The sequence below is a fragment of the Sphingomonas sp. dw_22 genome (assembly GCF_018449795.1).
GTDB lineage: Bacteria > Pseudomonadota > Alphaproteobacteria > Sphingomonadales > Sphingomonadaceae > Sphingomonas.
In genome coordinates, this window is sequence record NZ_JAAVVE010000033.1 from 1 (window position 1) to 48,685 (window position 48,685).

The 48,685-nt window shown below is 67.3% G+C and carries 53 protein-coding genes, 2 tRNA genes and 1 pseudogene; 26 read left to right on the forward strand and 30 right to left on the reverse strand.

Translation table 11 applies throughout. From position 1 onward, the window contains the following. Positions 1-63: 63 nt before the first annotated feature. The gene (locus tag HB724_RS14115; RefSeq protein WP_213981581.1) at positions 64-585 is read right to left on the reverse strand and encodes a hypothetical protein; all 522 of its coding nucleotides are present in this window, start codon (positions 583-585) and stop codon (positions 64-66) included. Positions 586-698: 113 nt separating this feature from the next. Here HB724_RS14115 and HB724_RS14120 point away from each other — a divergent pair, with 113 nt between their 5' ends. From HB724_RS14120 to HB724_RS14135, 4 genes are all read left to right on the forward strand, one after another. After that, positions 699-869 carry a DUF1508 domain-containing protein gene (locus tag HB724_RS14120; protein WP_213981582.1) on the forward strand — a complete coding sequence of 57 codons (171 nt, stop codon included), beginning with the start codon at positions 699-701 and terminating at the stop codon, positions 867-869. A 94-nt stretch (positions 870-963) separates the two neighbouring features. After that, positions 964-1,386: a large conductance mechanosensitive channel protein MscL gene (mscL, locus tag HB724_RS14125; RefSeq protein WP_213981583.1), complete on the forward strand. Its 423-nt coding sequence runs from the start codon at positions 964-966 to the stop codon at positions 1,384-1,386. A 145-nt stretch (positions 1,387-1,531) separates the two neighbouring features. After that, positions 1,532-1,738 carry a hypothetical protein gene (locus tag HB724_RS14130; protein WP_213981584.1) on the forward strand — a complete coding sequence of 69 codons (207 nt, stop codon included), beginning with the start codon at positions 1,532-1,534 and terminating at the stop codon, positions 1,736-1,738. Between the two features lie 243 nt (positions 1,739-1,981). Next, positions 1,982-2,278, forward strand: a complete 297-nt coding sequence (locus HB724_RS14135; protein ID WP_213981585.1) for a hypothetical protein — start codon at positions 1,982-1,984, stop codon at positions 2,276-2,278. A 132-nt stretch (positions 2,279-2,410) separates the two neighbouring features. Here the strand turns inward: HB724_RS14135 and HB724_RS14140 are convergent, their stop codons facing one another. Together HB724_RS14140 and HB724_RS14145 are read right to left on the reverse strand one after the other, a co-directional pair. Next, positions 2,411-2,671 (reverse strand): hypothetical protein, encoded by a 261-nt coding sequence (locus HB724_RS14140; protein WP_213981586.1) that lies wholly within the window; start codon positions 2,669-2,671, stop codon positions 2,411-2,413. Between the two features lie 5 nt (positions 2,672-2,676). Continuing rightward, positions 2,677-2,838 carry a hypothetical protein gene (locus HB724_RS14145; protein WP_213981587.1) on the reverse strand — a complete coding sequence of 54 codons (162 nt, stop codon included), beginning with the start codon at positions 2,836-2,838 and terminating at the stop codon, positions 2,677-2,679. Positions 2,839-3,235: 397 nt separating this feature from the next. Here HB724_RS14145 and HB724_RS14150 point away from each other — a divergent pair, with 397 nt between their 5' ends. Beyond that, positions 3,236-6,211 (forward strand): carboxypeptidase regulatory-like domain-containing protein, encoded by a 2,976-nt coding sequence (locus HB724_RS14150; RefSeq protein ID WP_256731523.1) that lies wholly within the window; start codon positions 3,236-3,238, stop codon positions 6,209-6,211. A 106-nt stretch (positions 6,212-6,317) separates the two neighbouring features. Beyond that, positions 6,318-7,085 (forward strand): DeoR/GlpR family DNA-binding transcription regulator, encoded by a 768-nt coding sequence (locus tag HB724_RS14155; RefSeq protein WP_213981589.1) that lies wholly within the window; start codon positions 6,318-6,320, stop codon positions 7,083-7,085. Here HB724_RS14155 and HB724_RS14160 read toward each other — a convergent pair. The 8 genes from HB724_RS14160 to HB724_RS14195 all read right to left on the reverse strand — a co-directional run bounded on the left by HB724_RS14160 (position 7,061) and on the right by HB724_RS14195 (position 15,729). Continuing rightward, complete coding sequence (locus tag HB724_RS14160; RefSeq protein WP_213981590.1) at positions 7,061-8,407, reverse strand: MFS transporter; 1,347 nt, start codon at positions 8,405-8,407, stop codon at positions 7,061-7,063. The two genes, HB724_RS14155 and HB724_RS14160, sit on opposite strands and share 25 nt — an antisense overlap. Before the next feature lie 81 nt (positions 8,408-8,488). After that, the gene (locus HB724_RS14165; protein ID WP_213981591.1) at positions 8,489-10,558 is read right to left on the reverse strand and encodes a phospholipase C, phosphocholine-specific; all 2,070 of its coding nucleotides are present in this window, start codon (positions 10,556-10,558) and stop codon (positions 8,489-8,491) included. Between the two features lie 18 nt (positions 10,559-10,576). After that, positions 10,577-11,464, reverse strand: coding sequence for an SDR family NAD(P)-dependent oxidoreductase (locus tag HB724_RS14170; RefSeq protein ID WP_256731524.1), 888 nt, complete (start codon positions 11,462-11,464; stop codon positions 10,577-10,579). 174 nt (positions 11,465-11,638) lie between these two features. Continuing rightward, entirely contained in the window at positions 11,639-12,106 is a 468-nt protein-coding gene (locus HB724_RS14175; RefSeq protein WP_213981592.1) for a response regulator, read from the reverse strand. A gap of 17 nt (positions 12,107-12,123) precedes the next feature. Beyond that, entirely contained in the window at positions 12,124-13,311 is a 1,188-nt protein-coding gene (locus HB724_RS14180; RefSeq protein ID WP_346344732.1) for a histidine kinase dimerization/phosphoacceptor domain -containing protein, read from the reverse strand. Between the two features lie 147 nt (positions 13,312-13,458). Then, positions 13,459-14,496, reverse strand: coding sequence for a zinc-dependent alcohol dehydrogenase family protein (locus HB724_RS14185; protein ID WP_213981593.1), 1,038 nt, complete (start codon positions 14,494-14,496; stop codon positions 13,459-13,461). Between the two features lie 388 nt (positions 14,497-14,884). Further along, positions 14,885-15,070: a helix-turn-helix domain-containing protein gene (locus HB724_RS14190; protein WP_213981594.1), complete on the reverse strand. Its 186-nt coding sequence runs from the start codon at positions 15,068-15,070 to the stop codon at positions 14,885-14,887. 65 nt (positions 15,071-15,135) lie between these two features. Next, positions 15,136-15,729, reverse strand: coding sequence for an NAD(P)H-dependent oxidoreductase (locus HB724_RS14195; RefSeq protein ID WP_213981595.1), 594 nt, complete (start codon positions 15,727-15,729; stop codon positions 15,136-15,138). A gap of 75 nt (positions 15,730-15,804) precedes the next feature. On the opposite strand from HB724_RS14195, the gene HB724_RS14200 reads away from it, so the two are divergent. Further along, the gene (locus tag HB724_RS14200; RefSeq protein WP_256731525.1) at positions 15,805-16,230 is read left to right on the forward strand and encodes a helix-turn-helix domain-containing protein; all 426 of its coding nucleotides are present in this window, start codon (positions 15,805-15,807) and stop codon (positions 16,228-16,230) included. A 66-nt stretch (positions 16,231-16,296) separates the two neighbouring features. Here the strand turns inward: HB724_RS14200 and HB724_RS14205 are convergent. The 6 genes and pseudogenes from HB724_RS14205 to HB724_RS14230 form a co-directional block, all read right to left on the reverse strand. Further along, positions 16,297-16,419 (reverse strand): annotated as a pseudogene (locus HB724_RS14205) (SDR family oxidoreductase); the annotation flags it as partial. Positions 16,420-16,573: 154 nt separating this feature from the next. Next, positions 16,574-16,650: transfer RNA gene (locus tag HB724_RS14210), tRNA-Arg, on the reverse strand. A 46-nt stretch (positions 16,651-16,696) separates the two neighbouring features. After that, a complete protein-coding gene (locus HB724_RS14215; protein WP_213981597.1) occupies positions 16,697-17,077 on the reverse strand; it encodes a DUF6491 family protein in 381 nt (126 codons plus the stop codon). A gap of 13 nt (positions 17,078-17,090) precedes the next feature. Beyond that, positions 17,091-17,762, reverse strand: coding sequence for an endonuclease III (gene nth / locus HB724_RS14220; RefSeq protein ID WP_213981598.1), 672 nt, complete (start codon positions 17,760-17,762; stop codon positions 17,091-17,093). Continuing rightward, positions 17,759-18,487: a 4-hydroxy-tetrahydrodipicolinate reductase gene (dapB, locus tag HB724_RS14225; RefSeq protein ID WP_213981599.1), complete on the reverse strand. Its 729-nt coding sequence runs from the start codon at positions 18,485-18,487 to the stop codon at positions 17,759-17,761. The genes nth and dapB overlap by 4 nt, the downstream gene beginning before the upstream one ends. 193 nt (positions 18,488-18,680) lie before the next feature. Further along, a complete protein-coding gene (locus tag HB724_RS14230; protein ID WP_213981600.1) occupies positions 18,681-19,025 on the reverse strand; it encodes a hypothetical protein in 345 nt (114 codons plus the stop codon). 77 nt (positions 19,026-19,102) lie between these two features. On the opposite strand from HB724_RS14230, the gene HB724_RS14235 reads away from it, so the two are divergent. Continuing rightward, positions 19,103-19,801, forward strand: coding sequence for an NAD-dependent deacylase (locus HB724_RS14235; RefSeq protein ID WP_213981601.1), 699 nt, complete (start codon positions 19,103-19,105; stop codon positions 19,799-19,801). A gap of 160 nt (positions 19,802-19,961) precedes the next feature. Here the strand turns inward: HB724_RS14235 and HB724_RS14240 are convergent, their stop codons facing one another. The 4 genes from HB724_RS14240 to glmM are packed head-to-tail and all read right to left on the reverse strand — an operon-like array spanning position 19,962 to position 23,320. Next, a complete protein-coding gene (locus HB724_RS14240; protein ID WP_213981602.1) occupies positions 19,962-20,603 on the reverse strand; it encodes a ribonuclease HII in 642 nt (213 codons plus the stop codon). After that, a complete protein-coding gene (gene thiD / locus HB724_RS14245) occupies positions 20,596-21,753 on the reverse strand; it encodes a bifunctional hydroxymethylpyrimidine kinase/phosphomethylpyrimidine kinase (RefSeq protein WP_213981603.1) in 1,158 nt (385 codons plus the stop codon). Before thiD ends, HB724_RS14240 begins: the two co-directional genes overlap by 8 nt. Further along, the gene (locus HB724_RS14250; RefSeq protein WP_213981604.1) at positions 21,750-21,980 is read right to left on the reverse strand and encodes a DUF1272 domain-containing protein; all 231 of its coding nucleotides are present in this window, start codon (positions 21,978-21,980) and stop codon (positions 21,750-21,752) included. Before HB724_RS14250 ends, thiD begins: the two co-directional genes overlap by 4 nt. Beyond that, positions 21,980-23,320 carry a phosphoglucosamine mutase gene (gene glmM, locus HB724_RS14255; protein ID WP_213981605.1) on the reverse strand — a complete coding sequence of 447 codons (1,341 nt, stop codon included), beginning with the start codon at positions 23,318-23,320 and terminating at the stop codon, positions 21,980-21,982. The genes HB724_RS14250 and glmM overlap by 1 nt, the downstream gene beginning before the upstream one ends. A gap of 71 nt (positions 23,321-23,391) precedes the next feature. Here glmM and HB724_RS14260 point away from each other — a divergent pair, with 71 nt between their 5' ends. Beyond that, positions 23,392-24,663, forward strand: coding sequence for a dicarboxylate/amino acid:cation symporter (locus tag HB724_RS14260; protein ID WP_213981606.1), 1,272 nt, complete (start codon positions 23,392-23,394; stop codon positions 24,661-24,663). After that, positions 24,660-25,724 (forward strand): AbrB family transcriptional regulator, encoded by a 1,065-nt coding sequence (locus tag HB724_RS14265; protein WP_213981607.1) that lies wholly within the window; start codon positions 24,660-24,662, stop codon positions 25,722-25,724. Before HB724_RS14260 ends, HB724_RS14265 begins: the two co-directional genes overlap by 4 nt. Here HB724_RS14265 and gorA read toward each other — a convergent pair. Both gorA and pgi read right to left on the reverse strand, forming a co-directional pair. Continuing rightward, on the reverse strand, positions 25,714-27,060 hold the full coding sequence (gene gorA / locus HB724_RS14270) for a glutathione-disulfide reductase (RefSeq protein ID WP_213981608.1): 1,347 nt from the start codon (positions 27,058-27,060) through the stop codon (positions 25,714-25,716). The two genes, HB724_RS14265 and gorA, sit on opposite strands and share 11 nt — an antisense overlap. 2 nt (positions 27,061-27,062) lie before the next feature. Beyond that, the gene (gene pgi / locus HB724_RS14275) at positions 27,063-28,559 is read right to left on the reverse strand and encodes a glucose-6-phosphate isomerase (protein WP_256731526.1); all 1,497 of its coding nucleotides are present in this window, start codon (positions 28,557-28,559) and stop codon (positions 27,063-27,065) included. A 104-nt stretch (positions 28,560-28,663) separates the two neighbouring features. On the opposite strand from pgi, the gene lepB reads away from it, so the two are divergent. The 3 genes from lepB (at position 28,664) to era (ending at position 31,212) form a co-directional block, all read left to right on the forward strand. Continuing rightward, on the forward strand, positions 28,664-29,521 hold the full coding sequence (gene lepB / locus HB724_RS14280; RefSeq protein ID WP_213981610.1) for a signal peptidase I: 858 nt from the start codon (positions 28,664-28,666) through the stop codon (positions 29,519-29,521). A gap of 11 nt (positions 29,522-29,532) precedes the next feature. After that, a complete protein-coding gene (gene rnc / locus HB724_RS14285; protein ID WP_213981633.1) occupies positions 29,533-30,189 on the forward strand; it encodes a ribonuclease III in 657 nt (218 codons plus the stop codon). A 120-nt stretch (positions 30,190-30,309) separates the two neighbouring features. Then, entirely contained in the window at positions 30,310-31,212 is a 903-nt protein-coding gene (gene era, locus HB724_RS14290; RefSeq protein WP_213981611.1) for a GTPase Era, read from the forward strand. Between the two features lie 4 nt (positions 31,213-31,216). Here the strand turns inward: era and HB724_RS14295 are convergent, their stop codons facing one another. Next, positions 31,217-31,756: a 2'-5' RNA ligase family protein gene (locus HB724_RS14295; protein ID WP_213981612.1), complete on the reverse strand. Its 540-nt coding sequence runs from the start codon at positions 31,754-31,756 to the stop codon at positions 31,217-31,219. A 254-nt stretch (positions 31,757-32,010) separates the two neighbouring features. On the opposite strand from HB724_RS14295, the gene HB724_RS14300 reads away from it, so the two are divergent. From HB724_RS14300 to HB724_RS14310, 3 genes are read left to right on the forward strand one after another with little or no spacing between them, the layout of a single operon-like run. Next, positions 32,011-33,138: a site-specific DNA-methyltransferase gene (locus HB724_RS14300; protein WP_213981613.1), complete on the forward strand. Its 1,128-nt coding sequence runs from the start codon at positions 32,011-32,013 to the stop codon at positions 33,136-33,138. A 14-nt stretch (positions 33,139-33,152) separates the two neighbouring features. Continuing rightward, positions 33,153-34,226: a dihydropteroate synthase gene (folP, locus tag HB724_RS14305; RefSeq protein ID WP_213981614.1), complete on the forward strand. Its 1,074-nt coding sequence runs from the start codon at positions 33,153-33,155 to the stop codon at positions 34,224-34,226. Next, on the forward strand, positions 34,223-35,671 hold the full coding sequence (locus tag HB724_RS14310; RefSeq protein WP_213981615.1) for a glycosyltransferase family 39 protein: 1,449 nt from the start codon (positions 34,223-34,225) through the stop codon (positions 35,669-35,671). The genes folP and HB724_RS14310 overlap by 4 nt, the downstream gene beginning before the upstream one ends. A gap of 10 nt (positions 35,672-35,681) precedes the next feature. On the opposite strand, the gene HB724_RS14315 is transcribed toward HB724_RS14310, so the two are convergent. Further along, entirely contained in the window at positions 35,682-37,112 is a 1,431-nt protein-coding gene (locus tag HB724_RS14315; protein ID WP_213981616.1) for a sigma-54 dependent transcriptional regulator, read from the reverse strand. A gap of 177 nt (positions 37,113-37,289) precedes the next feature. On the opposite strand from HB724_RS14315, the gene HB724_RS14320 reads away from it, so the two are divergent. The 8 genes from HB724_RS14320 (at position 37,290) to HB724_RS14355 (ending at position 42,884) form a co-directional block, all read left to right on the forward strand. After that, complete coding sequence (locus HB724_RS14320; protein WP_213981617.1) at positions 37,290-37,427, forward strand: aa3-type cytochrome c oxidase subunit IV; 138 nt, start codon at positions 37,290-37,292, stop codon at positions 37,425-37,427. 1 nt (position 37,428) lies between these two features. Continuing rightward, complete coding sequence (locus HB724_RS14325) at positions 37,429-38,553, forward strand: Re/Si-specific NAD(P)(+) transhydrogenase subunit alpha (RefSeq protein WP_213981618.1); 1,125 nt, start codon at positions 37,429-37,431, stop codon at positions 38,551-38,553. An 86-nt stretch (positions 38,554-38,639) separates the two neighbouring features. Then, positions 38,640-39,026, forward strand: a complete 387-nt coding sequence (locus tag HB724_RS14330; RefSeq protein WP_346344733.1) for an endonuclease domain-containing protein — start codon at positions 38,640-38,642, stop codon at positions 39,024-39,026. 3 nt (positions 39,027-39,029) lie between these two features. Then, the gene (locus HB724_RS14335; RefSeq protein WP_213981619.1) at positions 39,030-39,311 is read left to right on the forward strand and encodes an NAD(P) transhydrogenase subunit alpha; all 282 of its coding nucleotides are present in this window, start codon (positions 39,030-39,032) and stop codon (positions 39,309-39,311) included. A 1-nt stretch (position 39,312) separates the two neighbouring features. After that, positions 39,313-40,725, forward strand: a complete 1,413-nt coding sequence (locus HB724_RS14340) for an NAD(P)(+) transhydrogenase (Re/Si-specific) subunit beta (RefSeq protein ID WP_213981620.1) — start codon at positions 39,313-39,315, stop codon at positions 40,723-40,725. A 28-nt stretch (positions 40,726-40,753) separates the two neighbouring features. Further along, on the forward strand, positions 40,754-41,635 hold the full coding sequence (locus tag HB724_RS14345; protein ID WP_213981621.1) for a hypothetical protein: 882 nt from the start codon (positions 40,754-40,756) through the stop codon (positions 41,633-41,635). A 131-nt stretch (positions 41,636-41,766) separates the two neighbouring features. Further along, positions 41,767-42,720 carry a winged helix DNA-binding protein gene (locus tag HB724_RS14350; protein WP_213981622.1) on the forward strand — a complete coding sequence of 318 codons (954 nt, stop codon included), beginning with the start codon at positions 41,767-41,769 and terminating at the stop codon, positions 42,718-42,720. Between the two features lie 88 nt (positions 42,721-42,808). Continuing rightward, a tRNA-Val gene (locus HB724_RS14355) sits at positions 42,809-42,884 on the forward strand. A 90-nt stretch (positions 42,885-42,974) separates the two neighbouring features. On the opposite strand, the gene HB724_RS14360 is transcribed toward HB724_RS14355, so the two are convergent. Together HB724_RS14360 and HB724_RS14365 are read right to left on the reverse strand one after the other, a co-directional pair. Then, entirely contained in the window at positions 42,975-43,874 is a 900-nt protein-coding gene (locus HB724_RS14360; RefSeq protein WP_213981623.1) for an SDR family oxidoreductase, read from the reverse strand. A gap of 35 nt (positions 43,875-43,909) precedes the next feature. Continuing rightward, positions 43,910-44,650 carry an SDR family oxidoreductase gene (locus HB724_RS14365; RefSeq protein ID WP_213981624.1) on the reverse strand — a complete coding sequence of 247 codons (741 nt, stop codon included), beginning with the start codon at positions 44,648-44,650 and terminating at the stop codon, positions 43,910-43,912. A gap of 125 nt (positions 44,651-44,775) precedes the next feature. Between HB724_RS14365 and HB724_RS14370 the strand changes: the two genes are divergently transcribed. Then, entirely contained in the window at positions 44,776-45,684 is a 909-nt protein-coding gene (locus HB724_RS14370) for a LysR family transcriptional regulator (protein ID WP_213981625.1), read from the forward strand. A 67-nt stretch (positions 45,685-45,751) separates the two neighbouring features. Here HB724_RS14370 and HB724_RS14375 read toward each other — a convergent pair whose 3' ends face one another. Next, entirely contained in the window at positions 45,752-46,117 is a 366-nt protein-coding gene (locus tag HB724_RS14375; protein ID WP_213981626.1) for a hypothetical protein, read from the reverse strand. A gap of 70 nt (positions 46,118-46,187) precedes the next feature. Then, positions 46,188-46,751: a helix-turn-helix transcriptional regulator gene (locus HB724_RS14380; protein ID WP_213981627.1), complete on the reverse strand. Its 564-nt coding sequence runs from the start codon at positions 46,749-46,751 to the stop codon at positions 46,188-46,190. An 89-nt stretch (positions 46,752-46,840) separates the two neighbouring features. Here HB724_RS14380 and HB724_RS14385 point away from each other — a divergent pair, with 89 nt between their 5' ends. Further along, a complete protein-coding gene (locus tag HB724_RS14385; RefSeq protein WP_213981628.1) occupies positions 46,841-47,320 on the forward strand; it encodes a DUF6456 domain-containing protein in 480 nt (159 codons plus the stop codon). Here HB724_RS14385 and HB724_RS14390 read toward each other — a convergent pair. Next, positions 47,305-48,585: a DUF2339 domain-containing protein gene (locus HB724_RS14390; protein WP_213981629.1), complete on the reverse strand. Its 1,281-nt coding sequence runs from the start codon at positions 48,583-48,585 to the stop codon at positions 47,305-47,307. The genes HB724_RS14385 and HB724_RS14390 overlap by 16 nt on opposite strands. Positions 48,586-48,685 lie beyond the last annotated feature (100 nt).

The window sequence follows — 48,685 nt, forward strand, 5'->3', positions numbered from 1 at the left end:
ATCTGTCGGGCCTGGCCCTGGCATGCCGAATGTCGATACTGACCGGATGCTCCCGCCCGGGGTTCAGCAGCCCCGCGGCGCGGCAGCTTTCGGGGCCTCGCGCGGATCGACGCCCAGCGCCGCGTTGGTCAGTGCGGCCTGCGCCTCGGCCAGGCCCGCGTCGGAACGCAGCGTGGCCGATGCCTGGTGGAGCGGCATCCCGGTCCTGGCGTCCAGCGTGCGGATATTGAGCGTCAGCAGCTTCCCGCCCTCGAACAGCCGCTTCTCCGCCGGCGGATCGATCCAGTCCGGATTCGAGGCGCCGCATTTGCCCGGCGTGAAGGCGCCGACGGTACGCGCGCGCGCCGCCGTGCTCACTTCGACGCGCAGGTCCGGCGTGGCGCTCGGCGTATAGCCGAGCCGGCGCAGCCGCGCCTCGACCAGCGGAGCCGCGGCCTGCGATCCCGCATCCGGCGCGGCGACGATGGCGAAGGTCTGCGCACCGGCGGGAATGCCGGGGGGCAGCGACGCGACCGTCGCGACCGGCTTGGGCGTGCAGGCCGCGAGAAGCCCCGCCGCGGCGAATATGAACGCAAGTTCCCTCATGACCCTCACCAGCCCGTTGGCGCTGCGCGGAACCGTTACCGTTGTTTACACCCGAGCCCGCGCGCCGCGTGATACGCCTCTAGCATCATCATTTAGCGGCAAGGCACAAGACGATGAAGTTCGAAGTCTATCAGGATCGTCGGGGCGAGTTCCGCTGGCGCCTCAAGCATTCGAACGGAAACATCCTGGCCGTGTCGTCCGAAGGCTACAAGGCGAAGGCCAGCGCCCTGCGCTGCATCGAGAATATCCAGAACTCCGGAGAAGCCGAAGTTCACCACGCCTGAGGTCTGCACGCCCTGAGGTCTGGTGCGGCGGGGCCCGCGAACTCCCCCCTCTATCGCGGCCCCGCCAACCTTTTTCATTCAGGCAGGAGCCCCCATGTTCAGCGATTTCCGCGCCTTCCTGGCGAAGGGCAATGTCCTCAGCCTTGCCGTCGCCGTCATCATCGGCGCGGCCTTCGGCTCGATCGTCACGTCGCTGACCGACGACATCATCATGCCGGTGGTGGGCAGGATCCTCGGCGGTCTCGATTTCTCGGGCTATTTCCTGATGCTCGGGTCGGTGCCCGAGGGCTATAGGGGCTCGCTCGCCAGCTATGCCGAGCTCAAGGCAGCGGGCGTCCCGCTGCTCGGCTATGGCCGCTTCCTGACGGTCTCGGTCAATTTCCTCATCCTCGCCTTCCTCATCTTCCTGATGGTGCGCGCCGCCGGCCGGATCATCCGCGAGGCGGCAGCCGAGCCGAGCGACGAAGTGCTCCTCCTCCGCGAGATCCGCGACGCGCTGCGCAGCAGGGCCGGATAAGCACCGGCCCGTTCCGGCAGGAACCGCAAACGCAGGAGCCCGCATGGATTTTCTGGAGGGGGAGCATGACCTCCCCCCATATCGGGACCGCGCCGCTGCCGGGGGCGCCAGCGAGGCCGGTGGTTCCGCCGGACCGGGCGGGAGCTTGACCGGCAAGATCATCCGTATCAACGGCGCGAGCCAGAAAGTGGCGATCTCCAGGCTGGCCGGCGGCGGCGTGCGGATCGAAGGCGCGGATGGAATCCGCAACGGCAAGACGGTCCTGCTCCTGGTCGCCGGGGGTCCGGTGATCGAGCTGTCGGTACGATGGGTGATTGGCGATCAGGCCGGAGCGATCGTTCTGGGGCGATAGGGTTTTCGGCGGACGGTTATGCCGCTGATGGTTTATGGTTGGGCGCCGATCTCTGAGATGCTAGGCCGCAGTGGCCGATCATCCGGCGCTTCCAGGAGTTGCGGTTGGCCCGGGCCAGCTGTTAACAAGCAGCTTGACTGCACCAAATAAGGGCGGGGCTGCGGCCCCGCCTTTTCCTTGACCGAGGGATGCTCGATCCGCATCGGGGAGCCGAGGTGATCGGCATTTTCGGATATTCCACTGGTGAAGTTCGAAGGGCGGCGAAGTGGCCGGCCCGCTTCGTCCAGGCAGCCCGCAACGGTTTCTGAAAGCTTCGCGATGATATCGGCGCGACTTTATCGCATCGAGGTCCGCGAGCGGTTGCTGGGAGACCAGGATGCTGCCTTCTCCGGTCCGGTCGAGATCGAGGATGACGATCAGCGCGAGGGTGAGCAGCAGCGGGAGCAGGCCGATCGATGCCCGGCGCAGCCCGCGGTGCGACGCCGAGACCTGGCCCAGCATGAAGACGGCGAGCAGCACATCAGAGCAGCAGCACGTTGAGCACGCGATCGGGAATGTTCGCCGATCGCGCCGAGAGCCGTGCCGCGGCGACGCCGAAACTTTGCCGACCGCCTGGATCAATCCCTGTGCGATCGGCAGCGACGGCTCCGCGGACGGCCGTGCCATTGCTGCTCAGAGCCGATCCTGGCGCCGCTCCGTCTCCGCCATGCCGTCGCGGCCGGCATAGGCTTCGGACCAGCGCAGCCGCGCATCGACATATTGCCGGAGCAGCGCGCCCATCGCCGCCCGGTCGGGCGCGTACAGCAACTGGGCTTCGCGCCAAGTGGAGTCGAACGCATTGGCCTCCTGCACGACAAGGTCGCGCCGCGCTTCGAAGCGGTTGAGCGCGAGCGAGAAGGTGAAGCCGAGCAGCAGGGCAAACAGCCCCAGCATCGCGGTCAGCGCAGATAATCCTGGTCGGAGCCTGGCCGCTCGGGCCCGGCGTGCTGCCGATGCGACATCCGTGCCGCGGCGCGATAGCCAAGCTCCGCGCCGGCGATCAAGGCCAGGAACAGCAGGACGCCGAGCAGCGGCAGGAGCAGGCTGTGCAACCAGGGCATGACTATCCTCCTCACGGGAGCAGCACCGGAACCAGGGAACGCCCGGCGGGCGGAGCATCGGGTCTGAAGATTGGTGCACCCGACATGAGTATGATGGGCACTCAGACTATTGGGAAATTTTTGTTCGCCTGACCCGGTAAGGTCGGCTTTACGCCCGATCCCGGCCCGGGCGCTCGTGAAATAGCCGGCCAGCCCCGAAAGCCACCCCTCACCGCCAGTCCGGCCGGCAATGGGCACCGCTTGGCTACTGTGTGTGAATTTTATGTGTGTTTGTCACAAAAATTCCACGTGTGGCGCATAGTGCGCCGGCTGCGGCACGGTTTCACCGCGGCGCAAAATTCAATCATAATTGGGGGTTCCGATGTTTCGCCACACGCGACTTTCGTCGCGCGCAGCCTTGCGTGCGCTGTTGATGCTCGGCACGACCGTTCCGGCCGTCGCCATGAATACGCTGCCCGCCAGCGCGCAGGATTATACGAACATCGCGGCCTCGGGCCGTGTGACGGCGGAGGACGGCACGCCGCTTGTCGGCGCCCAGGTGAAGATCACCTCTTCGGACAAGGGCGTCAGCCGTTCGGTGACGACCGATGGCAGCGGCGCCTACACCATCCCGCAGCTCGCGCCCGGCAACTATGACTTCACCGTCAGCGCGGAGGGCTATGCGACCTATACCGAGGGCGGCATCCCGCTGACGCGCGAAACCGGCGGCGCGAACACCTTTCATTTGATTTCGGCCTCGCGGAACAACGAGATCGTCGTGACCGGCTCGCGCCAGCGCGTCGCGGACTTCCAGGATACCACCGTCGGCAGCACCATCAACCTCGCCTCGCTGACCGAGCGCGTACCGGTCGGTCGCACGCTGCGGGACGTGATGCTGCTAACGCCGGGCGCGGTCCAGGGCTCGTCGCCTTCGAACGGGGGCTTCGCCAACCAGGTGTCGATCGCCGGCGCGGCCTTCACCGAGAACGCCTTCTACATCAACGGCCTGAACGTCACCGATTTCGTCTCGGGCGGTCAGCCGACCGAGGTACCGTTCGACTTCTACCAGACCGTCGAGGTGAAGACCGGCGGCGCCCCGGCGGAGTTCGGTCGCGCGACCGGCGGCTATGTCGTCGCCACCACCAAGTCGGGTTCCAACGAATATCATGCGAGCGCGACCGGCATCTGGGAGCCGGACGGTTTGCGCGGCAGCTCGCCATCGACCCGCACGACCGACTATCGTCACGCCACCGCCAGCCGGCAGGAACTGATCCTCCAGGCCAGCGGCCCGGTCATCAAGGACCATCTGTTCGTCTACGGCCTCTACAATTTCCGCAACATCCGCTCGATGACCCCGCAGGCCAACCAGGACAATGCGACGGGCGTGACGAACACGAGCCCGTTCTGGGGCGGCAAGGTCGACGCCTATATCACCGGCGACCATCATCTCGAGTTCACCTATTTCGACACGACCAACGACACGCACAACCGCAGCTATGACTGGGATCGCACCAACTTCACGCTCGGCGAGAAGACCGGCGGCACCAATGCCCGCGCGGGCGGCATCAACTATGTCGGCCGCTATACGGGCACCTTCACGCCGTGGCTGACGCTGTCCGGCGCCTATGGCGTCAACAAGCTGCGCTCGGGCAACGTGCCGCTCGACATCACCAACCCGCAGGTGGTCGATTACCGGACGGATCCGGCCGGCATCCAGATCGGCCTCAACAAGGTCACCGACGCCTTCAGCCAGACCGACGACGAGCGCGAATTCTATCGCGTCGACGCCGATCTGCAGTTCCATCTGTTCGGCGCGCACCACGTTCGCGCCGGCTATGATCATGAGAAGGACACGCAGTCGCAGACCTTCGAGACCATCGGCGGCGGCGCCCTCAAGATCTATGCCGTCACCGAGGATTCGGCCGCGCGCATCGGCCTGCCGGTCGGCACGGAATATTACACGACGCGCGTCTATGCCCAGAACGGCATCGCCCATGTCCGCAACGAAGCCTTCTACCTGCAGGATCAATGGTCGCTGCTCGACAACCGGCTGCGCCTGGATCTCGGCGTGCGCAACGACCGCTTCAGCAATCAGGGCGTGAACGGCGAGTCGTTCTTCGAATCGGGCAATCAATGGGCCCCGCGCCTTGGCGTCTCGTTCGATCCGCTCGGCGACGGGCGCACCAAGATCTTCGGATCCTATGCGCAATATTATCTGCCGATGGCCGGCGACATCAATCTGAACGTAGCGGGCAGTCTCGTCACCTATACGCGATACAATCTCTTCAACGGCGTGAGTGGCGCCGGCAACATCCCGGTCGAAGGCGCGCCGATCCTGACGGTCACCAACACCACCGCCTGCCCCGATACCCAGGTGAAGAATTGCGAAGTCTCGGCCGACGGCTCGGCGTTCAATCCGTCCGGCGCGATCGCGAGCAACATCAAGCCGCAGTCGGACAATGAGTTCATCCTGGGCGCCGAGCACCAGTTCGGCGATCATGTCCGCATCGGTGCCTATTTCACGCATCGCGAGCTCAAGAACGTCATCGAGGACATCTCGATCGATGCCGGCGCCCGCGCCTATTGCGTCGCCCAGGGCTTCACCGCGGCGGCCTGCCAGGCGGCATATCCCGGCGGCAGCCAGTTCGTCATCGCCAATCCGGGCAAGGACGTGACGGTGCAGATCAACAAGCTGCCCGACGGCACCACCCCGACGGTGACGCTCAAGGCATCCGAGCTCGACTATCCGAAGCCGAGCCGCAACTATAACGCGCTGACGCTGACCTTCGATCGCACCTTCGACCAGAAGTGGAGCCTTTCGGCGTCCTACACGCTCGCGTTCGACAAGGGGAATTATGAGGGCGGCGTCCGGTCGGAGAACGGGCAGCTCGCGATCAACCGCACCGCGGACTTCGACTCGCCGGGCTTCGTCAACGGAGCCTATGGCTATCTGCCGAACGACCGCCGGCACAGCTTCAAGGCCTATGGCAGCTACCGCCTGTTCGACGCGCTAGATCTGGGTGCCAACGCGGTGATCCAGTCGCCCGAGCACTATAGCTGCATCGGCGCGGTGCCGGTGGATGTCGACGCCTATGCGAACACCTATCACGGTTATGCTTATTACTGTCGCGGCCAGCTCATTCCGCGCGGCACCGCATTCAACGGCGACTGGCTGACCCAGTTCGATATCAGTGCGGTCGCCCATTTGCCGCTGCCGTACAAGGTCGATGCTTCGATCCGCCTCGACATCTTCAATGTGTTCAACAGCAATGCGGTGACGTCGTACAACAATTTCGGCGAACAGGGCGACGGATCGGCCAACCCCGACTATCGCTCGCCGGTCAACTATCAGTCGCCGCGTTCCATGCGGCTGACGGCACGCCTCGGTTTCTGAGGCTTTTCGCCGGGGCCGGTCCTGCCGGCCCCGGCACATCCTGCTTGCAAAATCATGGACGCCCAGCATGTCTCGCCGGGGTGTTGGATCGTGGGGAATCAGTGCGATGGAGGGAGCGATAGAGAAAAGATCAAAGCGTCAGCGCGAGATCATGTCTCGGCTGCGCAGCGGGCGGACGCTGTCGGTGACGGCGCTTGCGGCCGATCTCTCCGTGTCGGACGAGACGATCCGTCGCGAGCTGCGCGCGCTCGAGGATCATGGCGTCATCATCCGCGAACATGGCGGCGCGCGCATGGCCGCTCCGGTGCATGAGGGGCCTCTCCATCAGCGGATGGAGGAGAATGCGGACGCGAAGCTGCGCATCGCCCGCGCGGCGGCCGAGCTCGTGCCCGATGGTGGGATCGTCTTCATCGATGCCGGCACGACGAGCTGCTTCATCGCGCGCCAACTCGTCGAGCGGCGCTCGCTCACCGTCATCACCAATTCCTTGCGCGTGGCGAGCGATCTTGGCGGCATCAACAACAACCGCCTGTTCCTCGCCGGAGGACAGATGGATTACGACTATCGCGCCTTTTCGGACCATAATGCGCTGGATTATGTCCGCGGCTTGACCCCGCACCTCGCCATTCTCTCCGTCGGCGGGATCAGCATCGAGCGCGGGTTGATGGATTTCCATCCCGGCGAGGCGGAGATGAGTCGGATCGTCTATGCCACTTCGAGGCAGGTGCTGCTCGCGGCCGATTCGTCCAAGTTCGGCCGCTATGCGCTGGTCCAGACCGCGGCCCTCACCGATGTCGACATCCTCGTTACCGACAAGCCGCTCGACGCAGACTTCGCCAGCGCCTTTGCTCACGCCGAGGTGGTGGTCGCCTGACGCGTGCGGACGGCGCGCATCAGCGGCAGGCCTGCGACGAGCACGAGTAGCGCGCCGACGCCCGCTACGCCCGCTTGGAGCAGCCAGAAATGCCCGATGGCCATGCGCTCGTAGAAGACGCCGCTGAACCCGACCCACAAGCTGGCGAAGAAGCCGTGCAGGTAGAACAGTCCCATCCAGAAGCCGACCAGCCGCCCCGGCGCGATGCCGGCGATGAGGCTCAACCCTGACGGCCAGATCAATACTATCGCGGCGTCGATCAGCAACAGATAGCCGAACGCCCAGGGAAGGGGCAGGGCCGTGTCGCCGCTGGTTGCGCCGCCGATCGCGAGAACCAGATATCCGGCCGCGCAGAACAGCCCGCCGAGCAGGATTTGGACCACCGCGCCGATCGCCACGCCGCGCCGCTCTAGCGCGCGCATCGCCCATTGCGATCCGCCGATCAGCGCCAGCGTGAAGGCACCGTCGAGCGAGAGGAACCAGGCGACCGGCATCGTCCATCCGCCCAGCCGCAGGTCGACACGGGTCCGCGCCCATACCAGGAAGATGTTGCTGAGCTGGTCATAGGCCGAATAGCAGAGATATACCGCCACCAGCGCGACGATCAGCAGGGCGGTGGCCGCGATCGGATCGGTCCGCGAACCGGCCGGCGCCGCGACGGCCTTCGCGCGGCTCGGTTCGGTGCCGCTACGCGCGTAGAATAGCAGCCCGATCGCGAGCGCCGCGGCGGCCGCCCCGATCGCATATGCCGGTCCGGCGAAGGCCGCCAGCGCACCGCACACCAGCGGGCCGCAGATCACGCCGGCGTTGAGGAAGCCAAGATAAAGGGCATAGCCGCGCCGCCGCTGCGCCTCGTCGCGAAACAGCAGCCCGACCTGCGCCGACAAATTTCCCTTCAGCAACCCGGTGCCGATCGCGAACGGGACCAGGCCGACCAGGAAGCTCCGCTCGCCCAGCATCATCGTCAGGCCGATCAGCATGCTGGCGCCGCCGCACGCTACCATCGTCCGCCGGCTGCCGACCATGTCGCCAATTAGTCCGCCGAGTGGGATCGACAGATAGATCAGCGCATTGGCATAGCCATAGATCTGCGAGGCGAGGCCGGTGGTGGAGACCTGTCCGAACAGCGCCGCGCTCGCGTCGCGGATGGCGGCGGCCCCGATCACGCGCGACAGGTTCCCGGCCAGCACGTGATCGACCAGGATCAGCACGAGGAGCGACTTCATGCCGGACATGGCGAAGCGCTCCCAGAACTCCATCGCCGCCAGCGCGAGGAAGCGCGAGGTCAGCACCTTGTCGTCCGTCGCCGCGCCCGATTCCATCACGCCCGCCCTTATCGAACGGTGCCCCTAGGCGCCCTTCGCAACAGGCTGATGACAACCGGGCAGGCGGCGCGCAGGCCTTCAGGCGGGATGCGGAAAGGCGGCGGCGGGCTCGCTGCTTCCCGGCCGGCCGGTTTCGACATGGCCGGCAAGGCGCAGCCGTGCCCCGCCGGGGGCGGTCAGCAGCAGGTCGTACCAACGGTGATCGGGAAGCGCGGCCGGCAATTGCGCCTCGGTGCCAGGGGCGATGGCGAGCTGCTCGCGGGCGCCTGTATGCGCGCAGTGGGTGGACACCGTCACCGACTCCGCGTCGCGATTGGCGACATGCAGCGCACTGGCTGCCTCGCCCTCGCGCCAGACGATCGCGGCTTCGATCCGGGGAGCACCCGCCTCGCCGCGAAAGTCGCGCTGGAAGCCGTTGGGACCGCGCACGGTGAGGGCATGCGACCGGTCTCGGCGAAGCGGCCAGCTTTCCTCCAGTCGCGAGTTCGCCGCGACGGTGAAATAGCGCCAGCCGGGAAACGCCACTTCGTCCTGCACCCCGAACACGACGCCTGCGGGTCCGTCGTTCACGAAGCGCAATGTCAGGCCAGCGTCAGACCAGACCGGCTCGACCGTGAAGCGATAGGGCAGCGGCCGGGCCGGGCGGGTGCCCGTTTCCTGCGCAGGCACGCCTTCGCTCCTGGCGATCTGCGGGGCCGGCGCGGTGGCGCACAGCTTTTCGGTTTCCGCGACATAGTCCACGACGGACGGCAGCGCCGTCACCCAGCGCGTGTCGAGGCGCGCCCGATACGGCACGTCGAAATCGAAGATCGAGGTCAGGTCCCCGCACGCGGCGCGGCGCCAGGGCGAGATGTTCGGCTCGGCCACACCGAAGCGCTTTTCCAGAAAGCGGAGCACCGAAGTATGATCGAAAAGCTGCGAGTTCACCCAGCCGCCGCGCGTCCAGGGCGAGATCACCAGCATCGGCACGCGCGGCCCCAGCCCGACCGGCTCGCCCTGATAGGTTTCGCTGCGCACATCGACATTGCTCGCGCCATAGCACGGCGCGATCGCAGGCATCGGCGCAGGCACATGGTCGAAGAAGCCGTCATTCTCGTCATAGTTCAGGATGAAGGCGGTCTTCGCCCAGACCTTCGGATTGGCGGCGAGCGCGGCGACGAGGCTGGAGATCAGCACCTCGCCGAACGGTACCGGGGCGTCGGGATGCTCGCTCATCTGCATCATTGGCACGATCCACGAGACGGACGGCAGGCGATCGGCGGCGACATCCGCGGCGAAGGCGGCGATCAGGTGCCGGGCCTGCGTCTTCTCCGGGTCCGCAGGTGCCACGCCGTCGATCCAGTCGACATGGGCACGCCCGCGCCGATAGCGCGAAGATGCCCGGTCGAGCTTGCGGAACTCCTTGAAATAGCCAAGTGGATTGTCCGAATAATTGGCCAGCTCCTGGTAGATGCGCCACGAGATACCCGCTTCCTCCAGACGCCCGGCATAGGTGCGCCAGGGCAAGCCGTCGGTTTCGTCGTCCTTCGCCATGTCCGCGCCGGGATTGGGATCGCTGCCGCCGTTGGTGACGCAATAGATGCCTTCCTGACCGACGCTGAGGCCGTTGGTGCCGGTGAAGTGGTAGAGCCGGTTCGGGCCGGTTGGGCCCTGCAGCGAGCAGTGATAATCGTCGCAGATGGTGAACTGGTCGGCCAGCGCGTAATAATAGGGAATATCGTCGCGGGTCAGGTGTGCCATGGTGAGCGGTCCCTTCTGCTCCGCCCAGACGTCCCAGTTGCGCCAGCGCGCCTGGCTGTCCTTCCAGCTATGATCGAGCCCTGTGAAGCAGCGCGCGTTGCTGCTGTTGTAGTCGAGCCGGAACGGCCATGCGATCTGCCCACCGTCGCGATCGGCGCGGCGCTGTGCCCAGACGGGCTTGCCGCCCGGTAGCGTGACCGGGCGCGGATCGCCGAACCCGCGCACGCCGCGCAGCATGCCGAAATAATGGTCGAACGAGCGGTTCTCCTGCATCAGGATCACCACATGCTCGATATCCTGGATCGAGCCGCGTCCAGCCGATCGTCCCAGACCCTTCGCGGCCCCGCCTTCCGCGGCGGCGGCGACGCCGGAAGCGCCCAGGATGAACGTTCTGCGATCGATCGCCATGTCCTACTCCCCCATGCCCTATTCGGTTTCACGCAACGCGACTTGCCGGACGGCAAGTGCGCTCGTCGCTAGGCGCGCTATGTGGAAGAGATGTGACGAAAGCCGAATCTTGAGTGATTGTTGATTAATATGGTCAAAATTCCAACATTGATGCCCAAGCCCGCCCCAGGAACATGGCCGATGTTCGCCGAATAGACCCCTTGATCCCCGTCCCGATGGAAAACCGTTCCAACGACGGCACCTAATCTGGCCACGCATTTCGGAAAGAGCCTCTTGTGGCACTTCAGCGTCGTCCTTTTTGCGTTCTTTCTGATTGAAACCTGCCGCCTGGGGCCGGCGACGGCGGGGCTCCTCATCGCGTCGGCGCTGTCGCTGAACGGCGTGGCCGATCTGGCATTGGGCTCCCCCTGGCAGCGATCGAAGACCACTACCGTTGAGGCGGCAGAGCGCTTCTAGGCGGCTGGCGCGGTAGCGGCCGCGACCTTCTTCACGCTTTTCGGTTTCTGCCGCGCTTAGCCGCCACTGCAGCGAGAGATTGTTCTTGCGGAACAGAGCAATATCCGTTCTTTCGAAGATCGGCACCGTCGGCGCAGCCTCCTTGGCCGACGTGGCGAGCACCAGCGCGATCACGCCGCCATCGGTGATGACCGCGACAGGTCGCGGACCAGCCGTACCGCGTCCAGGAAGACGCTTTCGAACGCCCGCGCCAGGCGGCGTCGCCGGCCGGAAGGCGATCCTGTCCGCATCAGGTCTCAGCGCATCCCGCACCCGGACGAACTTCTCCTTCGTGCGTCCGGTGACCAGGACATTGGCGCCTTCGGCGATGGGGGCCCTGGCCGACGCGAGGCCCAGCCCGTCGGTGCCGCCGGTCACGATGAAAGTCTTGCCCAAGAGATCCAGATCCATGTCGTCCTCGCCTTCGAAGGGTGTCGTCGCCCGGGACTCTGTGGGACAGGCCGGAGGCGATGCGACCGCGAGGCGCAGAAGGCGCAGCGGGAGTAGGCGGTGCCCGGTTGTTGCAGCTTCAAGCGGACGTTGAAGCCGGTCCGGCGTCTCCGGCCCGCGCCGCCTGTGTCGGTCCTAGGCCGCCGGCGCGAGACCGAAGCCGGCGTCCTCGAACACTTCGAGTCGGGCCGGTCTCGGCAGCGAGGCGTCGCCTTGCAGGCGCGCCAGCAGATAGGCCACGGCGAGCACCATGTCGGCGGCGTCATAGGGCTTGGGCATCGAGGCGATCGCCACGGTCTGCGCCGACCTGGTCCGGCTGACCTGTCCGCTGATCAACAGGACCGGAATCCCCAGCGCCTTCAGATGTTCGGAGAGTTCGATGCCGTCGTCGCGCCCGGCGAGCCGGATATTGACCAGCGCCAGATCGGGTTTTCTGGCCTTCGCCACTTCCAGCGCCTCGGCGTGGTGATCCGTCAGGTCGAGGACGTGGTATCCGGCGTCCGCCAGTTCGTCCCGCAGGGTCGTCGCTACGAGCACTTCGTCCTCGACGATCATCAGGGTCTTGCCCGTCTTGCCCGTCTTGCCATCTTGCGGTGCGGTCATGGTCGTTCCTCTGCTCGTCAGCCGCTGATCGCGCCGGACGCCGGGCGCGCCCCGGCGTCCGGCGCGCTCGCCGTCTCGGGTTCGTCCTGCACCAGGGCGATCTGGGTATGCCTGATGGAAACCTGGGTTCCGGGATGCTCCGGCGTCATTTCGACCGAAGCGTTCAACTGTCCGGCCAGGGCCCGGACGATGCTCGTCCCCAGACCCGACCGCACCGGCGCGCTCAATGGCATGCCGACGCCGTCGTCGCGCACGCACAGGATCCAGTTCGGCCCGTGGAAATTATAGTCGACCGTGATCTTGCCGGGCCTTCCGTCGGGAAAGGCGTGTTTCAGCGCGTTGATCACCAGTTCGGTGACGATCAGGCCCAGCCCCACCGAGACCCTGGCTTCGACCACCCCTTCGCCGCCCTCGACGGTCAGGGAAACCTGGTCGACGTCGCCGATCATCGAGGCCGAGATGCTTTCGCAAAGTCGGGTGAAATAGACTCGCACCTCGACGTCGCCATCCCCGGAGGTGGACAGCAGCCGTTCGAGGGCCGCGACGGACATCACCCGGTGGTGGGCGTCCCGGAGATGGCCGCGTGTCTCGTCCGACGTGGTCCTTCGCGCATTCTGCAGCAAGACGCTGGCAATGATCTGCAGGCTGTTGGCGACCCGGTGGCGGACCTCCTGCAGCAGCACGCTGTTCTGGCGTAGCGCGTCTTCCTTCAGCGCGGCATCGGCCCGCGCGTCCGTGACGTCCGACACGGCGACGAGGATGCGCGTCTGTTCGAGATCCAGATAGACCAGCCGCCGGGCCTGGACGATCAGATGCCGAACCGGCCGCCGCGGCGGTTTAAGGTCGATGTCGCGGGCGTCCGGCGCTCCCGCGCCGGACGTGGTCGCGGCCATCAAGGATCGCAGTTGGGGGCTGTCCCATTCGCCGTCGTCCAGGGCGTAGAGCGGCTGGCCCGTCAGCACCCCCGCCTCGACGCCGAAAACGTCGCAGAACGAGGTGCTGGCCGCGATGACGGTAAGCTCGCCGTCCAGAAGCAACAACGGTGCGGGCGAGGACGTGACGACCGCCAGGGTCAGGCTCAAGGCCACGTCTTCGGGACTATGCTTTTCAACAGACATGATCAGCCTTCGGAAATACCGGAGGCTCGCGAAGCGAAAGCCAAGTGCCGGGAAGTCGCGAAGGTCGAAACAGGTGTTAATCGACACTCTTGGAGCCATCGCGTGGAGTCATAACGGTTGGCGGCCCCCGAAGTTGCGCCGGCCTTTCCACGAGATCGTCGGCGATCTCGATGTCATCATCCCGGGCCGCGTTCGCCGTCGACCCTGCATCGGCGGCGTGCCTCCCAATGGCCTCTAGGTCGAAATGATCACCTTCAACGCGCCGGTGTCGGCGGCGCGGCCGAAGGCGTCATAGGCGTCGAGGATTTCGTCGAGCGCGAAATGGTGGGTGATCAGCAGGTTCGGATCGATCCGGCCCGACTGCACGGTCTTCAGCAGCATCGGCGTCGAGACCGTATCGACCAGCCGCGTGGTGATCGACACATTCTGCGACCACAGCCGCTCCAGGTGCAGGTCGACCTTGGAGCCGTGGACGCCGACATTGGCGATCACTCCGCCCGGCGCGACGATGTCCTGGCACAGCAGGAAGGTCGGGGCGATCCCCACCGCCTCGATGGCGGTGTCGACGCCGCGTCCCTCGGTCAGGGCCTTGACTGCCTCGGCGGCGTCGCCGTCGCCGCTGTTGATCGTATCCGTGGCGCCGAAGCGGCGGGCGACCGCCAGCCGGCTGTCGTCGAGGTCGATCATGATGATCCGGGCCGGCGAATAGAACTGCGCCGTCAGCAGGGCCGCCAGGCCGACCGGCCCGGAACCGACGATGGCCACCGTCGCGCCGGGGGCTACCTTGCCGTTCAGCACGCCGCACTCGAAGCCGGTCGGCAGGATGTCGCTGAGCATCACCAGGGCCTCTTCGTCGGCGCCCGCGGGGATGGGGTAGAGGCTGGTGTCGGCGTGGGGCGTGCGGACATATTCCGCCTGGGTTCCGTCGATCTCGTTGCCGAGGATCCAGCCGCCGGTCGTGCAATGCGAATACATGCCCCGCCGGCAATAGTCGCACTTGCCGCACGAGGAGATGCAGGAGATCAGCACCCGGTCCCCTGGCTTGAACGCCGTCACGCCGGCTCCGACCGAGTCGATCACCCCGACCCCTTCATGGCCGAGGATGCGGCCCGGCGCACAGGTGGCGACATCGCCCTTGAGGATGTGCAGGTCGGTGCCGCAGATGGTGGTGTGGGTGATCCTGACGACGGCATCGCTGGGCGCCTGAAGTTCGGGCTTGGGCCGATCCTCCAGGGTCTTGATGCCGGGACCGCCGTAAACAAGCGCTTTCATGGCTCTTCTCCTTGAGGGGAGGCGGCGCGCCGCCGGAAGCGCCGGCGCCGGGCCTGCACAGACCCTGGGCGGTCTCGTCGCGGTTGACCAGTGGATTCTTGGGTTTGCGACATGGCCGCCGGAACCTTGGGCGGGTGGCGCGATCCGGTCGTCGGGAAGTGTCGGGACGTCAGAAATACCCGGTTCGTGCGTCTGTCCCATCGAGCGGCAAGAGGCGTGTCGATCCTGGAGATCGCTCGATCGAACAGCGATCGGGCATCCAGCGCGTCGTCGAGGCGGTCGAGCAGAGCCGCGACGTCTCCCGCTTCGGCATTCAATTCCTCAGCGCTGTCGCCAAGCGCCCGCCAGAGCGGTGTGAGCTCGGCGACGAGCGCCTGCCCCCGCGACGTCAGGTGATCGGCCGACGGCGCGCACCCTCCTCGTCGTTGAGGCTATGCACCAAACCTGCTGCTTCGAGCGAATAGCGGGCCTGGCTGACGGATACATGGGTGACACGGAGCGAAGCCGCGATCTCTGCCACCGTCATTGGTCCGTTGAGCGCGATTTGATTGAGGGCGCCTACATAACCTGTCAAGCAGCGGGCGCTGGGGCGTACCCCCCCGCCCGCCTAATGGCGGGCGGGAGATGTGCTGCCGATCGTCAGGCGTCGGCCGCGCGGGCTGCGATGGTCGCCTTGGCCCACCAGACCAACTCGTCGAGCGCGGCGGTCGCCGACGGGATCAGGTTCGTCTCGATCGTCTCGATCGGCTGCTTCCCGAAATAAGGATGGATCGCCATGAAGTCGCCACCGCCGATATGGACGGCGGACTTGGTCGAGACCATCTGCAACTCGATGCCGATGCCGCGCAGGTGCTCGACAGCGCGTGTGGCGCCGGTGCCGCCATAGCCGATCGCGGTGAAGGGCTTGCGGTTCCACTCCTTGTAGGCCTGGTCGAGCGCGTTCTTGAGTACGCCGGTGATCGAGTGGTTATATTCGGCGACGACGAAGATATAGCCGTCATACTGAGCGATCGTCTGCTGCCAGCGGACCGCTTCAGGGTTCACGCTCGGCGCCCAGAGGTTGGACATGGCCTCGTCGAAGAAGGGCAGCGGATGGTCGCGCAGATCGACCACTTCCACATCGATGTCGCCACGCGCCTGGACTTGCTTCAGCATCCATTGGGCGGGGGTATCGGCGAAACGGGTCGGACGGGTCGAACCGATGATGAGGGCGATCCGGGGCTTGGCAGTCATTGATAACCTCGTATTTAGCAGTTTCCAGAGGTAACCTGATTACCTATTGTGATCGGAGCCGAACAAGGAGGCACCTTGGCGACACCAGATAACCAGGCGGAAACCCCCTCGCCGTGCGCAGGAAGCGGGCCATCGTGTGAGGCCGGACACGGGACGTCGTGCGAGCACATCAGCCGCACGCTGGCGCGGGTCAGCGATAAATGGTCGATGCTGGTCGTGCGCGTGCTGGGGAGAGGGCCCCGTCGGTTCAACGCGCTTCGGCGGGAGATTGGCGAGATCAGTCAGAAGGTGCTCGCCTCGACGCTGCGCGATCTGGAAGAACATGGGTTCGTCTCGCGAACGGTGGCTCCGACGAACCCGCCCCAGGTAGAATATGCGTTGACCGATCTGGGGCGCGAGTTTCTCGATCCAGTCCGGGCGCTTGCCGAATGGGTGATGACTAACGCGCCGCGCATGGATGCAGCGCGTGCCGCCTATGCGGCAAGGCGGGCGAGCGAGTAGCGTGGTCGTTCACACTGTTCGATGGAGGCACCCGGCACGGAGATCGGGGGCGCATCCGGGCATAGATCAGGCGCTATATCCTCCGTCCATGGGAATGACCGCGCCGGTGATATAGCTTGCGGCAGAGCCGGCGGCGAAAGCGACCGCTACTGCGATTTCCTCCGGCCGGCCATAACGTTCGAGCGCGGTCGCGGTCTTCAAGTTTCCCGGGACGCCCGCCTGGGCGCGAATCAATCAGCATGCAGGCGCGAATTCGCACCGCCTTCGTCCGCCAGAATCCACCAAGGTTCGGGAGTGGATATTTGACGAGTTTGCCCTCGGAGAGGGCTAAATCATTGAAAACTGGTGCACCCGACTGGATTCGAACCAGTGGCCTCTGCCTTCGGAGGGCAGCGCTCTATCCAGCTGAGCTACGGGTGCCTGGAAACAGGCGCCTAGCAAAGCCTATCCGCGGATGCCAGCCGTTTCAGCGTGCCCCGTCGAGCGTCACTGGCTGGAACTTGCCGAGACCGCAGGTCGCGCCGCGGCTGAGGCCCGGGGAGACCAGCACCGTGATCGTGTCCAGCGAGCAGAGATCGTTGGTCGAGGTTTTGTGCGCGAATCGCTGCTCGAAGCCCAGTTGCGGGCAGGCGCTGTCGAGCGTGTTGCGATAGACCTTCCTGCCGTTGGTGATGAAATCGATCGTCCGGTCGTCGCGCACCTTGGTGTCGCGGATGTCGGTGAGGCGCAGGCAATCGACCGGTTCACCCGCGGGGGTGGCGGCCGGAACCTTGTCCTTGTGCTGCTCGCCGGCAGTGCCGGGAGCGGCGAGGAAGAGCAGCGACGAAGCGGCGATCAGCAGGCGCATGGCGGCGATCCTTCTAGCGTGCGCCGCGCGGCGGGGGCTTGCGATCCGCGGGCGCGGGGGTCTTGGGCTGGAACGCACAAAGATCGGCGACGATGCATCGCCAGCATTCGGGCGTCCGAGCCTTGCAGATATACCGGCCGTGCAGGATCAGCCAGTGATGCGCGTGCAGCCGAAAGGGCTGGGGCACGGCTTTCTCGAGCTTCAGCTCGACGGCGAGCGGCGTCTTGCCGCGCGCGAGGCCGGTGCGGTTGCCGACGCGGAAGATATGCGTGTCGACCGCGAAGGTCTCGGCGCCGAAGGCGACGTTCATCACCACGTTCGCGGTCTTGCGGCCGACGCCGGGGAGCTTTTCCAGCTCGTCGCGGTCGGCGGGAACCTTGCCGCCATGATCGCGGATCAGCGCTTCGGACAGGGCGATGACGTTCCTGGCCTTGGTGTTGAACAGGCCGATCGTCTTGATGTGCTGCTTCAAGCCCTCCTCGCCCAGCGCGACCATCTTTTCGGGCGTATCGACCTCGGCGAACAGGCGGCGGGTGGCCTTGTTGACGCCGGCATCGGTCGCCTGGGCGGAGAGGACGACGGCGACGAGCAGCGTATAGTCGTTGACCGATTCGAGCTCGGTCTCGGGATGCGGGTTGGCCTCCGCCAACCGCGCGAAGAACTCGACGACCTGAGCCTTGTTCACACCGCCAGCACCTGGTCCATCGTATAGCGGCCGGGCTGCTGGCCGGCGAGCCAGAGGGCGGCCTGGACGGCGCCGCGCGCGAAGATGGCGCGATCGTCGGCGCGGTGGATGAGCTCGATCCGCTCGCCGGCGGTGGCGAAGATCACGCTGTGATCGCCGACCACCGATCCGCCGCGCAGCGACGCCATGCCGATCGTCCCCGAGGCACGCGCGCCGGTGAGGCCGGCGCGGGCGGGCACGCCGGCTTCGGCGAGCGTAGTGCCGCGCCCGCGCGCCGCCGCCTCGCCCAGCATCAGCGCGGTGCCGGACGGTGCATCGACCTTGTTGCGGTGGTGCATCTCGACGATCTCGATGTCCCACTCCGCATCCAGCTTCAGCGCCGCCTCGCGCACCAGCCGGGCGAGCAGGGCCACGCCGACCGAGGTGTTGCCGGTCTGGAGCACGGGGATCTCGGCGGCGGCGGCGTCGATCAACTGATGCTGCACGGGGCCGAGCCCGGTGGTGCCGATCATGATCGGCGTCCAGGCCGCGCGCGCGGCGGAGAGATGCCCTTCCAGCGCGGCGGGGGCGGAGAAATCGACCAGCACGTCCGCCTTGCGGGCGAGGTCGGCGGGATCGTCGCCGACATCCGCGCCGCCCGCGAGCTGCGCGCCGAGTTCATGGGCGATGGCGGCGATCGCCTGCCCCATGCGGCCCTGGCTGCCGAAAATGCCGATGCTGGTCATGGCTTCGCTCTAGGCCAGCGGGTGCGCGAGCGCCAGATGGAGCGCGATCGATCGGTTTTGGTTGACACGATTGACACTCGCTATGTCGAAAATCCTGGGGGGGCGATCGGAGACCGTTTTCCTGGAACCGACGATGAGAAAGAGCCGGCGGAGCTTCGCAGGCGAAATCCTACATTGCCAGAAGTTTCGGTTCTCACTTGTCCTCGGGCTGCCTGGGCTTCTTCTTGCCGCCGAGCGGAATCTTGAGCGTGACCATGGCACTCGGCACGCTGACGCCGCCTACGCCGCGCTGGACGGCCTCGACCGTGCCACTGCCGCCTCCCGGCAACTTGAAATCCGGGCGAAGCGGCTGGGGTTCGTAGCGCGGCTCGGTCCGGCGAAGGCGGAAACGCGACTGGTCCATATTGCCGCAGACGGTGATTCCGTCGGTCGCCTCGCCGCAGCGGGCCGGCGGCGGGGGCGTCCCGTCGTCGGGGCCGGGAGGGAGCGACGACGTGCGATCCTGGGCAAGCGCGAGCAGCAGGGCAAAGGCGAGCATCGGTTCCCCTCTGGACAATCGCCAGCATGGTAGCGTGTCATTTGCGGCAGGCGCATGGCAGCGGCTAGGACGAAGCCATGCGCGATATCCAGAGCATCGTGGTGCTGACCGGCGCCGGTATCTCGGCCGAGAGCGGCGTCGCTACTTTCCGCGGCCCCGGCGGGCTGTGGGAGGGGCATCGGGTGGAGGATGTCTGCACGCCCCAGGCGCTGCAGCGCGATCCCGAGCTGGTGCATCGCTTCTACGATGCGCGACGGGCGCAGCTCACGGGGATCGAGCCCAATGCGGCGCATCTGGCGCTGGCGCGGCTCGATGCCGAATGGCCGGGCGAATTGCTGATCGTCACCCAGAATGTCGACGACCTGCACGAGCGCGCCGGGGCGACGCGGATGCTGCACATGCATGGCGAGCTGAAGTCGGCACTGTGCGCGGCGTGCGGGGCGCGGGAACCTTGGGAAGGTGCGCTGCCGCCGGGGAGCGCGTGTCCGGCCTGCGGCACGGCGGCGCTTCGGCCCGACATCGTCTTTTTCGGCGAGATGCCATACCGGATGGAGGCGATCGACCGCGCGTTGGGCGAGGCGGATCTGTTCGTATCGATCGGCACTTCAGGCGCGGTCTATCCTGCGGCGGGCTTCGTGCAGACCGCACGCTATCATGGGGCCGATACGCTGGAGCTCAACCTGGAGCCGTCTGGCGGCAGCATCTGGTTCGCGGAGAGCCGGATGGGGCCGGCGGGGGTGCTGGTGCCCGAATGGGTGGCGCAGGTGCTGGGCTGATAACCTCCAAGGTCTTCATACCATCCGTTACCCCGGCTGAAGTGCCGGGGTCCACCGGGAGAGGGGCTCGTTCGCGGAGGAGTGGACCCCGGCACTTCGGCCGGGGTAACGAAGGATTTTGTGGCCGTCGCCTTCCTCAACCCCGGAATGTCGAGTGGCCTTATCGGCCGATGGCGGGGCCGAAATCCAGCTCGGCCTGGGCGACGGGGGCGAAGCTGCGGCGGTGGAGCGGGGTGGGGCCGAGCGTGCGCAGCGCTTCCTGGTGGACCTTCGCGGCATAGCCCTTGTTGCTCGCCCAGCCATAGCCCGGATAGAGCGCGTCATATTCCAGCATCATGCAGTCGCGGCGATGCTTGGCGACGATCGAGGCGGCGGCGATCGACAGGCACAGCGCATCGCCGCTTACCACTGCATGGCTCTGATGGTTCCAGTCCGGACAGCGATTGCCGTCGACCAGCACGAAGGCGGGGTGGAAGCCCAGCGCATCCACCGCGCGCGTCATCGCCAGCATCGTCGCCCAGAAGATGTTGATCGAATCGATCTCCTCGACCGTGGCGATCCCCACCCCGACGCGCGCGCAATCGAGCAGGCGGGCGCATAGATCGGCGCGCTTTCTGGCGGTCAGCACCTTGGAATCATCGATGCCGTCGGGAATGCATCCGGGATCGAGCACCACCGCGGCGGCCACCACCGGCCCGGCGAGCGGCCCGCGTCCGGCCTCGTCCACCCCCGCGACGGGGCCTTTGTGGCTGCGCTGGTAACGGCGTTCGAACTTCAGGTCGGGCCCGGGACTTTTAGGCATCGTCCAGCCGCCATGGCGGAAAGCGGCGCATCTCGCCAGCCTGGTAGAGGCGAACCGCATTGCCGGCCGGATCGCGCAGCCGCGCCTCGCGCCAGCCCCAGGTCTCGTCCTTCGGCTCCTGCTCGAACTTGAAGCCCTGTTGCTGGAGATAGGCGACCGTCACGTCGAGATCGCCGCATTCGAAATAGACGACCGGCGCGGTATAATCCTTGTCGGTGGCGATCGAGAAGGTGGCGCCGCCCTCGGTCTCGAACCGGGCATAGCGCGGGCTGGCGCGGACGACCTGGCGCAGGCCGAGCAGGCGATAGAAGCGCTCGCTCGCCGCCAGATCCTGGGCGGGCACGGTCACCTGGTTCAGCATCGGCTCGAAGAAGCTCATGTTGAGATCGAGCCGCACCGCCTGCTGCGCCATCGGGCCATGGCCGCGCCCCAGCCCCGGCGCCGCGCGCATCGCGATCCGCACGAAGCGGCGCGCACGGGTCACGGCTTCGGGCAGATCCCATTCCTGGGCCAGGCCACAGGCGATCGCCGAGGAGAGGGTGCAGCCGGTGCCGTGGGTGCTGTCGGTCTCGATGCGCGGATCGCTCCATTCGATCTGCGGCGGATCGTCCGGGTTGGCCGAATAGAGCGTGTCGGTCACCTGAGGGCCGGTGCCGTGCCCGCCCTTGACCAGTATGGCGCAGCGATGCTGGGCGACCAGCTCCTGCGGATCGCGGCCCAGCGCCTCCAGCTCGGGGAGGTTGGGGGTGGTGACGGTGGCGCGATCCATCAGGCGTTCGAACGCGGCGATGGTGGCGTCGTCGGCAAGCGTCGCGCCGCTGGTCGCGACCATCACGGGATCGAAGACGACCGGGATGCCGGGCAGCTCGCCCAGCTTCTCCGCCACCGCCAGCGCGGTGCGTGCCGATCCGATCATGCCGATCTTGATCGCATCGACGCCGAGATCGCGCACCACCGCGTCGATCTGGGCGATCACCATGTCGGTGGGGACGGGATGGACCGCGTCCACGCCCAGCGTGTTCTGCGCAGTGATCGCGGTGATCGCGGTCATCGCATGGCCGCCGAGCATGGTGACCGTCTTGATGTCGGCCTGAATGCCGGCGCCGCCGCCCGAATCGGAGCCGGCGATGATGAGCACGCGCGGAGTCATGATGCGGTCTTGAACCTGCGCTCGGTGGAGGCCGGATTGCGCGCCAGCGTCTTGCCGGTTCGCGTCGGCCGATCCATCAGCTCGCCGCCGCAATGGGGGCACATATCGTCGAGTGCCTCGGCGCATTCGGCGCAGAAGGTGCATTCGAACGAGCAGATGAACGCGCCCGGTTCGTCGGCGCGCAGGTCCGCGCCGCAGCGTTCGCAATCGGGGCGCATCTCCAGCATCAGGCGGCGGCCTTGCGCACGGCTTCGCACACCCGATCGACCACGGCCTCGACCTGGCCGCGATCGTCGCCTTCGGCCATCACGCGGATCACCGGCTCGGTGCCCGATGCGCGGATGACCAGCCGGCCCTTGCCGTTCAGCTCGGCTTCGGCGCCGGCGATCGCTTCTTTCACGGCCGGGTCTTCCAGCGGCTTGCCGCCCTTGAAGCGGACATTCTTGAGGAGCTGGGGCAGCGGATCGAAGCGGTGGAGCACTTCGCTGGCCGGCGCGCCCGCACGGACCAGCTCGGCCAGCACCTGAAGCGCGGCGACCAGCCCGTCGCCGGTGGTCGCATAGTCGGAGAGGATGATGTGGCCGCTCTGCTCCCCGCCGACATTGTAGCCCGAGCCGCGCATCTTCTCGAGCACATAGCGGTCGCCGACCTTGGTGCGGACCAGCCCCAGGCCCTGGGCGGCGAGATGGCGCTCCAGGCCGAGGTTCGACATGACGGTCGCCACCAGCCCGCCGCCCGCGAGCTTGCCCTGCCGCGCCCAGCCGGTCGCGATCAGCGCCATGAGCTGGTCGCCGTCGATCACCCGGCCGGTCTCGTCGACCACGATCAGCCGGTCCGCGTCGCCGTCGAGCGCGATGCCGATCGCGGCGCCGCTCGCCACCACCGTCTCGCGCAGCGTGTCCGGAGCGGTGGAGCCGACGCGATCGTTGATGTTCTTGCCGTTGGGCTCGACGCCGATCGCCACGACCTCGGCGCCCAGCTCCCACAGCGCCGAGGGCGCGACCTGATAGGCGGCGCCGTTGGCGCAATCGACCACGATCTTGAGCCCGTCGAGCGTGAGTTCCTCGGGGAAGGTCGACTTGGCGAAGTGGATATAGCGGCCGCGCGCATCCTCGACCCGGCGGGCGCGGCCGATATCGGCCGCGGCGGCGAGCGGCACCTCGCCGTCGATCAGCGCCTCGATCGCCAGCTCGTCCTCGTCGCTGAGCTTGTAGCCGTCGGGGCCGAACAGCTTGATCCCGTTGTCGGCGAAGGGGTTATGGCTGGCCGAGATCATCACGCCCAGATCCGCGCGCATCGAATGGGTGAGCATCGCCACCGCCGGGGTGGGCATCGGCCCCACCAGCACCACGTCCATGCCGACGCTGGTGAAGCCCGCGACCAGGGCATTCTCGAGCATATAGCCCGAAAGCCGCGTGTCCTTGCCGATCACGACGCGGTGGCGATGGTCGCCGCGCCGGAAATGCGCGCCGGCCGCCATGCCGACCTTCATCGCCATCGCCGCGGTCATCGGCGCCATGTTCGTCAGGCCGCGAATTCCGTCGGTGCCGAAATATTTTCTTGCCATGTTCCGTCTTTCCACGACCTTGTGGCCTGATGCGGGCATCGTGATAGCGCCCGAAACACAGAAGGGCGAGCATGTCGCAACCGATCCGTATTCTTCTTGCCCTGGTTATCGGGCTTGCCGTGGGCATCGTCGCCGCGGCCGCTGCGCCGGAGGCGGCGCTGCGCTGGACGGGCCTGGCCGAGCCCATCGGCACCGCATGGCTCAACGGCCTGCGCATGACGATCGTGCCGCTGGTGGTGGGGCTGCTCGTCACCGGCATCGCGCAGACCGCCGAATCCGCTCGCGCCGGCAAGCTCGCGACGCGATCGATCCTGTTCTTCGTCGCGGTGCTGTGGACCTCGTCGATCCTCGCCGCGATCCTGACGCCGCTGTTCCTCGATCTCTGGCCGCTCAATCCGCAGGCAGCCGCCGCGCTGCGATCGAGCTTCAGCAGCGCCTCGCCGGCCGGGCCAGTGCCTTCGATCGCGGACTTCTTCACCTCGCTGATCCCGGTGAACCCGCTGGCCGCCGCCGCGAACGACGCCTTCCTGCCGCTGATCGTCTTCACCACCGTTTTCGGATTCGCGGTGACGCGCCTGCCGGCGGCGCAGCGCGAAGTGCTCACCAGCTTCTTCCGCGCGCTCGCCGATGCGATGCTGATCGTGATCGGCTGGGTGCTCTGGCTGGCCCCGCTCGGCGTGTTCGCGCTCGCCTATGTGGTCGGCGCGCGGGCGGGCACTTCGGCATTCGGGCTGCTCGTCCATTATGTCCTGATCGTCGCCGGCGTCGGCGCGGTCGTCTGGGGGCTCGCCTATCCGCTCGCGGTGTTCGGCGGACGCGTTCCGCTGCGGCGCTTCATGTCGGCGACCACTTCGGCCCAGGCGGTCGCGATCAGCACGCAATCCTCGCTCGCCTCGCTCCCCGCGATGCTGCGCGGTTGCGAGCGGCTGGACGTGCCGGTCGCCACGTCGGGCGTCGTGCTGCCGCTCGCCGTCGCATTGTTCCGCGCGACCGGTCCGGCGATGAACCTCGCCGTCGCGATCTATGTCGCGCATATCTTCGGCATGCATCTGGGGCCGGCCCAGATGGCGGCGGGCATCGCGGCGGGGGCGATCACGACGATGGGCGCGGTGAGCCTGCCGGGATCGATCAGCTATGTGAGCTCGATCGCGCCGATCGCCATCGCCATGGGCGTGCCGATCGAGCCGCTGGCGCTGCTGGTGGCGGTCGAGACGCTGCCGGACATCGTCCGCACGCTGGGCAATGTCACCATGGACGTCGCCGTCACCGCGACCATCGCCGAGCGCAGCGGCGTGCGCGGGGAGCGGAGCGAAGCCGACGACCTGCTGGAAGCAGAAGGGTGAGATCGGGCCGGCGGGGGACGTTTTTCGAGGCAGTACCACTCTGGCTGGCGCTGATCGCCGCTTCGGCCGTGCTCGCGCTGCTGCTGGAGGCGATCGGGCTTTCCGCCGGGCTGCTGCTCGGGCCGATGATCGCGGCGATCGTGTTTTCGGCGCGCGGCGCGAAGCTGGCGCTGCCCAAGCCCTGGTTCCTCGCGGCGCAGGCGGTGATCGGGGCGCTGGTCGCCGGATCGCTTTCCACCGGCCTGTTCGTCATGGTCGTCCGCGAATGGCCGCTGTTCCTGGCCGTGACCGCCGCGACGCTGGGGGCGAGCGGGCTGCTCGGCTATCTGCTCAGCCGCTGGCGCGTGCTGCCGGGAAGCACGGCGGTCTGGGGTTCGATGCCGGGCGCGGCCTCCGCGATGGTGGTGATGGCCGATGCGTTCGGCGCCGATGCGCGGCTGGTGGCGTTCATGACCTATACCCGGGTGGTCTGCGTGGCGGCGGTCGCTTCGATATTGGCGGCGGTGCTCACCGGCCATGCCGGCACCAACTGGTTCGCGCATCTCGTCGCCCCGGTGGCATTGGGCCCGACGGTATCGACGCTGGCGATCACCGCGCTGGGCGCGCTGGCCGGGCTGGCGCTGCGGATACCGGGCGCGGCGCTGTTCGGGCCGCTCGTGCTGGGGGTGGCGCTGCAGTCGCTCGGGCTGGTGCGGATCACGCTGCCGCAGCCGATCCTCGCGATCAGCTATATGCTGATCGGCTGGCGGATCGGCCTGGCCTTCACGCAGGAGACGCTGCGCATCGCGGCGCGCGCGCTGCCCCGCGTGCTGCTGTCGACCGCGGTGCTGATCGCCTTTTCCGCCGGGCTCGCCGTCGTGCTCGCCCGCACCACCGGGATCGACCTGGTGACGGCCTATCTCGCGGTGAGCCCCGGCGGGCTCGATTCGGTGGCGATCATCGCGACCTCGGTGCCGGTCGACCAGCCCTTCGTCATGGCGATGCAGACGCTGCGCTTCCTCGCGGTGCTGGCCGTGGGGCCGGCGCTCGCGCGCTTCGTCGCCACGCGCCTCACTTCATGAGGACGAGTTCCTCCGACATGGTCGGGTGCAGCGCCACCGTCTGATCGAAGGCGTCCTTGGTGAGGCCGGCCTTCACCGCGATCGCGGCGGCTTGCAGGATCTCCGGCGCGTCGGGACCGATCATGTGGAGGCCGACGACCTTTCCGGTCGTCCCGTCGCAGATCATCTTGTAGAGCGCGCGCTCGTGACGATCGGCGAGGACGTTCTTCATCGCCCGGAAATCGGACATATAGACTGCGACCGAGCCCAGCTTGTTCTTCGCCTCGCTCTCGGTCATGCCGACGCCTGCCATCGGCGGATGGCTGAACACCGCGCTGGGGATGCACGAATAATCGACCTGATGCGGCTTGTTGCCGAAGACCGTGTCGGCGAATGCCTGCCCCTCGCGGATCGCGACGGGCGTGAGCTGGACGCGATTGGTCACGTCGCCCACGGCATAGATGCTGTCGACCGACGAGCGATTATCGGCATCGACCTTCACCGCGCCCTTGTCGTCGAGCTCGACGCCGACCTCCGCCAGGCCGAGCCCCCGGGTATTGGGCACGCGGCCGGTGGCGAACAGCACGCAATCGACTTCGAACGGCTCGTGCTTGGTCAGCTCGACGCGGAAGCCGCCGCTCTCCAACTGCTCGATCTTCTTGAAATCGGTGTGGAAGCGGAAATCGATGCCCTTGGTGATCGAGATCTGGAGCAGCCGGTCGCGGATCGAATGGTCGTATCCGCGCAGGATCACGTCGGTACGGTTGACCAGCGTCACATGGCTGCCGAGCTCGTTGAAGATGCCCGCGAACTCATTGGCGATATAGCCGCCGCCGGCGATCAGGATGCGCTTGGGCAGCGCGTTCAGATGGAATACCTCGTTCGAGGTGATGCCCAGATCGCTGCCGGGGAAATCGGGCACGTGCGGATGCGCGCCGCTGGCGACCAGGATATATTTGGCGGTGATTTTCCTGCCGCTTGCCAGCGTCACTTCGTGCGGGCCGGTGACGGTCGCGTGCTCGAGGAAGATCTCGACGCCGTTATTGTCGAGCGTCTGGGTGTAGAGGCCGTTCAGCCGGTCGACATCGGCGAGGACGTTGTCGCGCAGCACCGTCCAGTCGAAATGGCAGTCGGGCACGTCCCAGCCGAAGCGGCGCGCGTCCTTCAGATCCTCGGCGAAATGCGCGCCATAGACGAGCAGCTTCTTGGGCACGCAGCCGCGGATGACGCAGGTGCCGCCGACGCGATATTCCTCCGCCACCGCGACCCGCGCGCCATGCGCCGCCGAGACGCGCGAGGCGCGCGTACCCCCCGAGCCCGCGCCGATGACGAACAGATCAAACTCGAAATCGGCCACGCTCATTCTCCAAATGCCCGGCGGATCAGATCGGTGGTGGAGGGATCGAAATCCAGTCCCCCCTTGTCCGCCGCCTTGGCCATTTCCTTGCCGAGCTCGACGCCGAACTGGTCGAACGGATTGATGCCGAGCAGCACGGCGTTCACGAACGTCCGATTCTCGTAGAAGGCGAGCAGCGCCCCCAGCGTGCGCGGATCGAGGCGATCGAGCAGCAGCGTCGCGCTCGGCCGGTCGCCGGGATAGGCGCGCGCCTTGTCCGCCGCGTCGCGCCCGGCCATCAGCGCGGCGCCCTGCGCGAACATGTTGATGAGGAGCTGGCGGTGATGGTCGTCGGCCAGCGCATCGCCTGCCTCGATCACGCCGACGAATTCGAGCGGCACCAGCCGGGTGCCCTGGTGGAGGAGCTGGAACACCGCGTGCTGCGCATCGGTGCCCACGCCGCCCCAGGTGATCGGCGCGGTGGGCCATTCGACGGGCTGGCCCTCGGCGGTGACGCGCTTGCCGTTCGATTCCATTTCGAGCTGCTGGAGATAGCTCGGCAGCAGGCGCAGCCGCTCGTCATAGGCGAAGGTCGCCCGCGTCTCGCAGCCGCGCGCCTGGCTGTAATAGAGGTCGGCGAAGGCCGCGAGCGCGGGGGCGTTGCTCGAAAGCTCGGTCAGGCGGAAATGCCGGTCCATCTCGGCCGCGCCCTCCAGCAATTCCTCGAATGCGTCCCAGCCGAGCGCCAGCGCCGCGGGGAAGCCGATCGACGACCAGAGCGAATAGCGCCCGCCCACGGATTCGGCGAAGGGCAGCACGCGCGTCTCGTCCACGCCCCATTCGACGGCCTTGTCGGGCGCGGCGGTCAGCGCGACCACGCGGCCATAGGGGTCTTCCACGCCCGCCGCCTGCATCCATTCGAGCGCGCTTTCGGCGTTGAGCATCGTCTCGGTGGTGGTGAAGGTCTTCGACGCCACCGCGATCAGCGTCGCCTGCGGATCGAAGCGGTCCATTGCCTCTTCCAGCGCGACCCCGTCGACATTGGAGACCACCGCCACGTCGTAGCGATCGGCATCGCGGCCCAGCGCATCGACCAGCAGGTCCGGCCCCAAGGCCGATCCGCCGATGCCGATATGGAGGATATGGCGCACCGGGCCGAACGCCTCGGCCTCGATCGCGTCGATCAGCGCGCGCATCCGGGCATGATAGGCTTGCGCCCGCGCCACGCTCTCGGGCGAACCCTCGCCGCGCTCGGCGCCGTGCTCGGCGGCGCGGCCTTCGGTGACGTTGACGGCCTCGCCCGCGAACAGCGCGTCGCGCCTGGCGGCGAGGCCCATCGACTGGGCGAGTATGGAGAAGGCGGCGATCGCCTCCGCCGTCAGATGCGTCTTCGACCAGTCGAAATGGATGCCGGCGATATCGACCGACAGCGCCTCGACGCGCCTGGGATCATCGGCGAAGAGCTGGGGGAGCGCAGCGGGTTGGAGAGCGCGGATCGGCGACCAGTCGGGCAAGCGCATGTTCATCTCCTCTTGGGCAACACGCCCCTATCGCCCCGCCGTGGCCGCTGCCAGCCGGATTCATCGGCTTGACGCCATGGCTCGCCGCAAGCAGAGCAGGAACCATGGATAACGCGACCCCCGCCGAGCCCCAGGACGAGGCCACGCCCAAGTCCGCCCCCGCGAAGCCGGCCAGGCCCAAATCGGAGTGGCGGGATCTGGGGTCGTTCCTCATCAAGCTGGCGCTGATCGTCTTCGTGGTGCGCAGCTTCATCTTCTCGCCCTTCTCGATTCCGTCCGAATCGATGCTGCCGCGGCTGCTGATCGGCGACTATCTGTTCATCACCAAATGGAATTACGGCTATTCGAAGCATTCGCTGCCGTGGAGCCTGCCGCTGATCCCGGGCCGCATCTTCGCGGGCACGCCGGCGCGCGGCGACGTGGTGGTGTTCAAGGCGCCGAACCACAATGGCGAGGACTGGATCAAGCGCGTGATCGGCCTGCCGGGCGACACGGTGCAGATGATAAACGGCCAGGTGATCCTGAACGGCCGCCCGATCCCCAAGCAGAAGATCGCGGCGTTCAGCCTGCCGATCACGCCCAATTTCACCAATTGCCCGGCCAGCTTCCAGGATGTCGATCCGAAGACCGGGCCGGTCTGCCGCATCCCGCAGTTCCGCGAGACGCTGCCCAACGGCAAGAGCTATAACGTGCTCGACCAGCAGACGCTGCCGCAGGACGACACGGTGGTCTATACGGTGCCTGCCGGCAACGTGTTCCTGATGGGCGACAATCGCGACAATTCGACCGACAGCCGCTTCCCGCAGCCGCCCGAAGGCAACGGCATCGGCTTCGTCCCGCTCGAGAATATCGAGGGCAAGGCGATCGTGAACTTCTGGTCGACCGACGGCAGCGCGAACTGGTTTCTGCCCTGGACCTGGTTCACCGCGGCGCGCTGGAGCCGCCTGGGAGAGGGCTTCTGAGCACCCCGGACCTGGGGGGATGGATCGTTGAGACGTTCGGCCGTCCTGCGCAGGAGCTGAAGGCGTTCGAGCGCGCGCTGACCCATGGCAGCCAGGCCGCGGCGAATTACGAGCGGCTGGAGTTCCTGGGCGATCGCGTGCTGGGGCTGGTCATCGCCGAATGGCTGTTCGACCGGTTCGCCGGCGAGCCCGAGGGCGCGTTGTCGCGGCGGCTGAATTCGCTGGTGACGGGGCCGGTGTGTGCCGAGGTGGCGCGCGAGATCGGTGTCGTGCCGTATCTCCGGCTCGGCAAGCAGGCGCGCGACGACGGCGCCGCCGACAGCGACAATGTGCTGGGCGACGTGATGGAGGCGCTGATCGGCGCCTTCTATCTCGAGGCCGGGCTGGAGCCTGTGCGCGCCTTTATCCGCGGGGCCTGGGGCGACCGCGTCGATGCGCATGCCACCGCGCCCAAGCATCCCAAGTCGGCGCTCCAGGAATGGGCCGCCGCGCATAACCGGCGGCCGCCCGAATATGAGATAGTCGATCGCTCGGGACCGAACCACGCGCCGCGCTTCACCGTGAAGGTGAGCATCGGCAAGCTCGCCGAGGCGAGCGCCGAGGGCACCAGCAAGCAGGAAGCGGAGACCGCGGCAGCGGCGGCTTTGCTGGAGAAGCTGGAGCAATAGGCGCGCGCAACGCCGCGGCGACGCGGCGATAGAGCGGCGTCAAAGGCATGGACTGGATCGCCGCGCCGTCGCGCGAACGGAAATCGACAACCCCGGACCATTTGGTCCAGACAGGATGACATGACGGAAGAAACCCAACATTGCGGCCTGATCGCCATCGTCGGCGCCCCCAATGCGGGCAAGTCGACGCTGGTGAATGCGCTGGTCGGCCAGAAGGTGGCGATCGTCAGCCCCAAGGCGCAGACGACGCGCGCGCGGCTGATGGGCCTGGCGATCGAGGGACCGACCCAGCTCCTGCTGATCGACACGCCCGGCATCTTCACGCCCGAGCGCCGGCTGGATCGCGCGATGGTCGCCGCCGCCTGGGAAGGCGCGGAGGGCGCCGACGTGATCGCGCTGGTGGTCGACGGCAAGGGCGGCATCGGCCCCAAGGTCCATGCGATCCTGGAAAGCCTCGCCAAGCGATCCGAGCCCAAGATCCTGATCCTCAACAAGGTCGATATCGCCGACAAGCCCAGGCTGCTCGGCCATGCCGCGAAGCTCAACGAGGCGCTGGCGTTCGACGAGACCTATTTCGTCAGCGCCCAGACCGGCGACGGCGTGGCGGAGCTGAAGTCGGCGCTGGCGGCGCGCATGCCCGAGGGGCCATGGCATTTCCCGGAGGACCAGGTCTCCGACGCGACCGATCGCATGATCGCCGCCGAGGTGACGCGCGAGCAGCTCTATCTCCAGCTTCATGCCGAGCTGCCTTATGCCAGCGCGATCGAGACCGAGAAATATTCGGAGCGGGCGGATGGTTCGGTCGAGATCCATCAGCAGATCCTCGTCGCGCGCGAGACGCAGCGTGCGATCGTGCTCGGCAAGGGCGGCGCGCGCATCAAGGAGATCGGCGCCCGCGCCCGCGCGGAGCTCTCGCGGATCATGGGCGTGCCGGTGCACCTCTACCTCCACGTCAAGGTGAACCCGAAATGGGAAGAGGACCGCGCGCTCTACCGCGAGATCGGGCTGGAATGGGTGGAGTAAGGGCCTAGCCGGAAAACAGGTCGAGCTGGCGGCGCATGAGCGGCCAGCGGCCGAGCTCGACATGCCGGGTCGCGCCGACCAGGCTGTGGATCAGGACGATCTCGCGCACGTCCCAGACGAGCGGGGTGACCGGTTCCAGGAACGAAAGACCGGCGCGGTATCCCAGCGTGACGTGCGGATTGAAGCTCCAGCCGGATCGCATGAGGTTCCAGTAGCGCAGCAGGTCGTCGACCTGCTTCTGCAAGGCCGACAGGGCCGGTGGGCGTTTGCTGGGCCGGAGCGCGATCGAGCGTTCGCTGCCCGACAGTCGATCGAGCGCCAGGACGAATCGATCGCCGGCAAGACCGTCGCCTATCGCCGTCATCCGCTCCGCCACATCCTGCGGGAAGGCCGCGAAATCGCCGGTGATTCCCATCGTCATGTGCAGCCGGTCATTGGTGACCGGGGTGAGCGCGGAATCGGCCGTGTCGCGGAACAGGCCTGTCAGGTTCGCCTCGATCCGTGAGGGCCGAAGCGCGAAGAACAGGCGATGGCGATGCGGCATGGCGGCCTCCGACTCGGATAATGTTCCTATTATGTTCTTGTTGGGCGGGTAAGTCGAATCCGGGAAGTGAGTCTTTCGGGTCACACCCACCAGCGATTGGGCCTGTGGATAACTTCTTGACTCAACATCTTGGCGGGTGCCGGAATGTTCTGCCCGGTTAACGATTTAGCAGCGATTCTCGTTAACTAATGTTTGGTTGACGGCGGACTCCGGCCTGCCTCAAGACGCGCGTCCATCAAGGGAGCGGTTCGAAAATGGGGGTTCTGGAAAAGGTTAATCGGCAGAAGGCGGCTGCTCCGGCGGAGCAGGCCGAGCTGCCGCTCGATTCGATCCTGATGCATGATTGCGTGGCGGCGATGCGGTCGCTGCCGGCCAAGTCGGTCGACATGATCTTCGCCGATCCGCCCTACAACCTCCAGCTCGGCGGCGACCTGGCGCGGCCCGACGGCAGCCATGTCGACGCGGTGACCGACGATTGGGACAAGTTCGACAGCCTGGCTGTCTATGACAAGTTCACCCGCGAATGGCTGGCCGAGGCGCGGCGCATCCTGAAGGACGACGGCACGATCTGGGTGATCGGCAGCTATCACAACATCTTCAAGGTGGGATCGGCGATCCAGGATCTGGGCTTCTGGATCCTGAACGACATCATCTGGCGCAAGGCCAATCCGATGCCCAATTTCAAGGGCACGCGCTTCACCAACGCGCACGAGACGCTGATCTGGGCGTCGAAGGGCGAGAAGGCGCGCTACACCTTCAACTATCGCAGCATGAAGACGCTCAACGACGAGCTCCAGATGCGCAGCGACTGGGAATTCCCGATCTGCGGCGGCCCCGAACGGCTGAAGCGCGACGGGGTGAAGGTGCATCCGACGCAGAAGCCCGAGGCGCTGCTCTATCGCGTGCTGCTCGCCTGCACCAAGCCGGGCGACGTAGTGCTCGATCCGTTCTTCGGGACGGGGACGACCGGCGCGGTGGCGAAGCGACTGGGACGGCGCTGGATCGGCATCGAGCGCGAGGCCAATTACTGCGCGGCGGCGATTGAGCGGATCGAGGCGGCGCTGCCGCTCGACGAATCAGCGCTGAAGACGATGCAGGCGCCCAAGGCGGCGCCGCGCGTGGCGTTCGGCACGCTGATCGAGAACGGCTTCCTCAATCCGGGCGCGGTGCTGACCGATGCCAGGCGGCGCCACGTTGCAGTGGTGGGTGCGGACGGATCGCTGCGCTGTGGCGATGCGAGCGGATCGATCCACAAGCTCGGCGCGACGCTCCAGAACGCGCCTTCGTGCAACGGCTGGACCTATTGGCATTACGAGGCCGAGGGCGGGCTGAAGCCGATCGACGCGCTGCGCCAGACCTATTTGCTGGCGACGCAGCCCTAGTCCAATAGGGGCATATGCCCGCGAAATCCTATCTCCGCCCGGTCCAGTTCGTCGATACGCCGGTGGGCCGCGACGGCGAAGTCGCGCGGCTGGCGGGCGGGCTCGGCTGGTTCGCGGGCTATGAGCTGATCGAAGCCGAGGATAGGCGGCGCGTCTCGCAGCGCACGCTGAGCGTCGCCGAGGCGGGCCGGGACGAACGGCTGGCGCCTTTGATCGCGCGCATCACCGCGCCGCGCGCGCCGCTCAGGCTTGGCGAGCGGATGCTGCGGCTCGACCAGCCGCTGGTAATGGGCATCCTCAACGTGACGCCGGACAGCTTCTCGGACGGCGGCCGGCACGCGGACGATCCCGCCGGCGCGGCGCAGGCGGGCGTGGACATGGGCATTGCCGGCGCGGCGATCGTCGATGTCGGCGGCGAATCGACGCGGCCGGGTGCGCCGGAGGTCTGGGAAGGCGACGAGATCGCGCGCGTCGTGCCGGCGATCGAGCGGCTGGCGCGCAGCGGCGCGGCGGTATCGGTCGACACGCGCAAGGCTGCGGTCATGGAGGCGGCGCTGGCGGCGGGCGCGCATCTGGTCAACGACGTCTCGGCCCTGCTCTATGACGGCCGCGCGCTTGAGGTGGTGGCCGGGGCAGGGTGCCCGGTGGTGCTGATGCATGCCGGCGATCCCGCCAGGGGTGCGGATGGCGGGCGCGGCTATGGCGACGTGCTGCTCGAAGTCTATGACTGGCTGGAAAAGCGCGTGGAGGATGTGGCGGCGGCGGGCGTCGACCGGGCGAAGATCCTGATCGATCCCGGCATCGGCTTCGGCAAGTCGCTCGCCGACAATCTTGCGCTGCTCAACGGGCTGGCGCTGTTCCACGGGATCGGCTGCGGCATCCTGCTGGGGGCGAGCCGCAAGCGGATGATCGGCGCGCTTTCGAACGAGGCGCCCGTCGAGCAACGGCTCGGAGGCAGCGTGGCCCTGGCGCTGCACGGCGCGCAATTGGGCGCGCAACTCCTGCGCGTCCACGACGTCACCGAAACCGCGCAGGCACTGCGCGTGTGGCGCGGCCTGCGCGATGCCGCTCTGACCGCCGTGCGATGACTGCCGCTCCGCTGCGCCGGGGCGAGGCATTGCTGCTGGCGGGCGTGGTGCTCGCCGCCGCGGCACTGCGGATCGCGACCGCCGATTACGGCCTGTGGTTCGACGAGATTGCCTCGCTCGCCTTCGCGCACCAGCCGCTCGATCATCTCTGGGGCGACTGGATGGTGCGCGAGACCAATCCGCCGCTCTATTATACGCTGCTCAAGGGCTGGATCGGGTTCGCCGGGGATGCGGACAGGTCGGTCCGGCTGTTGTCGATCGCTTTCGGCCTTGCCGGTATCGGCGCGGGCGCGCTGCTCGCGCGCCGTCTGGGCGGCCCCGCAGCCGGCGTGTTCGCGGCGGCCCTGCTCGCGCTGTCGGCCAGCCATGTCGATCTGTCGCAGGAGGTGCGCGGCTATGGCATGGCCCAGAGCGCGGTGCTGATCGCGATATTAGGAGCGACATGCTATCTGGAGCAGCGACGCCTTCGCGATCTGCTGCTCTATGGGATCGCGGCGACGATCGCGCTCTACGCCCATACGACGCTGGTGCTGTTCGTCTTCCTCGCCAATCTGACGATGCTGTGGCTGCTGCGTCGCGACCGCGCCGCCGTGGTCCGCTGGGTCTGCGCCAATGCGGCCGTCGGGCTTGCCTGGGCATGGTGGGCTTCGATCACGCTCCGGCAACTGGCCGGCGATCATCGAAACATCGCCTGGATCGTGCGGGCCGATTTCCTGGGAGCGTGGCACCTGACGGGGAATGTCTACGCCTTTGCCGTCATGCCCGACGGCGGCGTGCGCACCGGCATTGCGCTGGCCGCGCTCCTGGGTGCGATCCTCTGGCTTGTGTGGCGCGATCGGCGGCCGGCGGTGGCGATGCTGGCGGTATTTGCGCTTGGCGCGCCGGTCCTGCTGTTCGTCATCAGCCAATGGGTGCCGATCTTCCTGCCGCGGACGCTGTCATGGGCGGCGGGGCCCGCGACGGTGCTGCTTGCCGTGGCCGTCGCCAGCATTCCCGCACGACCCGTGGCCGCCGTGCTGGCGGGGCTGCTGCTCCTCCTGGAAGCAGTCACGCTCACGCGCTGGCTTCCGATCCGGGAGGAAGAGGGATGGCGGGAAGCGATCGAGGCCGTCGCCCGGACAGGCAGGGCGCCCGTGCTGCTCGTGCAGGGCGATGCGACGGCATTCGCCGCCGCGCATTATCGGGCGCGCGATTCCAGCATGCCGATCGTCGTGCTCGCGCGCGATTCCGGTGACGGCGACCGATGGGCCGATGGGATGGTTCCGGGCCTTCCTCACGTCGATGGCAGTGGGGCGCGGGCATTGCTGCGCGGCGGTCGCGACCTGTTCACGCTGCGGCGGGCCGACAGCGACCCGGCGCCGCAGCTTGCGGGGGTGGCGGCCGGCACGTCGATACCGGTGGCCGGCGATCGCCAGCCCTTCGTCACCCGCTGGCGGCTGCGCTAGAGCCGGGGAATCAGGCTGCGGTCTGGTCGATCCCCAGCTCGCCCAGCTTGCGATACAGCGTCGAGCGGCCGATGCCGAGGCGGCGGGCGACTTCGGTCATGCGGCCGCGATAATGGCCGATGGCGAGGCGGATGACGTCGGCCTCGATCTCGTCGAGCGGGCGCATGTTGCCGTCCGGCCCGAACAGGGTGACGCCGGCATTGCCCGATGCGTGCCCGCCCATCTGCGGCGCGGCGGCCGGGCGGCCGAGCGCAAGATTGGCGATCTGGGGGAAATCGGCACGGGTCAGCCCGTCGCTGTCGCAGAGCACCGCGGCGCGGAACAGCGCGTTCTGGAGCTGACGGACATTGCCGGGCCAGTCATAGCTGCCGAGCAGCGCCAGCGCATCGTCGGTGATGCCGAGCGGGCGCAGGCCCGGCTGCTCGGCGATGCGCGCGAGCAGGTGGCGGGCAAGCGCCGGAATGTCGCCGGCGCGCTCGCGCAAGGGGGGGATCGTCACCTGGACGACGTTGAGCCGATAGAAGAGATCTTCGCGGAAGCGGCCGGCCTCGACTTCGGCGACCAGCGACTTGTTGGTCGCGGCGATCACGCGGACATCGACTTCGCGCGGATGGCGCGCACCGAGCGGCTGGATCTCGCCGGATTGCAGGACACGCAGCAGCTTGACCTGGGCGTCGAGCGGCATTTCGCCGACCTCGTCGAGGAACAGCGTGCCGCCGTCCGCATCCATGAAGCGGCCGATCTTGCGCTCGAACGCGCCGGTGAACGCGCCCTTTTCGTGCCCGAACAGTTCCGATTCGACCAGATTGGCGGGGATCGCGCCGCAATTGACCGTTATCATCTCCTTGCGGCTGCGCGGGGAGGCGGCGTGGATGGCCTCGGCGATCACTTCCTTGCCGACGCCGCTCTCGCCCTCGATCAGCACGGGCACGCGGGCGCGCGCGGCCTTGGCGGCGATCGCCAGCGCAGCGCGGAACTGCGGGGCCGATCCGACGATCTCGTTGAAGGCGAGCGTGGCGGTGAGCTTTTCGGTGAGCGGGCGCAGCTCGCCCGCGCTGATGCCGCCCATCGCGGCTTCAAGCGCGGCGAGCAGGCGCTCGGACGCGATCGGCTTGACCAGGAAATCGGTGGCGCCCGCCCGCATCGAGCCGACCGCGGCCGAGACCGAGCTATTGGCGGTGAGCACCAGGATCGGGAGCTGGGGACGGCGCGCGCGCAGCTCGAGGATCAGGCTGGCGGCATCGCTGTCCGACGCGGGATGATCGAGGATGATCGCGTCGAGCGCCATGCCGTCGGGGGTGCCGAGCGTGGCGATGGCGGTTTCCGGATCGCCCGCGAAGATGGTACGCCAGCCGCGACGCGAAGCGATCGCGGCGACCAGCCGGCGCTGTGCCGGTTCGTCGTCGATCAGCAGGAGCAGTCTCTGCCCGTTGCGAGTCATCGCTTTTTCGTCCCCAATGTCCCGTTTCAGGGCGACCGGCATAAGATAGATGCGTAAAGTTCAGCTTAAGCGTTCCTGAAGCCTTCGTCCTTGCGCGAAGGCAAGTCCATCGGGCTTGAGGGGACGCGGTGACAGGGTTAAGACGGCCCGCATATAGCGCGTTCAGGGGAAGCACGGATGGCCGAGACGGGTGACAACAGCACCGAATTCCAGGCGCATGAGCGGACCTGGCGCGGCTTCACCGCGATGATGACCTGGGGCACTGTGGCCGTGGCGCTTATCGCCGCGCTTGTCGTCTTCCTGATCGCAAGCTGACGTGAAGATCGCAGTGCTCAAGGAAACCGCCGCCGGCGAGCGGCGCGTTTCCGCGACTCCTGAGACGGTCAAGAAATTCATCGGGCTCGGAGCCGAAGTGGCGGTGGAGGCCGGCGCGGGCGAACATGCGTCGGTTGCCGATCAGGCATTTGCCGATTCGGGCGCGAAGATCGGATCGCGCGGCGACGTGCTGGCCGATGCCGATATCGTGCTGGGCGTGCAGGGGCCGGACCCCGACAGCCTGGGCGGATTGAAGCAGGGCGCCTGGATCGTGGCGGGGCTCAATCCCTTCGGAGAACGCGCGCGTATCGATCGCTATGCGGCGCTCGGCGCCGAGGCGCTGGCGATGGAGTTCATGCCGCGCATCACGCGCGCGCAGTCGATGGACATATTGTCGTCGCAGTCGAATCTGTCCGGCTACAAGGCAGTGCTCGACGCGGCGGCGGAATATGACCGCGCCTTTCCGATGATGATGACCGCGGCGGGCACGGTCTCGGCCGCCAAGGTGTTCGTAATGGGCGTCGGCGTCGCGGGGCTCCAGGCGATCGCGACGGCGCGGCGGCTGGGCGCGCAGGTCTCCGCGACCGACGTGCGCGCGGCGACCAAGGAACAGATCCTGTCGCTCGGCGCCAAGCCGATCTTCGTCGAGAATGTCGCGGGCATCGAGGGCGAGGGCACCGGCGGCTATGCCACCGAGATGTCCGACGAGTACAAGGCGGCGCAGGCGGAGCTGGTTTCTTCGCACATCGCCAAGCAGGACATCGTCATCACCACCGCGCTGATCCCCGGGCGCCCGGCGCCGCGGCTGATCTCGGACGCGCAGGTGGCGAGCATGAAGCCGGGTAGCGTGATCGTCGATCTCGCCGTCGAGCAGGGCGGCAATGTCGAGGGTGCGGTCGCGGGCGAGGTGGTGACGGTGCATGGCGTGAAGATCGTCGGGCATCGCAACGTGCCGAGCCGGCTGGCGGCGGACACGTCGGCGCTGTTCGCGCGGAACCTGTTCAACTTCCTCTCGGCCTTCTGGGACAAGGAAGCGGGCAAGCCGGTGCTCGACGAGGAGATCGGCAACGCCGTGCGAGTGACGCAGGGCGGCAAGGTCGTGAGCGAGAGACTGCTGGGGGCGTGACGCCGCCATGCCTCCCCGATCCTCCCCGGTACGGGGAGGGGGACCGCGCGAAGCGCGGTGGAGGGGATTCTCCGCGTATACTGCGCGTGGAAGTTGTCCGCGCACGTAAGCAGCGGAAGGAAATGAGCTATCCCGAAGTGCTGCTGTGGCAGCGGTTGCGAAAAAATGCTGCCGGAATGCGGATCCGCAAGCAGCATCCGATCGGCCCTTACATCGTCGATTTCTATTGTCCGGCTCTGCGGCTCGCAATCGAGGTGGATGGTGAAATCCACGCGCAGCCGCGCGCAATCGCACATGACGCGAGCCGCGAGAGTTTCCTTGTCGAAAACGGCCATCGCGTCGTTCACGTCAACGCTTCGGACATTCTGAAAGACGCCGATGGCGTAGCTGCCTCGATCGCGTTGCTTGCCGCCCGCCCCCTCCACCGCCCTGCGGGCGGTCCCCCTCCCCGTTCCGGGGAGGATCAGGAGTAGACCATGGACTTCATCTCGATCCTGTCGATCTTCGTGCTGGCGTGCTTCGTTGGCTACTACGTGGTGTGGTCGGTGACGCCGGCGCTGCATACGCCGCTGATGGCCGTCACCAACGCGATCTCCTCCGTCATCATCGTCGGCGCGCTGATCGCGAGCTTTGCTTCGGGGGCCGAGGTTTCCAAATGGCTGGGGCTGGTCGCGGTCGCGCTGGCGAGCGTGAACATCTTCGGCGGGTTCGCCGTCACCGAGCGGATGCTCGCCATGTACAAGAAGAAGGAGCGCTGAGGTGCACGAAGCCGCTCCCGTGAGCCCCTGGGTCGCCTTTGCCTATCTGGTGGCGGGCGTCTGCTTCATCCTCGCGCTGCGCGGGCTCTCCAGTCCGGCGACCAGCCGGCGGGGCAATCGCCTCGGCATGATCGGCATGGCCATCGCGGTCGTGACGACGCTGGTGACGCACCATATCGCGAGCCCGGTCGAGCTGGCGGTGGCGATCGCCATCGGCGGCATCATCGGCTTCGTCACCGCGCGGCGGATCGCGATGACCGCGATGCCGCAGCTCGTCGCGGCGTTTCACTCGCTGGTCGGCATGGCGGCAGTGCTGGTGGCGGCGGCGGCGTTCCTCAATCCGGGTGCGTTCGGCATCCTGGGGCCGGACGGCGAGATCCTCAGCGTCAGCCGGATCGAGATGGGGCTAGGCGTCGCGATCGGCGCGATCACCTTCTCAGGCAGCGTGATCGCGTTCCTGAAGCTCAACGGCAATATGAGCGGCAAGCCGATCATGCTTCCCGGCCGGCACGTCATCAACCTGGCGCTGCTCGCGGGCATCCTCGGCTTGATCGGCTATTTCGTGACCGACCAGACGCCCTGGATCTTCTGGACCGTGACCGCGCTCAGCTTCGTCATCGGCTTCCTGCTGATCGTGCCCATCGGCGGCGCGGATATGCCGGTCGTGGTGTCGATGCTCAACAGCTATTCGGGCTGGGCGGCGGCGGCGATGGGCTTCACGCTGCACAATACCGCGATGATCGTCACCGGTGCGCTGGTGGGCTCCTCCGGTGCGATCCTCAGCTACATCATGTGTCGTGCGATGAACCGCAGCTTCATCAGCGTGATCGCGGGCGGCTTCGGCGGCGACAGCGGCGGGCCGGCGGGCGCGGTCGCCAGCGACCGGCCGTGGAAGCGTGGGAGCGCCGAGGACGCGGCCTTCCTGATGAGCCAGGCCGAGCAGGTCATCATCGTCCCCGGCTACGGCATGGCAGTCGCCCAGGCGCAGCATGTGCTGCGCGAGATGGCGGACAAGCTCAAGGCGCATGGCGTGCGCGTCAAATATGCGATCCATCCGGTCGCGGGGCGCATGCCGGGCCATATGAACGTGCTGCTGGCCGAAGCGAACGTCCCCTATGACGAAGTGTTCGAGCTGGAGGACATCAATTCCGAGTTCGCCCAGACCGACGTCGCCTTTGTGATCGGTGCCAACGACGTGACCAATCCGGCCGCCAAGACCGACAAGTCCTCGCCGATCTACGGCATGCCCGTGCTCGACGTGGAGAAGGCCAAGACGGTGCTGTTCGTGAAGCGCTCGATGGGCGGCGTGGGCTATGCCGGCGTGGACAACGAACTTTTCTACCGCGATAACACGATGATGCTGTTGGCCGACGCCAAGAAGATGGTCGAGGAGATCGTCAAGGCGCTCGACTGACCGGCGACTGACCGGGGAGGGGGGGCGCGTGATCGGATCGATTCTCGGGGGAGCCTTCCGCCTGGTGGCGCGCCGGCCGGTTTCGGTCGCGATCTGGGCCTTGCTGTACCTGGCGGGGATCTTCGCGATCGGCCTGTTGCGCGTGGCGATGACGCCACCCGGGGCGTCCGGCGCCGAAATGGGCGCGAGCGGCCTGATTGCCGCGATCGTGACCCAGGTGCTGACGGTCGGGCTGGTCGCGATCCTGCTGACCGCGGTGTGCCGCGCGACGCTGCACCCGTACAAGACCGGCGGCGCCTATCTCCGCCTGGGCGGCAACGAGCTGCGCGTGTTCGCGCTGCTGCTGATGCTGAGCGTCGCCAACGTGATCGCGCTCCTGCTGCTCGGGCTGCTTGGCCAGGCGATCCTGCTCGGCATCCATGCGGCGGTGGGGAATGTGCTGGGGCCGTGGCCGGCGATCGTCCTGATCGTGCTCATCCTCGGCGCCATGATCCTGGCGCAGGTGCGGCTCTCGATCTCGCTGCCGCTCACTTATCTCTACGAACAGATCACCGTCGATGAGGCATGGACGCTGTCGCGCGGGCATTTCTGGTCGCTGTTCGGCGCGTTCCTGGGGATCGCGTTGCTGCTGCTTGCGGGTTGGATCGTGGTGATGCTGATCTTCTTCTGGCCGGTGGTGCAGGCCGTGCCGCAATTGCGCTTCGGACCCGATGCCTTGTCGGACATGCTGCTGCTGATGGCGGCCCAGGCGATGAACCTGTCGACGCTGTCGCAGGTGATCGTGATCGCGCTGGCGCTGACCCTGATCGCGCTGGGTTTCGTGCTGGTGACCGCAACGCTGGCAAGCGCGGCCCGCGAACTTCTGGGCCTCAAGGAAGGGCAGCTTCCCGATCTGCGCAGGAGGGGTTGAGGCGAATTGCTCCGCATCGGAGGATTTGCGGAGCATTAAGCAGCTTCCCGTCCAAAATGGAGGAAATCCGACTCCGCCATTTTGGAGGGATGCGGCATTTAAAGAACAGAAGACGAACTCCGAGGGGGAAAATGACGAATTTCATAACCTCGCCGCAGGGGGCGGTGCCGTCTTATGCCATGTCGATGCCGCAGGCACTGGTGATTGCCGAGAGCAGCCACGCAGGCGATGCCACGCTGGAGGCGCTGGAACTTGCCGGTTTTCGCGCGCGCGCGCGGCTGAGCTTTGCCGATGCGGCGCGAGACCTTTCGAGCTATGACGGAATAGACCTGATCGTCATTGAGGCAGCCGGCGTGCCCGAGGCCATGCTGGACGTGGTGCTGGCCCGTGCGGACACGGTGGCGATCGAGCGTTCGCTCGGCGTGGTGGCAATGATCCTGCCCGAGCAGATCGATGCGGCGGCAAGCCAGTTGACCGGACCCAGGGTGCAATTCCTCTGCGATCCGAGCGCGTCCGAACGGGCGAGCGCCTTCGCCTTCCTGCGGTGGAAGGAGCGCGGCGCGCTCAACGACGCGGCGCGCGATACCGAATCGCTGCGGCTCCAGCGGCTGAACGAGGAGGTGGCACGCATCGCCGACACGCTGGCCCGGCTGACGCGCGGCGAGGAGGGCGAACGGCGTGCGGGGGTGCGTGACAGCGGCCTGAGCTATCGCGGGCCGGAGGATGCGAAGGGCTTCGAGCCGAGCGCGCAGGAGATCCGCGCGGTGATCCGGTCGCGACGGCTGCGCGGGCAATTCTTCAGCGGCGAGCTGTTCGCCGATCCGGCGTGGGACATGCTGCTCGATCTGTTCGCGGCGCAACTGGAGCACCGGCAGGTCTCGGTATCGAGCCTGTGCATCGCCGCCGCTGTGCCGCCGACCACGGCGCTGCGCTGGATCGGGACGCTGCATGAGGCGGGCCTGTTCGAGCGCCACGCCGATCCGAGCGACCGCCGGCGGGCCTATATCGCGCTCAGCGAAAAGGCGCTGGAGGGCATGCGCAGCTATGCGGGGGCGGCGAAGCGTGCGGGACTGAGCCTGGTCTGATTTCGGGGCGACGTCGAAACCCTTGCCCTTGGCCGCATGCTTTGGCATCGCGGTTCGTGCATCGTGCCCGGCTGGGCGGCGATGCGACGGGCGGTTAGCTCAGTTGGTAGAGCATCTCGTTTACACCGAGAGGGTCGGCGGTTCGAGACCGTCACCGCCCACCATTTCCGATACGAGGACGGCTGGACCGGCATCGCTGACGATAAGCGGCCGACGCGGGGTTTCCGCGCCGGCCGCCTGTCCGGAGGGCATTGTCAGGCAATGCGGGGGGTGAGCAGATCCTCCAGATCGATGTTGCGATACATTTCGCGGCGCACCCGATCGGCGACGGCGTTGACCACTTCCGCGCCGTCCTGCGACGGATCGACATGGACGCGGAACGGGCGCTTGCCGAACGGCGTGTCGACCACCCGGACGATCGCCTGCGCCACTTCGGCCGGATCGGCATCGGCGGGTTCCAGGCTCGCTAGGCCCTTCAGCGCCTTGTCGGTGATGCCCGCATAGGGGCCGGTCTCATATTCGGCGGCACGCGCCGTGTCCGCGGGGGAGCCGCTATGGGCGAAGTGGTTGGTCCCCTTGGTGAAGGCGCCCGGCACCATGATCGTCGTCTCGATACCCCACAAAGCCAGCTCGGTGGAGTAGGACACCGCCAACGCATCCATCGCCGCCTTGGCCGCGAAATAGGGCGCGAGGAACGGTGGGGTGCCGCCGCGCGTCGAGGAGGAACCGACCCAGACCAGCAGGCCCTTGCCCTGCTTGCGCAGGAGCGGCAGAGCGGCGCGGTTCACGCGCTGGGTGCCCAGCACGTTGACGTCGTACTGCTGGATATACTGTTCCGGCGTGAACGCCTCGGCCGGGCCGAACATCATGTGCCCGGCATTGTGGACGATCACGTCGAGCCGACCGGCATCGGCGAGGATATGGGCGACCGCCGCTTCCGACGAGGTGTCGGACTGGACGTCGAGCTCGACGGTGCGGAGATCGACCTGCTGCTCGGCGGCCCAGGCCGCGACGGCGGCGACCTGGGGGGCGTTACGGCCCTGGGTTTCGCGCATCGAGGCGTAGACAATGTGGCCTGCGGTGGCGAGCGCGCGGGCGGTCATCAGGCCGAAGCCCGAAGACGCGCCGGTGACGAGGATGACATGCTTGGTCATGACTTTATTCCTTCGATAGGAGGTTCGTTCAGGGTTCAGATGATCCCGCCATTGGCGCGCAGCGTCTGACCGTTGATCCAGGCGGCGTCCGGGCCGGCGAGGAAGGCAACCGCCGCGGCGATGTCTTCGGGCTGGCCGAGCCGCTCCAGCGGGGCCATCTTCGCCAGGCGATCGATCACCTCCTGGGGCTTGCCGTCGAGGAACAGCTTGGTGGCCGTCGGTCCCGGCGCGATCGCGTTGACGGTGATGTTGCGGCCGCGCAGCTCCTTGGTGAGCACGCTGGTCATCGCCTCGACCGCGGCCTTGGTCGCCGCATAGACGCCGTAGGTCGGCTGGAGCAGGCCCGTCACGCTCGACGAGATGTTGACGATGCGGCCACCGTCGCGCAGCCGGCGCGAGGCTTCGCGCAGGGTGTTGAACACGCCCTTCAGATTGATCGCGACCTGGCGATCGAACAGCGCGTCGTCGCTCTCGGCGATCGTCGCGAGCTGCATGACGCCGGCATTGTTGACCAGTACGTCCACGCCGCCGAACGCCGCTTGTGCGGTGTCGAACAGACGGGCGACGGCGACCGGATCGGCGATGTCGGCCTGTGCGGCGACGGCGCGGCCGCCATTGCCTTCGATTCTGGCCACCAGTGCCTCGGCGGGGGCGGCGTTGCCGGCATAGTTGACGACGACGGTGAAGCCGTCACGGGCGAGGCGCTCGGCGATCGCGGCGCCGATGCCGCCGGAGGCGCCGGTGACGATCGCGACCTTGTTGCTGTTGTCGGTCATGGACTTTCTCCTTGTCTGCCCGCCGGGGGGCGGCGGCTGATGAGGAGTATTTGCGCGTTTCCCCGCGGAAGATAATCGGGCATGAACCGGCATCACTATCCGAACCAGCGAACAATGGAGCGAGCATGGACCGGTTCGATGCGATGCGCGTCTTCACCAGGATCGTGGAGCGCAGGAGTTTCACCAGGGCGGCCGACGATCTCGGCCTGCCGCGCAGCTCGGTGACCGATGCGGTCAAGGGGCTGGAGGCGCGGCTGGGCGTCCGCCTGCTCCAGCGCACGACGCGCCATGTCAGCCCCACGCTGGACGGGGAAGCCTATTACCGGCGCTGCGTGAACCTGATCTCCGATCTGGAGGATGCCGAGGCGGGGTTCACCGGGGTCAAGCCGTCCGGCCTGGTGCGGATCGACGTGCATGGCACGCAGGCGCGCCATTTCCTGCTGCCCGGCCTGCCGCGCTTCCTGGAGACCTATCCGGATGTGCGCCTGCACATCGGCGAATCGAACCAGGCGCTCGACATGGTGCGCGAGGGGTTCGACTGCATGCTGCGTGCGGGCGAGCTCACGGTGGACAGCGCGCTGATCCGCCGCCGTCTGGCGACGCTGGAGCGCGGTACCTTCGCTAGCCCGGATTATCTAAGCCGGTTCGGCACGCCCCAGACGGTGGATGCGCTGGAGGCTGACGGGCACCGCATGGTCGGCTTCTATGCGCCCGATGCGCCCGAGGTGGCGCCGTTCGATTTCCTAGTGGACGGCAAGTCGCGCCGGGTGTCGCTGCCTTCGTTCATCACTGTGACCGGCCCCGAGACCAATATCGCCTCGGCCTGTATGGGGCTGGGCCTGATCCAGGTACCGCGCTATCGCGCCGCCGCCGAACTGGCGGCCGGCAGGCTGGTCGAGGTGCTGCCGCAATTCCCGGCATCGGCGCTGCCGGTCCATGTCCTCTATTCGCACACGCGCCAGTTGTCGCCGCGCCTGCGGGTGGTGATCGACTGGATGGCCGAGCAGTTCAGATCAACGGACACGCCGGAATAGGGCGCCGCCGCCGGTCAAGCCTGCCCCTCCGCAACGCCGTGGTGCGGGTCTGGGCCCGGTCCCCGAATCAGCTTGCCGTGAAGATCGGCGCGCCGGCCGCGTTGTAGCGGATAGTGACATAGGCATTGTCGCAGACATTGATGCCCGACCAGATCGCCGAGGTGCCGTCCTCGAACGTGGCCTTCACATCATATTTGCAGCCCTCGCCCTTGTCGAAATGGACAGTCATCTTGGCGCTGTTCTTTAGCAGGGCGTCTTTCTTGTACTCGGGATCGACCTTGTTGGCGACCCAGCTATTGACGCCGGTGGCGGATATCTCGACCGTCTTGATCGATTTGCCGCTGTTGTTGGTGAGAACGAAGTCCCAATCGTCGGCGAGCGCGGGTGTGGCGACCATCAGAGCCGCAGCCACCGTTATCAGTGTGATGCGCATTGCATTTCCCCTCCTGTTGTAAGGGATAAACTGCGCCTCTGCGCCGCTTTCGGCAAGTACGTAGCCTTGCCTATAGCGCGCGGACCAGACGCACCGCGCAGGCGATCCAGGGCGGATCGGCGACGACCTGCTGGCGGCCGCCGGCGCCGAGCGGAAGCAGGTGAAGCTTGCCCTCCTCGCGCCCGATCAGCCGGCCGAACAGGAAGCGCCCGGCGGGGCGCGGCACCAGCACGTCGCGGTTGAGCGCGGTGGCGAACGCTTCGGGTGCCAGCGAGGTGCACCAGATCGCGTCGCCCGTCCGATAATCGCCGATCCCGCCCGAGACGGTGATCGCGACCATGCCCTGTTCGCCGCGCGGCGGGACGACTGATGCGGGGTGGCGCGGCGCCTGCGCGCCTTCGCTGTCGAGCAGGGCGGCGACCGGAATTTCGGGCCGGTCGGGCAGGCGGACCAGATCGGCGGCATCGACGTCGAGCGCCGCCGCGATGCGATTGAGCCAGCCGACCGAGACGGTGCGCGTGCCAGTCTCGAGCCTGCCGATCGTCTGGGCGGTGGTGGGGGGCACGCAGCGCAGCGCCACTTCCTCAAGCGTAAGCCCCTTGGCGCGGCGGACTTCGCGGATGGCGGTGATCATGCGGTGGCCCCTTAACCGGTTTGGTTTTTCGCTTTCCTACAGATGTGCCGTCATGGCAAGGGGTGCGAATCGGAACAAAGGAAGAACTTATGCGCGAGCTGGTGGAGCGGGAGGTCGAGGACGGGCTTGTGGCGGCGGGTCGGGCGACAGGGCGCCGTCGGTGCAGCGTGACCGTCAACCTGGCCGAATCGCCGCTGTCGTGGTTGCGGGCGCGGGGGCATGTGAGTGCGCGGCAATATGAGGCGGGCGAGCGAGTGCGCGCCGATTACGAGATGGCGGCACTGGGCCCGCGCGTGACGATGCGCTGGGATGCGGCACCGGCGGCGCGCGGGCGGAAGGGCGTGCCGGGAGCGCTCGATCCGACGCTGGCGCAGATCGCGGCGAAGCGACGGTTCGACGGCGCGGTGACGGCGGCGGGGCCGGGGCTGGCCGATATCGTGTGGCGTGTCGTCTGTGCGGGCGAGGGGCTGGCGGTCGCCGAGAAGGCGCTGGGCTGGCCGAGCCGCGCGGGCAAGCTGGTGCTGGGATTGGCGCTCGATCGGGTGGCGGATCACTATGGGTTGAAATGAGGGGCGTCGGCGGCGGGCTTGCCGACGAAGCGGCCATAGGCCCAGCCGATGCCGATCAGCGCCACGCCCAGCGCCAAGAAGGAGAGGATGCGCAGCACGCCGTCCAGCGCGGAGGCGTCGATCAGGAAGACCTTGAAGGTGACCAGGGTGAGCAGCGCGAGGCCGGCGATGCGCAGGTCGTGCGCGGTGGTGACGATGCCGCGCCATAGCCAGAACAGCGCGATAGCGAGGAGTGCGGCGGAGTAGCCGCCATTCTCGGCGGTGCCGATCGGGCCGGTGAGCAGGCTGCCATGCGCGGCCTGGCGGACGGCGGCGAGTGCTGCGACCAAGGTCAGCACGGCCGCACCGGCGCGGATCGGTGGTTTGGCCGGGAGCGTCCAGAGCCAGGCGGCGGTGAGCGCGGTATGGAGGACGGCGGCGTTGAGCAGCGGAATGCCGCCGACCTGCTGGTCCACCCAGGCGGGGTTCAGCACCACGCAATCGAACCAGGCGAAGCGGCAGAGGCCGAGCGTGAACAGCACGCCGCCCAGGCTTCGGAGGTGGCCTTTGTGCAGCAGGAACCAGCCAGAGGCGAGGCATGCCTGGGTGAACAAGGCGCGCTCGACGAACCCCAGCGCGACGAAGCGGGGGAGCGTGGCGATGGCGAAGACGTGCTTGGCGAGGGCGTAGAGCAGCAGGATGCCCAGCGTGATCGCCGCAGCGCCGGTGAAGCGCCGTGCCCGGCCGAACTGACGCGAGTCGAGCAGGAACAGCAGCGCCGCCGCGATGGGCAGGGCGAGCGTGCGGAACAGCGTGCCGAGCTCGGGCAGGCGTTGATAGGGCAGGCGATCGCCGGCGACCGATCCGAATACGAGATCGGCCAGCGCCATGATCGGGAGCGCGGCGGCGAGGAGGGCGGCCAGGAAGGGCAGGACGGGGAGGGCGAACAGCATCGGCGCGCGGGCGATGCGCGCCCAGCCGGCAAGCGCCACCAGAACGAGCGTGAGGGGGATCGCGAGCCAGGTGTCGGGGAAGAACTGGGCGAGGCCGAGCGCGGCGAGCAGCCCGCCGAGCGCGGTTGCGCCGGTGAGGGCGAGGTCGTCTTCGTCGCTGCGCAGCCGCCAGGCGAGGCCGGCGCAGGCGGCCGCAGCGATCAGCTCCAAGGCACCCCAGGCATAAGGCGACAGCAGCGACGGCGCGCAGCCATGGGCGACCAGCAGCAGGCCGCCCGACCCCCTGTTGCCCTGTTTAGCCCAGCCGGCCCGCCCCGACTGAGCCCAAGCCACTGCTCACCGCACAGTCGGGGGTGCGGTGGGGGCGCGGTCCGGGGGGGTGGGTGTCGGCGTCGTGGGGGGACGGGGTTGGTGTCGGTTCGGTCGGGGTCTT

Bases quoted from the DNA above. Each gene is read 5' to 3' on its own strand.
- HB724_RS14335 (WP_213981619.1), top strand. From the start codon at position 39,030: ATGGACTTCATCTCGATCCTGTCGATCTTCGTGCTGGCGTGCTTCGTT.
- HB724_RS14185 (WP_213981593.1), bottom strand. From the start codon at position 14,496: ATGAAAGCGCTTGTTTACGGCGGTCCCGGCATCAAGACCCTGGAGGAT.
- HB724_RS14230 (WP_213981600.1), bottom strand. From the start codon at position 19,025: ATGCTCGCCTTTGCCCTGCTGCTCGCGCTTGCCCAGGATCGCACGTCG.
- HB724_RS14140 (WP_213981586.1), bottom strand. From the start codon at position 2,671: ATGCTGGGGCTGTTTGCCCTGCTGCTCGGCTTCACCTTCTCGCTCGCG.
- HB724_RS14315 (WP_213981616.1), bottom strand. From the start codon at position 37,112: ATGACTCGCAACGGGCAGAGACTGCTCCTGCTGATCGACGACGAACCG.
- HB724_RS14360 (WP_213981623.1), bottom strand. From the start codon at position 43,874: ATGACCAAGCATGTCATCCTCGTCACCGGCGCGTCTTCGGGCTTCGGC.
- glmM (WP_213981605.1), bottom strand. From the start codon at position 23,320: ATGGCAAGAAAATATTTCGGCACCGACGGAATTCGCGGCCTGACGAAC.
- HB724_RS14155 (WP_213981589.1), top strand. From the start codon at position 6,318: ATGGAGGGAGCGATAGAGAAAAGATCAAAGCGTCAGCGCGAGATCATG.
- HB724_RS14380 (WP_213981627.1), bottom strand. From the start codon at position 46,751: ATGATCACCGCCATCCGCGAAGTCCGCCGCGCCAAGGGGCTTACGCTT.
- pgi (WP_256731526.1), bottom strand. From the start codon at position 28,559: ATGCGCTTGCCCGACTGGTCGCCGATCCGCGCTCTCCAACCCGCTGCG.
- HB724_RS14365 (WP_213981624.1), bottom strand. From the start codon at position 44,650: ATGACCGACAACAGCAACAAGGTCGCGATCGTCACCGGCGCCTCCGGC.
- HB724_RS14170 (WP_256731524.1), bottom strand. From the start codon at position 11,464: ATGGATCTGGATCTCTTGGGCAAGACTTTCATCGTGACCGGCGGCACC.
- HB724_RS14385 (WP_213981628.1), top strand. From the start codon at position 46,841: ATGCGCGAGCTGGTGGAGCGGGAGGTCGAGGACGGGCTTGTGGCGGCG.
- HB724_RS14295 (WP_213981612.1), bottom strand. From the start codon at position 31,756: ATGCCGCATCGCCATCGCCTGTTCTTCGCGCTTCGGCCCTCACGGATC.
- HB724_RS14160 (WP_213981590.1), bottom strand. From the start codon at position 8,407: ATGGAATCGGGCGCGGCGACGGACGACAAGGTGCTGACCTCGCGCTTC.
- HB724_RS14320 (WP_213981617.1), top strand. From the start codon at position 37,290: ATGGCCGAGACGGGTGACAACAGCACCGAATTCCAGGCGCATGAGCGG.
- HB724_RS14145 (WP_213981587.1), bottom strand. From the start codon at position 2,838: ATGCCCTGGTTGCACAGCCTGCTCCTGCCGCTGCTCGGCGTCCTGCTG.
- HB724_RS14250 (WP_213981604.1), bottom strand. From the start codon at position 21,980: ATGCTGGAGATGCGCCCCGATTGCGAACGCTGCGGCGCGGACCTGCGC.
- dapB (WP_213981599.1), bottom strand. From the start codon at position 18,487: ATGACCAGCATCGGCATTTTCGGCAGCCAGGGCCGCATGGGGCAGGCG.
- HB724_RS14370 (WP_213981625.1), top strand. From the start codon at position 44,776: ATGGACCGGTTCGATGCGATGCGCGTCTTCACCAGGATCGTGGAGCGC.
- era (WP_213981611.1), top strand. From the start codon at position 30,310: ATGACGGAAGAAACCCAACATTGCGGCCTGATCGCCATCGTCGGCGCC.
- HB724_RS14175 (WP_213981592.1), bottom strand. From the start codon at position 12,106: ATGACCGCACCGCAAGATGGCAAGACGGGCAAGACGGGCAAGACCCTG.
- HB724_RS14195 (WP_213981595.1), bottom strand. From the start codon at position 15,729: ATGACTGCCAAGCCCCGGATCGCCCTCATCATCGGTTCGACCCGTCCG.
- lepB (WP_213981610.1), top strand. From the start codon at position 28,664: ATGGATAACGCGACCCCCGCCGAGCCCCAGGACGAGGCCACGCCCAAG.
- HB724_RS14215 (WP_213981597.1), bottom strand. From the start codon at position 17,077: ATGCGCCTGCTGATCGCCGCTTCGTCGCTGCTCTTCCTCGCCGCTCCC.
- folP (WP_213981614.1), top strand. From the start codon at position 33,153: ATGCCCGCGAAATCCTATCTCCGCCCGGTCCAGTTCGTCGATACGCCG.
- mscL (WP_213981583.1), top strand. From the start codon at position 964: ATGTTCAGCGATTTCCGCGCCTTCCTGGCGAAGGGCAATGTCCTCAGC.
- HB724_RS14165 (WP_213981591.1), bottom strand. From the start codon at position 10,558: ATGGCGATCGATCGCAGAACGTTCATCCTGGGCGCTTCCGGCGTCGCC.
- HB724_RS14350 (WP_213981622.1), top strand. From the start codon at position 41,767: ATGACGAATTTCATAACCTCGCCGCAGGGGGCGGTGCCGTCTTATGCC.
- HB724_RS14240 (WP_213981602.1), bottom strand. From the start codon at position 20,603: ATGCCTAAAAGTCCCGGGCCCGACCTGAAGTTCGAACGCCGTTACCAG.
- HB724_RS14235 (WP_213981601.1), top strand. From the start codon at position 19,103: ATGCGCGATATCCAGAGCATCGTGGTGCTGACCGGCGCCGGTATCTCG.
- HB724_RS14310 (WP_213981615.1), top strand. From the start codon at position 34,223: ATGACTGCCGCTCCGCTGCGCCGGGGCGAGGCATTGCTGCTGGCGGGC.
- thiD (WP_213981603.1), bottom strand. From the start codon at position 21,753: ATGACTCCGCGCGTGCTCATCATCGCCGGCTCCGATTCGGGCGGCGGC.
- HB724_RS14120 (WP_213981582.1), top strand. From the start codon at position 699: ATGAAGTTCGAAGTCTATCAGGATCGTCGGGGCGAGTTCCGCTGGCGC.
- HB724_RS14260 (WP_213981606.1), top strand. From the start codon at position 23,392: ATGTCGCAACCGATCCGTATTCTTCTTGCCCTGGTTATCGGGCTTGCC.
- HB724_RS14115 (WP_213981581.1), bottom strand. From the start codon at position 585: ATGAGGGAACTTGCGTTCATATTCGCCGCGGCGGGGCTTCTCGCGGCC.
- HB724_RS14300 (WP_213981613.1), top strand. From the start codon at position 32,011: ATGGGGGTTCTGGAAAAGGTTAATCGGCAGAAGGCGGCTGCTCCGGCG.
- HB724_RS14375 (WP_213981626.1), bottom strand. From the start codon at position 46,117: ATGCGCATCACACTGATAACGGTGGCTGCGGCTCTGATGGTCGCCACA.